This window comes from Nonomuraea sp. NPDC003754 (assembly GCF_053605785.1).
In genome coordinates this window covers 1-57,671 of sequence record NZ_JBSGJX010000017.1, presented here as the reverse complement: position 1 = coordinate 57,671, position 57,671 = coordinate 1, and the positions used below count along the sequence as shown (strand labels likewise).

53 protein-coding genes and 1 riboswitch (1 of these 54 running past the window's edge) are annotated in these 57,671 nt (G+C 71.9%); of the genes, 42 read left to right on the top strand and 11 right to left on the bottom strand.

The features are described 5' to 3' along the window. From pyrR to ACWEVS_RS21895, 20 genes are all read left to right on the top strand, one after another. On the top strand, positions 1-173 hold the 3' end of the coding sequence (gene pyrR / locus ACWEVS_RS21990) for a bifunctional pyr operon transcriptional regulator/uracil phosphoribosyltransferase PyrR (protein ID WP_354910526.1). The gene continues 361 nt to the left of window position 1, outside the view; the window shows 173 of its 534 coding nt (coding positions 362-534); the start codon falls outside the window, past its left edge; the stop codon is at positions 171-173. Continuing rightward, complete coding sequence (locus ACWEVS_RS21985) at positions 170-1,084, top strand: aspartate carbamoyltransferase catalytic subunit (RefSeq protein ID WP_354910204.1); 915 nt, start codon at positions 170-172, stop codon at positions 1,082-1,084. The genes pyrR and ACWEVS_RS21985 overlap by 4 nt, the downstream gene beginning before the upstream one ends. Continuing rightward, entirely contained in the window at positions 1,084-2,385 is a 1,302-nt protein-coding gene (locus ACWEVS_RS21980; RefSeq protein WP_449921116.1) for a dihydroorotase, read from the top strand. Before ACWEVS_RS21985 ends, ACWEVS_RS21980 begins: the two co-directional genes overlap by 1 nt. A gap of 23 nt (positions 2,386-2,408) precedes the next feature. Then, positions 2,409-3,515, top strand: a complete 1,107-nt coding sequence (gene carA / locus ACWEVS_RS21975) for a glutamine-hydrolyzing carbamoyl-phosphate synthase small subunit (RefSeq protein ID WP_452553033.1) — start codon at positions 2,409-2,411, stop codon at positions 3,513-3,515. Between the two features lie 63 nt (positions 3,516-3,578). Beyond that, positions 3,579-6,866, top strand: coding sequence for a carbamoyl-phosphate synthase large subunit (gene carB, locus ACWEVS_RS21970; RefSeq protein ID WP_354910209.1), 3,288 nt, complete (start codon positions 3,579-3,581; stop codon positions 6,864-6,866). A gap of 6 nt (positions 6,867-6,872) precedes the next feature. Beyond that, on the top strand, positions 6,873-7,739 hold the full coding sequence (locus ACWEVS_RS21965; protein ID WP_449921443.1) for a dihydroorotate dehydrogenase electron transfer subunit: 867 nt from the start codon (positions 6,873-6,875) through the stop codon (positions 7,737-7,739). Further along, the gene (locus ACWEVS_RS21960) at positions 7,729-8,706 is read left to right on the top strand and encodes a dihydroorotate dehydrogenase (RefSeq protein WP_354910215.1); all 978 of its coding nucleotides are present in this window, start codon (positions 7,729-7,731) and stop codon (positions 8,704-8,706) included. The genes ACWEVS_RS21965 and ACWEVS_RS21960 overlap by 11 nt, the downstream gene beginning before the upstream one ends. Then, positions 8,703-9,392: an orotidine-5'-phosphate decarboxylase gene (gene pyrF, locus ACWEVS_RS21955; RefSeq protein ID WP_354910218.1), complete on the top strand. Its 690-nt coding sequence runs from the start codon at positions 8,703-8,705 to the stop codon at positions 9,390-9,392. The genes ACWEVS_RS21960 and pyrF overlap by 4 nt, the downstream gene beginning before the upstream one ends. A 465-nt stretch (positions 9,393-9,857) precedes the next feature. Then, entirely contained in the window at positions 9,858-10,181 is a 324-nt protein-coding gene (gene mihF, locus ACWEVS_RS21950) for an integration host factor, actinobacterial type (RefSeq protein ID WP_183658973.1), read from the top strand. 138 nt (positions 10,182-10,319) lie between these two features. Continuing rightward, positions 10,320-10,856 carry a guanylate kinase gene (gmk, locus tag ACWEVS_RS21945; protein WP_354910528.1) on the top strand — a complete coding sequence of 179 codons (537 nt, stop codon included), beginning with the start codon at positions 10,320-10,322 and terminating at the stop codon, positions 10,854-10,856. Between the two features lie 24 nt (positions 10,857-10,880). Then, complete coding sequence (rpoZ, locus tag ACWEVS_RS21940; RefSeq protein ID WP_449921108.1) at positions 10,881-11,150, top strand: DNA-directed RNA polymerase subunit omega; 270 nt, start codon at positions 10,881-10,883, stop codon at positions 11,148-11,150. 7 nt (positions 11,151-11,157) lie between these two features. Next, positions 11,158-12,357, top strand: a complete 1,200-nt coding sequence (coaBC, locus tag ACWEVS_RS21935; protein WP_449921105.1) for a bifunctional phosphopantothenoylcysteine decarboxylase/phosphopantothenate--cysteine ligase CoaBC — start codon at positions 11,158-11,160, stop codon at positions 12,355-12,357. A gap of 674 nt (positions 12,358-13,031) precedes the next feature. Beyond that, a complete protein-coding gene (locus tag ACWEVS_RS21930; RefSeq protein ID WP_354910222.1) occupies positions 13,032-13,400 on the top strand; it encodes a hypothetical protein in 369 nt (122 codons plus the stop codon). 129 nt (positions 13,401-13,529) lie between these two features. Continuing rightward, positions 13,530-14,717, top strand: a complete 1,188-nt coding sequence (gene metK, locus ACWEVS_RS21925) for a methionine adenosyltransferase (protein WP_354910224.1) — start codon at positions 13,530-13,532, stop codon at positions 14,715-14,717. Positions 14,718-15,657: 940 nt separating this feature from the next. Beyond that, the gene (locus tag ACWEVS_RS21920; RefSeq protein ID WP_452553030.1) at positions 15,658-18,423 is read left to right on the top strand and encodes a primosomal protein N' family DNA-binding protein; all 2,766 of its coding nucleotides are present in this window, start codon (positions 15,658-15,660) and stop codon (positions 18,421-18,423) included. Positions 18,424-18,472: 49 nt separating this feature from the next. Further along, entirely contained in the window at positions 18,473-20,080 is a 1,608-nt protein-coding gene (locus ACWEVS_RS21915) for a hypothetical protein (RefSeq protein ID WP_452412963.1), read from the top strand. A gap of 23 nt (positions 20,081-20,103) precedes the next feature. Next, positions 20,104-21,411, top strand: a complete 1,308-nt coding sequence (locus ACWEVS_RS21910) for a hypothetical protein (RefSeq protein ID WP_354910232.1) — start codon at positions 20,104-20,106, stop codon at positions 21,409-21,411. Positions 21,412-21,526: 115 nt separating this feature from the next. Then, positions 21,527-22,075, top strand: coding sequence for a peptide deformylase (gene def / locus ACWEVS_RS21905; protein WP_354910234.1), 549 nt, complete (start codon positions 21,527-21,529; stop codon positions 22,073-22,075). A gap of 2 nt (positions 22,076-22,077) precedes the next feature. Continuing rightward, positions 22,078-23,007 carry a methionyl-tRNA formyltransferase gene (gene fmt, locus ACWEVS_RS21900; RefSeq protein ID WP_452553029.1) on the top strand — a complete coding sequence of 310 codons (930 nt, stop codon included), beginning with the start codon at positions 22,078-22,080 and terminating at the stop codon, positions 23,005-23,007. Next, positions 23,007-24,497, top strand: a complete 1,491-nt coding sequence (locus ACWEVS_RS21895; RefSeq protein ID WP_452553027.1) for an RsmB/NOP family class I SAM-dependent RNA methyltransferase — start codon at positions 23,007-23,009, stop codon at positions 24,495-24,497. Before fmt ends, ACWEVS_RS21895 begins: the two co-directional genes overlap by 1 nt. A 3-nt stretch (positions 24,498-24,500) precedes the next feature. Here the strand turns inward: ACWEVS_RS21895 and ACWEVS_RS21890 are convergent, their stop codons facing one another. Continuing rightward, positions 24,501-24,920, bottom strand: a complete 420-nt coding sequence (locus ACWEVS_RS21890) for a VOC family protein (protein ID WP_449921086.1) — start codon at positions 24,918-24,920, stop codon at positions 24,501-24,503. Positions 24,921-25,026: 106 nt separating this feature from the next. On the opposite strand from ACWEVS_RS21890, the gene ACWEVS_RS21885 reads away from it, so the two are divergent. The 12 genes from ACWEVS_RS21885 (at position 25,027) to ACWEVS_RS21830 (ending at position 36,294) form a co-directional block, all read left to right on the top strand. After that, positions 25,027-26,010: a helix-turn-helix transcriptional regulator gene (locus ACWEVS_RS21885; protein WP_449921084.1), complete on the top strand. Its 984-nt coding sequence runs from the start codon at positions 25,027-25,029 to the stop codon at positions 26,008-26,010. 165 nt (positions 26,011-26,175) lie between these two features. Beyond that, a complete protein-coding gene (gene rpe / locus ACWEVS_RS21880; protein WP_354910246.1) occupies positions 26,176-26,838 on the top strand; it encodes a ribulose-phosphate 3-epimerase in 663 nt (220 codons plus the stop codon). Between the two features lie 493 nt (positions 26,839-27,331). Further along, complete coding sequence (locus tag ACWEVS_RS21875) at positions 27,332-28,093, top strand: oxygenase MpaB family protein (RefSeq protein ID WP_452553025.1); 762 nt, start codon at positions 27,332-27,334, stop codon at positions 28,091-28,093. A gap of 781 nt (positions 28,094-28,874) precedes the next feature. After that, positions 28,875-29,621: a GntR family transcriptional regulator gene (locus ACWEVS_RS21870; RefSeq protein WP_452553023.1), complete on the top strand. Its 747-nt coding sequence runs from the start codon at positions 28,875-28,877 to the stop codon at positions 29,619-29,621. Between the two features lie 9 nt (positions 29,622-29,630). Then, positions 29,631-30,476, top strand: coding sequence for a phosphoribosylaminoimidazolesuccinocarboxamide synthase (locus ACWEVS_RS21865; protein WP_452553021.1), 846 nt, complete (start codon positions 29,631-29,633; stop codon positions 30,474-30,476). Next, entirely contained in the window at positions 30,473-30,712 is a 240-nt protein-coding gene (locus ACWEVS_RS21860; RefSeq protein ID WP_452553019.1) for a hypothetical protein, read from the top strand. The genes ACWEVS_RS21865 and ACWEVS_RS21860 overlap by 4 nt, the downstream gene beginning before the upstream one ends. A gap of 424 nt (positions 30,713-31,136) precedes the next feature. Continuing rightward, positions 31,137-31,267: riboswitch (FMN riboswitch) on the top strand. Between the two features lie 103 nt (positions 31,268-31,370). Beyond that, positions 31,371-32,924, top strand: coding sequence for a bifunctional diaminohydroxyphosphoribosylaminopyrimidine deaminase/5-amino-6-(5-phosphoribosylamino)uracil reductase RibD (gene ribD / locus ACWEVS_RS21855; protein ID WP_452553018.1), 1,554 nt, complete (start codon positions 31,371-31,373; stop codon positions 32,922-32,924). After that, complete coding sequence (locus ACWEVS_RS21850) at positions 32,924-33,514, top strand: riboflavin synthase (protein WP_452553016.1); 591 nt, start codon at positions 32,924-32,926, stop codon at positions 33,512-33,514. Before ribD ends, ACWEVS_RS21850 begins: the two co-directional genes overlap by 1 nt. Continuing rightward, positions 33,511-34,137 (top strand): nicotinamide riboside transporter PnuC, encoded by a 627-nt coding sequence (pnuC, locus tag ACWEVS_RS21845; RefSeq protein WP_449921074.1) that lies wholly within the window; start codon positions 33,511-33,513, stop codon positions 34,135-34,137. The genes ACWEVS_RS21850 and pnuC overlap by 4 nt, the downstream gene beginning before the upstream one ends. Beyond that, entirely contained in the window at positions 34,134-35,336 is a 1,203-nt protein-coding gene (locus ACWEVS_RS21840) for a bifunctional 3,4-dihydroxy-2-butanone-4-phosphate synthase/GTP cyclohydrolase II (RefSeq protein ID WP_452553014.1), read from the top strand. Before pnuC ends, ACWEVS_RS21840 begins: the two co-directional genes overlap by 4 nt. Continuing rightward, positions 35,333-35,800, top strand: coding sequence for a 6,7-dimethyl-8-ribityllumazine synthase (gene ribH, locus ACWEVS_RS21835; protein ID WP_449921068.1), 468 nt, complete (start codon positions 35,333-35,335; stop codon positions 35,798-35,800). The genes ACWEVS_RS21840 and ribH overlap by 4 nt, the downstream gene beginning before the upstream one ends. A 44-nt stretch (positions 35,801-35,844) precedes the next feature. After that, positions 35,845-36,294 carry a PH domain-containing protein gene (locus tag ACWEVS_RS21830; protein ID WP_354910262.1) on the top strand — a complete coding sequence of 150 codons (450 nt, stop codon included), beginning with the start codon at positions 35,845-35,847 and terminating at the stop codon, positions 36,292-36,294. 187 nt (positions 36,295-36,481) lie between these two features. Here ACWEVS_RS21830 and ACWEVS_RS21825 read toward each other — a convergent pair whose 3' ends face one another. The 4 genes from ACWEVS_RS21825 to ACWEVS_RS21810 form a co-directional block, all read right to left on the bottom strand. Next, the gene (locus ACWEVS_RS21825; protein WP_452553012.1) at positions 36,482-37,810 is read right to left on the bottom strand and encodes a hypothetical protein; all 1,329 of its coding nucleotides are present in this window, start codon (positions 37,808-37,810) and stop codon (positions 36,482-36,484) included. Positions 37,811-37,978: 168 nt separating this feature from the next. Further along, entirely contained in the window at positions 37,979-39,268 is a 1,290-nt protein-coding gene (locus tag ACWEVS_RS21820; protein ID WP_452553010.1) for a dicarboxylate/amino acid:cation symporter, read from the bottom strand. A 97-nt stretch (positions 39,269-39,365) separates the two neighbouring features. After that, on the bottom strand, positions 39,366-39,428 hold the full coding sequence (locus tag ACWEVS_RS21815) for a putative leader peptide (RefSeq protein WP_350655493.1): 63 nt from the start codon (positions 39,426-39,428) through the stop codon (positions 39,366-39,368). Between the two features lie 222 nt (positions 39,429-39,650). Next, positions 39,651-41,750, bottom strand: coding sequence for a glycosyltransferase family 4 protein (locus ACWEVS_RS21810; RefSeq protein WP_452553008.1), 2,100 nt, complete (start codon positions 41,748-41,750; stop codon positions 39,651-39,653). A 293-nt stretch (positions 41,751-42,043) separates the two neighbouring features. On the opposite strand from ACWEVS_RS21810, the gene ACWEVS_RS21805 reads away from it, so the two are divergent. After that, complete coding sequence (locus ACWEVS_RS21805) at positions 42,044-43,426, top strand: PIG-L family deacetylase (RefSeq protein WP_452553006.1); 1,383 nt, start codon at positions 42,044-42,046, stop codon at positions 43,424-43,426. On the opposite strand, the gene ACWEVS_RS21800 is transcribed toward ACWEVS_RS21805, so the two are convergent. Beyond that, positions 43,407-44,447, bottom strand: a complete 1,041-nt coding sequence (locus ACWEVS_RS21800) for an LLM class F420-dependent oxidoreductase (protein WP_354910275.1) — start codon at positions 44,445-44,447, stop codon at positions 43,407-43,409. The genes ACWEVS_RS21805 and ACWEVS_RS21800 overlap by 20 nt on opposite strands. Positions 44,448-44,552: 105 nt before the next feature. On the opposite strand from ACWEVS_RS21800, the gene ACWEVS_RS21795 reads away from it, so the two are divergent. Then, the gene (locus ACWEVS_RS21795) at positions 44,553-45,440 is read left to right on the top strand and encodes an endonuclease/exonuclease/phosphatase family protein (RefSeq protein ID WP_452553004.1); all 888 of its coding nucleotides are present in this window, start codon (positions 44,553-44,555) and stop codon (positions 45,438-45,440) included. A 23-nt stretch (positions 45,441-45,463) separates the two neighbouring features. On the opposite strand, the gene ACWEVS_RS21790 is transcribed toward ACWEVS_RS21795, so the two are convergent. Genes ACWEVS_RS21790 through ACWEVS_RS21775 form a run of 4 tightly spaced genes read right to left on the bottom strand, consistent with a single transcriptional unit; the run spans position 45,464 to position 49,034 of the window. Next, positions 45,464-46,024 carry a nucleotidyltransferase family protein gene (locus tag ACWEVS_RS21790; RefSeq protein ID WP_452553002.1) on the bottom strand — a complete coding sequence of 187 codons (561 nt, stop codon included), beginning with the start codon at positions 46,022-46,024 and terminating at the stop codon, positions 45,464-45,466. Then, entirely contained in the window at positions 46,024-47,112 is a 1,089-nt protein-coding gene (locus tag ACWEVS_RS21785) for an XdhC family protein (protein WP_449921046.1), read from the bottom strand. Before ACWEVS_RS21785 ends, ACWEVS_RS21790 begins: the two co-directional genes overlap by 1 nt. Beyond that, positions 47,093-48,175, bottom strand: a complete 1,083-nt coding sequence (locus tag ACWEVS_RS21780; protein WP_449921043.1) for a vWA domain-containing protein — start codon at positions 48,173-48,175, stop codon at positions 47,093-47,095. The genes ACWEVS_RS21785 and ACWEVS_RS21780 overlap by 20 nt, the downstream gene beginning before the upstream one ends. After that, complete coding sequence (locus tag ACWEVS_RS21775) at positions 48,168-49,034, bottom strand: AAA family ATPase (protein ID WP_449921040.1); 867 nt, start codon at positions 49,032-49,034, stop codon at positions 48,168-48,170. The genes ACWEVS_RS21780 and ACWEVS_RS21775 overlap by 8 nt, the downstream gene beginning before the upstream one ends. Before the next feature lie 210 nt (positions 49,035-49,244). Here ACWEVS_RS21775 and ACWEVS_RS21770 point away from each other — a divergent pair, with 210 nt between their 5' ends. Beyond that, on the top strand, positions 49,245-50,042 hold the full coding sequence (locus ACWEVS_RS21770) for an SAM-dependent methyltransferase (RefSeq protein WP_354910292.1): 798 nt from the start codon (positions 49,245-49,247) through the stop codon (positions 50,040-50,042). 62 nt (positions 50,043-50,104) lie between these two features. Here the strand turns inward: ACWEVS_RS21770 and ACWEVS_RS21765 are convergent, their stop codons facing one another. Then, entirely contained in the window at positions 50,105-51,910 is a 1,806-nt protein-coding gene (locus ACWEVS_RS21765) for a glycoside hydrolase family 9 protein (RefSeq protein WP_449921037.1), read from the bottom strand. Positions 51,911-51,996: 86 nt separating this feature from the next. Here ACWEVS_RS21765 and ACWEVS_RS21760 point away from each other — a divergent pair, with 86 nt between their 5' ends. The 7 genes from ACWEVS_RS21760 to ACWEVS_RS21730 all read left to right on the top strand — a co-directional run bounded on the left by ACWEVS_RS21760 (position 51,997) and on the right by ACWEVS_RS21730 (position 57,550). After that, positions 51,997-53,028 (top strand): M24 family metallopeptidase, encoded by a 1,032-nt coding sequence (locus ACWEVS_RS21760; RefSeq protein WP_449921034.1) that lies wholly within the window; start codon positions 51,997-51,999, stop codon positions 53,026-53,028. A 25-nt stretch (positions 53,029-53,053) separates the two neighbouring features. Next, positions 53,054-53,614 (top strand): elongation factor P, encoded by a 561-nt coding sequence (gene efp, locus ACWEVS_RS21755; RefSeq protein WP_354910299.1) that lies wholly within the window; start codon positions 53,054-53,056, stop codon positions 53,612-53,614. After that, positions 53,615-54,025: a transcription antitermination factor NusB gene (gene nusB, locus ACWEVS_RS21750; protein WP_354910301.1), complete on the top strand. Its 411-nt coding sequence runs from the start codon at positions 53,615-53,617 to the stop codon at positions 54,023-54,025. It abuts the gene before it with no gap. Between the two features lie 270 nt (positions 54,026-54,295). Next, on the top strand, positions 54,296-54,643 hold the full coding sequence (locus tag ACWEVS_RS21745; RefSeq protein WP_449921030.1) for an MmcQ/YjbR family DNA-binding protein: 348 nt from the start codon (positions 54,296-54,298) through the stop codon (positions 54,641-54,643). A 207-nt stretch (positions 54,644-54,850) separates the two neighbouring features. Next, positions 54,851-55,606: a methyltransferase gene (locus ACWEVS_RS21740; protein ID WP_449921028.1), complete on the top strand. Its 756-nt coding sequence runs from the start codon at positions 54,851-54,853 to the stop codon at positions 55,604-55,606. Between the two features lie 98 nt (positions 55,607-55,704). Next, the gene (gene dinB, locus ACWEVS_RS21735) at positions 55,705-56,946 is read left to right on the top strand and encodes a DNA polymerase IV (RefSeq protein ID WP_354910305.1); all 1,242 of its coding nucleotides are present in this window, start codon (positions 55,705-55,707) and stop codon (positions 56,944-56,946) included. Positions 56,947-57,151: 205 nt separating this feature from the next. Then, entirely contained in the window at positions 57,152-57,550 is a 399-nt protein-coding gene (locus tag ACWEVS_RS21730; RefSeq protein WP_449921025.1) for a DUF3040 domain-containing protein, read from the top strand. The last annotated feature ends 121 nt before the right edge of the window (positions 57,551-57,671 follow it).

Sequence of the window (57,671 nt, the reverse complement as noted above, 5' to 3'; positions counted from 1 at the left end):
ACCTCGGCAGGCCCACGGCCGTCCAGCTGGCCATCCTGGTCGACAGGGGCCACCGCGAGCTGCCCATCAGGGCCGACTACGTGGGCAAGAACCTCCCGACCGCCAAGAGCGAGAAGGTCAAGGTCTACCTGGAGGAGACCGACGGGCGCGACGCAGTGGAGTTGATCAAGTGAACAGGCATCTCATCTCGGCGGCCGACCTGACCAAGGACGACGCGCTGCTGATCCTCGACACCGCCGAGGAACTGGCCCGCGTCTCGGAACGATCCATCAAGAAGCTCCCGACCCTGCGCGGGCGCACGGTGGTCAACCTCTTCTTCGAGGACTCCACCCGCACCCGCATCTCCTTCGAGGCCGCCGCCAAGCGGCTGTCGGCCGACGTCATCAACTTCTCCGCCAAGGGCTCCAGCGTCTCCAAGGGCGAGTCGCTCAAGGACACCGCGCTGACCCTGGAGGCGATGGGCGCCGACGCCGTCGTCATCCGCCACGGCGCCTCCGGCGCGCCGCACCGCCTGGCCAACTGGGTGCGCGGCAGCGTCGTCAACGCCGGCGACGGCACCCACGAGCACCCCACCCAGGCGCTGCTCGACGCCTTCTCGATGCGCCGCCGCCTCGGCTCGCTCGAAGGGCGCAAGGTCACCATCGTCGGCGACGTCCTGCACAGCAGGGTCGCCCGCTCCAACGTGCTGCTGCTGGCCACGCTGGGCGCCGACGTGACCCTGGTCGCGCCGCCGACGCTGCTGCCGGTCTCCGTCGGCACCTGGCCGTGCGAGGTCTCCTACGACCTCGACGCCGTGCTGCCCAAGTCCGACGTCGTCATGATGCTCCGCGTGCAGAAGGAGCGGATGAACGCCGCCTACTTCCCCAGCGAGCGCGAGTACTCCCGCCGCTACGGGCTCGACCGCGACAGGTTCGCGAAGATGCCCGACGAGGCGATCGTCATGCACCCCGGGCCGATGAACCGGGGCATGGAGATCGCGGCCGAGGTGGCCGACTCGCCGCGCTCGACGATCGTCGAGCAGGTCGCCAACGGCGTGACCATCCGCATGGCCGTCCTGTACCTGCTGCTCGGGGGAGAGATCTGATGCTGATCAAGAACGTTCGCATCCTCGGCGGCGAGCCGGTCGACATCGCCGTCGTCGACGGACTCATCGCGGAGATCCGCCCCGCGGGGTCTGCCCCCGCAGAGGGGGTCGACGGGGTCGTCGACGGGCGCGGCGCGATCGCGCTGCCCGGCCTGGTCGACCTCCACACCCACCTGCGCGAGCCGGGCCGCGAGGACGCCGAGACCGTCCAGACGGGCACCCAGTCGGCCGCGCGCGGCGGCTACACCGCCGTCCACGCCATGGCCAACACCATGCCCGTCGCCGACACGGCGGGCGTCGTCGAGCAGGTCTGGCGCCTCGGCCAGGAGTTCGGCCACTGCGACGTGCAGCCCGTCGGCGCCGTCACCGTCGGCCTGGAGGGCAGGCAGCTGGCCGAGCTCGGCGCGATGGCCGACTCCGCCGCCCGCGTGCGCGTCTTCTCCGACGACGGCAAGTGCGTCGACGACGCCGTGCTGATGCGCAGGGCGCTGGAGTACGTGAAGGCCTTCGACGGCGTCGTCGCCCAGCACGCCCAGGAGCCCAAGCTCACCAAGGACGCCCAGATGAACGAGGGCGTCATCTCCGGCAGGCTCGGCCTGGCGGGCTGGCCCGCGGTCGCCGAGGAGGCGATCATCGCCCGCGACTGCCTGCTGGCCGCCCACGTCGGCTCCCGCCTGCACGTCTGCCACGTCTCCACGGCCGGTTCTGTGGAGATCATCCGGTGGGCCAAGTCCAAGGGCTGGAACGTCACCGCCGAGGTGACCCCCCACCACCTGCTGCTCACCGACGACCTCGTCGAGGAGTCGCCCAACGGCGCCTACAACCCCATCTACAAGGTCAACCCGCCGCTGCGCACCGCGCACGACGTCCAGGCGCTGCGCGCCGCCCTGGCCGACGGCACGATCGACGTCGTGGCCACCGACCACGCGCCGCACCCCGTCGAGGACAAGGAGACCGAGTGGGCCGCGGCGGCCATGGGCATGGTCGGCCTGGAGACCGCGCTCAGCGTCGTCCAGGAGGCCATGGTCGACACCGGGCTGCTCGACTGGGCGGGCGTGGCCGAGCGCATGTCCGTCGCCCCGGCGCGCATCGGCCGCCTCTCGGGCCACGGGCGACCGCTCGAGGTCGGCGCACCGGCCAACATCGTGCTCTACGACCCGTCCTCGCGCACCGAGGTGGACCCCTCCTCCTTCGCCTCCAAGAGCCGCAACACCCCCTACGAGGGCATGACCCTTCCCGGACGGGTGCTGGCGACGTTCCTGCGCGGCAAGCCAACCGTTCTCGAAGGGAAGGTCACGTGACCGAGCGTCGCGAGGGACACCATATGCACAGCAGTAACGCCGTTCTCGTGCTGGAAGACGGCCGTGTCTTCCACGGGCGCACCTACGGCGCGCAGGGCGAGACGTTCGGGGAGATGGTCTTCAACACCGGCATGACCGGCTACCAGGAGACCCTCACCGACCCGTCCTACCACCGCCAGATCGTCGCGATGACCGCCCCGCACATCGGCAACACGGGCGTCAACGACGAGGACCCCGAGTCCTCGCGCGTCTGGGTCGCGGGCTACGTCGTGCGCGAGCCGTCCCGCGTGGTCTCCAACTGGCGGGCCACCCGCTCCCTCGACGACTACCTCAAGGAGCAGGGGGTCGTCGGCATCGCGATCTCCGGCACCCGGGCGCTGACCCGCCACCTGCGCGAGCGCGGCGCGATGCGCGCGGGCATCTTCAGCGCGCCGTCGCAGCCGGTGGAGGCCCTGGTCGAGCGCGTACGGCAGCAGCCGCTCATGGAGGGCGCCGACCTGGCCGCCGAGGTGGCCACGGCCGAGCCGTACGTGGTCGAGGCCATCGGCGGCAAGCGCTTCACCGTCGCGGCCGTCGACCTCGGCATCAAGGGCATGACGCCGCACCGCATGGCCGAGCGCGGCTGCGAGGTGCACGTCCTGCCCGCCACGGCGACCTTCGAGGACATCCAGGCGATCGCTCCCGACGGCGTCTTCTTCTCCAACGGCCCCGGCGACCCGGCCACGGCCGACGTCACCACCCTGCGCAGGGTGCTGGAGGCGGGCATCCCGTTCTTCGGCATCTGCTTCGGCAACCAGCTGTTCGGCAGGGCGCTGGGCCTTTCGACCTACAAGCTCCGCTACGGCCACCGCGGCGTCAACCAGCCGGTCCAGGACGTGCGCACCGGCAAGGTGGAGATCTCGGCGCACAACCACGGCTTCGCCGTCCAGGCGCCGCTCGACGGGCCCTTCGACACGCCGTACGGGCCCGCCGAGGTCAGCCACGTCAACCTCAACGACCGCTGCGTGGAGGGGCTGCGCCTGCTCGACGGGCGCGCCTTCAGCGTGCAGTACCACCCGGAGGCCGCCGCCGGCCCCCACGACGCCGCCTACCTGTTCGACGAGTTCTGTTCGTTGATGGCGGCGTCGTGAAAGCACGAAGCCGCGCAGCGCGCACTCAACCCATGTTCGACGAGTTCTGTGAGGTCATGAGCCGTGCCCAAGCGTGAGGACATCCGGTCCATCCTGGTCATCGGCTCGGGACCGATCGTCATCGGGCAGGCGTGCGAGTTCGACTATTCGGGTACCCAGGCCTGCCGCGTGCTGCGCGCCGAGGGCTTCAGGGTGATCCTGGTCAACAGCAACCCCGCCACGATCATGACGGACCCCGAGTTCGCCGACGCTACCTACGTCGAGCCGATCACCCCCGAGTTCGTCGAGAAGATCATCGCCAAGGAGCGGCCCGACGCGCTGCTGCCCACCCTGGGCGGGCAGACGGCGCTCAACACCGCGGTCGCCCTGCACGAGGCCGGCGTCCTCGAGCGCTACGAGGTCGAGCTGATCGGCGCCGACTTCGACGCCATCCAGGCGGGCGAGAACCGCGAGCGGTTCAAGGAGATCGTCGCCAAGGTCGCCCGCGAGCACGGCCTCAACGCCGAGTCCGCCAAGTCGGTCATCTGCCACAGCATGGACGAGTGCCTGGCCGCCGCCGGCGAGCTCGGCTACCCGCTGGTCGTGCGCCCCTCCTTCACCATGGGCGGCGTCGGCTCGGGCTTCGCCTACGGCGAGGCCGACCTGCGCCGCATCGCCGGCGCGGGCCTCGACGCCAGCCCGACCACCGAGGTGCTCCTCGAGGAGTCGATCCTCGGGTGGAAGGAGTACGAGCTCGAGGTCATGCGCGACAAGGCCGACAACGTCGTCATCGTGTGCTCCATCGAGAACATCGACCCGATGGGCGTCCACACCGGCGACAGCGTCACCGTGGCCCCGGCGCTGACCCTGACCGACCGCGAGTACCAGAACATGCGCGACGTCGCGATCGCGGTCATCCGCGAGGTGGGCGTCGACACCGGCGGCTGCAACATCCAGTTCGCGGTCAACCCGCGCACCGGCCGCATGATCGTCATCGAGATGAACCCGCGCGTGTCGCGGTCGTCGGCGCTGGCCTCCAAGGCGACGGGCTTCCCGATCGCCAAGATCGCCGCCAAGCTGGCGATCGGCTACACGCTCGACGAGATCCCCAACGACATCACCAAGGAGACCCCGGCCTCCTTCGAGCCGACCCTCGACTACATCGTGGTCAAGGTGCCGAGGTTCGCCTTCGAGAAGTTCCGCGGCGCCGACCAGACACTCACCACGCACATGAAGTCGGTGGGCGAGGCCATGGCGATCGGCCGCTCCTTCCCCGAGGCGCTGCAGAAGGCGCTGCGCTCGCTGGAGAAGAAGGGCTCGTCGTTCTCCTGGGCCGGCCACCTCGCCTCGAAGCAGGAACTGCTCGACGACTGCCGCACGCCCCACGACGGCAGGCTGCGCACCATGCAGCAGGCCATCAGGGCGGGCGCGACGGCCGAGGAACTGTTCGAGGCCACCAACGTCGACCCGTGGTTCATCGACCAGCTCATGCTGCTGGACGAGGAGGCCCGCGCCCTCGCCGAGGCCCCCGAGCTGTCCAGGCAGGTGCTGGAGCAGGCCAAGCACCACGGCTTCTCCGACGCCCAGATCGGCGAGATCCGCGGCATGGACGAGTCGCGCGTGCGCGACCTGCGCCACGCCCTCGGCCTGCGCCCGGTCTACAACACCGTCGACACCTGCGCCGCCGAGTTCGCCGCCAGGACGCCCTACCTCTACTCGACCTACGACGAGGAGAGCGAGGTCCCCTACGGCGAGCGGCCCAAGGTCCTCATCCTGGGCAGCGGGCCCAACCGCATCGGCCAGGGCATCGAGTTCGACTACGCGTGCGTGCACGCCTCCTTCGAGCTGTCCAGGGCCGGGTTCGAGACCGTCATGGTCAACTGCAACCCCGAGACCGTCTCGACCGACTACGACACCTCCGACCGGCTCTACTTCGAGCCGCTCACGCTGGAGGACGTCCTCGAGGTCGTCCACGCCGAGCAGCAGACCGGCCCGGTGGCCGGCGTGATCGTCCAGCTCGGCGGCCAGACGCCGCTGGGCCTGGCGCAGGCGCTGAAGGACGCGGGCGTGCCCGTCGTCGGCACCTCGCCGGAGTCGATCCACCTGGCCGAGGAGCGCGGCGCCTTCGGTCGCGTGCTGGCCGAGGCGGGGCTGCCCGCCCCCAAGCACGGCACCGCGCTGACCGTCGCCGAGGCGCTGGAGATCGCCGAGGAGATCGGCTACCCGGTGCTCGTGCGGCCGTCCTACGTGCTGGGCGGCGCCGGCATGGCCATCGTCTACGACGACGAGACGCTCAGCACCTACATGGCGGCCCAGGAGGGCGGCCACCCCGTGCTGATCGACAAGTTCCTCGACGAGGCCATCGAGATCGACGTCGACGCGCTGTTCGACGGCGAGGAGCTCTACCTCGGCGGCGTCATGGAGCACATCGAGGAGGCCGGGATCCACTCGGGCGACTCGGCGTGCGCGCTGCCGCCCATCACGCTCGGCGGCAACGACATCAAGCGCATCCGCGCCGCCACCGAGGGCATCGCCAGGGGCGTCGGCGTCCGCGGCCTGCTCAACGTGCAGTACGCCATGTCGGCGGGCGTCCTGTACGTCCTGGAGGCCAACCCGCGCGCCAGCCGTACCGTGCCGTTCGTCTCCAAGGCGACGGCGGTGCCGCTGGCGAAGGCGGCGGCCCGCGTCATGATGGGCGCGACCGTCGCCGAGCTGCGGGCCGAGGGCATGCTGCCCGAGCACGGCGACGGCGGCACGCTGCCGCTCGACGCCTCCATCGCGGTCAAGGAGGCCGTGCTCCCGTTCAACCGCTTCCGCGGCGTCGACACCGTGCTCGGCCCCGAGATGCGCTCGACGGGCGAGGTCATGGGCATCGACGAGTTCTTCGGCATCGCCTACGCCAAGTCGCAGGCCGGAGCCTACGGCGAGCTGCCCACCAAGGGCCGCGCGTTCGTCTCCGTCGCCAACAGGGACAAGCGCTCGATGATCTTCCCGGTGCGTGCCCTCGCCGACCTCGGCTTCGAGATTCTGGCCACGGAGGGCACCGCCGAGGTGCTGCGCCGTAACGGAGTCCATGCCAAGATCGTGCGAAAGCAGAGCGAGGGGACGGGACCCGACGGTGAGCCGACGATCGTGCAGCGCATCCTGGACGGTGAGGTGGACCTGATCGTCAACACGCCGTTCGGCAGCCCCGGGCAGTCGGGGCCGCGCCTCGACGGCTACGACATCCGCACCGCCGCCGTGCTGCGCGGCATCCCGTGCATCACGACGGTCCAGGGGCTCGCCGCGGCCGCCGCGGGCATCCAGGCCAACGTGCGGGGCGATGTGGGCGTACGGTCCCTTCAGGAACACGCACGAGCCCTGCGGGGGTGATCAGGTCTGGCCGGGACTCCGGTGCAGGTGACTGGCACGGTGCTGACCACGCGCCGGGTCGACGCCTACCATGCGCTGACCGTGGTGGCGCCCGGCGTCGCCGAGCGGTTCCGTCCCGGCCACTTCGTCTCGGTCGCCGTCGGGGGGCCGCGCACCTCGATGGTGACCAGGCGCGCGCTGTCCATCCACGACGTCAGCCCCGACTACGGCGGCACGGTGGAGCTCGTCTTCACCGCCACCGGCCCCGGCACGTCGTGGCTGGCCGAGCGGCGCGCCCGTGACACGCTCGACCTGGTGGGGCCGCTGGGGCGGCCCTTTCCGCTGCCCCGCGACCCCGCCGTCTGCGTGCTGGTCGGCGACGAGTACGGCGCGGCGCCGCTGTTCCCGCTGGCCGACGCGCTGATGGAACGCGGCTGCCGCATCGACTTCGTGCTCGGCGCGGCCTCGGCCGACCGGGTGTTCGGCGCGATGCGGGCCCGCAGGATGGCCGAGACCACCACCCTCACCACCGAGGACGGCTCGCTGGGCCTGCGCGGCAAGGTGACCGACGTGCTGCCGTCCGTGATCGCCGACACGCGCGCCGACGCCATCTACGCCTGCGGGCCGATGGCGACGCTGCGCCAGGTCACCGCGGTCGCCATCGAGTTCGACATCCCCGTCCAGGTGGCGGTCGAGGAGGCCATGGCCTGCGGCATCGGGATCTGCATGACCTGCGTGCTGCCCGTCATCGGCGACGACGGCGCCACCAGGATGGTGCGCGCCTGCGCGGAGGGTCCTGTGTTCAGAGGCGAACGCGTGCGGTTCGAGGACGTGGGAACGATCCCGTTCGACGCGCTCGGCGCCCCCGGCGGTGGAGCGCGTCATGTCGGTTGACATGCGGACCTTCCTGGCCCACGTCGAGCTCGCCAACCCGGTCACGACCGCGGCGGGTTGCGCGGGCTCGGGCAGGGAGCTGGCCCAGTTCTTCGACCTGCACCGTCTCGGCGCGCTGGTCACCCGGTCGATCACGATGGCCCCGCGGGCGGGCAGGCCCACCCCGCGGATGGCCGAGACGCCCTCGGGCATGCTCAACGCCGTGGGCCTGCAGGGGCCGGGCATCGACGCCTTCCTCGAACGCGAGCTGCCGTGGCTGGCCCAGCGCGGCATCAAGACCGTCGTCTCGATCGGCGGCGGCACCGTGGCCGAGTACGCGGCGTTGGCCCGCCGGCTCACCGACGCGCCCGGCGTGACCGCGATCGAGGTCAACCTCGCCTGTCCCAACATCGAGGACCGCGGCCGGGTCTTCGCCCGCGACGGCGGCGCCGCCGCCGAGGTGATCGCCTCGGTGCGCTCGGTCATGCGCTACGACGTGCCGGTGGTGGCCAAGCTCTCGCCGGACGTGGCCGACGTCGTCGCGGTCGCCCGCGCCTGCGTCGACGCGGGGGCCGACGCGCTCTCCATGATCAACAACCCGCTCGGCATGGCCATCGACATCGACGCGCTCAAGCCGTCCCTCGCCGCCGGCACCGGAGGGCTGTCCGGGCCGGCGATCCTGCCGCTCGCCGTACGGTGCGTGTGGCAGGTCCACGCCGCCATCCCCGGCGTGCCCATCATCGGCGTCGGCGGCGTGGCCAGCGGCCACGACGCCCTCCAGCTCGTCCTCGCAGGCGCCTGCGTGGTCGGGGTGGGCACGGCGCTGTTCCACGACCCCTACGCCTGCCTGCGCATCGAGCGCGAGCTCGAGGAGCTGCTGGCGGCCAGGGGATTCCACCGCCTGGCCGACGCCGTCGGCCTGGCGCACCGGCCACCGGGCAGCGCCGCCCGGCACCTGCTCGTCGACTCCGAGGAGAGTTCGCTGTGACGCCCGCACCCATCGCCGTCGCCCTGGACGCACCAGACCTGGAGACCGCGGCCCGCTGGGCTTCGCTGGTGACCCCCCATGTCAGCACCGTCAAGGTGGGCCTCGAGCTCTACCTGCGCTACGGACCCGACGTGATCGCCTCGGTGCAGGGGGCCAGTGGCGTACGGGTCTTCCTCGACCTCAAGCTCCACGACATCCCCAACACCGTGGCCGGGGCCACAAGGGCCGTGGCGCGGCTCAAGCCCGCCATCCTGACCGTGCACGCCGCCGGCGGCCCCGCGATGATCCAGGCGGCCGTGGAGGCCGCTCCGCACACCGAGATCGCGGCGGTCACCGTACTCACCTCGCTGTCGGCCGCGGACCTCGCCGCGATCGGGATCGCCGGCTCGCCCGAGGACGCGGTGCGCCGCCTGTCGGTGATGGCGGTGGAGGCGGGCGCCAAGGCGCTGGTGTGCTCGCCGCACGAGGTCGCCGGCGTGCGCGCGGCCGTGGGGCCGGACATCACGCTGATCACCCCGGGTGTACGGCCCGCCGGCGCCGACAGCCAGGACCAGGCGCGGGTGGCCACGCCCGAGCAGGCGCTGGCCGACGGTGCCGACCTGCTCGTCATCGGCCGCCCGATCACCGGCTCGGCCGACCCCGGCGCCACGGCGGCCTCGATCGCCGCGTCGCTCCGACGGTCATGATCATCTCTGGAACGGCCGCCTGGGTCAAGTCCACGTCCGTCCCGTCCGTCACATCGCTCGCAGAAGGCCCGTCCGGCCCTGCTGTCGCCTCCGTCCCGACAGTCTGGCCGGCCGCGTCCTGACGCGACCCTTCACCGGGCGATCGACGCGAGGGGCGCGAGGTGTCCGAAACCCCGGCAGGGCCGCCGAATCGGGTCTTCGGCTGTCCGTAAAGTACGGGTCAGGAAGGGGTGTCGGGACCGGTTTCTGTGATCATGATCGCATTCGCGGCGACCCGGTTGACGAACGCTGAAAAGCGCGAAGTAGGGGCATTTTGATCAGCACAGTGTAGCGGTGTGACTTCACAGAGTGAAGAAGTGGACTTTATGGTGAGAGAAACGGCGCTTGACGTTGCTAACGACGTCTTGACCAGCTAGTTTCCCTTGCCGTCCGAGTACATCGCAAAGAAATTCGAGGTGACCCGGCGTGGCTCTTCCTCCCCTGACCCCTGAGCAGCGCGCCGCAGCCCTTGAGAAGGCTGCCAAGGCCCGTAAAGAGCGTGCCGAGGTCAAGAACCGTCTCAAGCACGGCGCGGTTTCTCTGGCTGAGGTGCTCAAGGATGGGCAGACCGACGACGTCATCGGCAAGATGAAGGTGTCGGCTCTGTTGGAGTCGCTCCCCGGCGTGGGCAAGGTCCGCGCCAAGCAGTTGATGGAGCGGCACGCTATCGCCGAGTCCCGCCGCGTGCGGGGTCTCGGCGCGAACCAGAGGGCTGCCCTCGAGCGCGAGTTCGGTGGCAACGAGGGCTAACCTCGGTACCACACGAAATCGCGGGTTCGACGGGGGTACGAGGTGACCGACAGGTCCTGGTCCGAAGGTGAAGGCACGGATCGTGGAGGTTTCGTTCCCCCAGGTGGCGGCGCGCGCCAGCGCGGCGCCACCAGGCGGCTGACGGTCCTTTCCGGGCCGTCGGGCGTCGGCAAGTCCACGGTCGTCGCCGAGCTCCGGCGGGCACACCCCGAGGTGTGGCTGTCGGTCTCGGTGACCACCAGGAAGCCCCGCCCCGGCGAGACCCACGGGGTGGAGTACTTCTTCGCCGACAACGACGAGTTCGACCGGCTCATCGCGGCCGGCGAGCTGCTGGAGTGGGCCGAGTTCGCGGGCAACAGGTACGGCACGCCGAGAAAGGCCGTCCTCGACAAGATCGCGGCGGGTGTGCCCACCCTGCTGGAGATCGACCTCCAGGGCGCCCGGCAGGTGCGTGAGAGCATGCCGGAGGCGCTGCTGGTCTTCCTGGCCCCCCCGACGTGGGAGGAGCTGGAGAAGCGGCTGCGGGGACGCGGCACCGAACCCGAGGACGTCATCGCCCGCCGCCTGGAGGCCGGACGGATCGAGATGGCGGCCGAGAAGGAGTTCGATACCACGCTGGTGAACACGAACGTCCAGGACGTATGCCACAGGCTGATAGCCTTGATGACCGCATAGCATTCCGACGAGAGGTCTGACAACGTGGCAGGCATTGCCCCGACGGCCGAGGGCATCACCAACCCCTCGATCGACTCGCTGCTCGACATCGTCGACAGCAAGTACTCGCTGGTCATCATGGGTGCCAAGCGCGCCCGCCAGATCAACGCCTACTACTCCCAGCTCGGCGAGGGCCTGCTGGAGTACGTCGGCCCCCTGGTCGAGACCCACGCGCAGGAGAAGCCCCTGTCGATCGCGCTTCGCGAGGTCTCCGAGGGTCTCCTCAACGCCGAGCCCATCGAAGGCGCGGTCTGACCCTTCCATGAGGGTCGTCCTTGGCGTCAGCGCGGGCATCGCCGCCTACAAGGCTTGCGAGCTGCTGCGCCTGTTCACCGAGTCGGGCCATGAGGTGCGGGTCGTGCCGACCCGCGACGCGCTGCGGTTCGTGGGCGAGCCCACGTGGGCGGCGCTGTCCGGGCACCCGGTGACCACCGACGTGTGGGACGGCGTGCACGAGGTGCCCCACGTACGGCTCGGCCAGCAGGCCGACCTCGTCGTGGTCGCGCCGGCGACCGCCGACGTCCTGGCCAGGGCCGCCCACGGCCTGGCGGGCGACCTGCTCACCAACACGCTGCTCACCGCCCGGTGTCCCGTGGTGTTCGCACCCGCGATGCACACCGAGATGTGGGAGCACCCGGCGACCCGGGCCAACGTCGCCGTCCTGCGCGAGCGGGGGGCCATCGTCATCGACCCCGCCGTCGGCCGCCTCACCGGCGCCGACACCGGTCCCGGCCGGCTGCCCGATCCCGCGGAGATCTTCGAGATCTGTCGCCGCGTCATGGCCGGCCGTCCACGCGACCTGGCGGGACGCAAGGTCGTCATCTCGGCCGGCGGCACCCGCGAGGCCCTCGACCCCGTCCGCTACCTCGGCAACCGCTCCTCCGGGCGGCAGGGATACGCGCTGGCCCGCACGGCGGTCGCGCGCGGCGCCGAGGTGACGCTCGTCGCGGCCAACGTCTCGCTCGGCGACCCGGCGGGCGCCAAGGTCGTCAGGGTCGAGTCGGCGATCGAGCTGCGTGACGCCGTGCTGTCGGCCGTGGCCGACGCCGACGCGGTCGTCATGGCGGCGGCCGTGGCCGACTTCAGGCCCGCCGTGCGCCACGACTCCAAGATCAAGAAAACGTCGGCCGAGCCCGAGCCGATCGACCTGGTCAAGAACCCCGACATCCTCGCCGAGCTGGGCGAGCGGCGGCGCGCGGCCGGGCCCGGCGCGGGACCCGCGGTGATCGCCGGGTTCGCGGCCGAGACCGACGACGTGCTGGCCAACGGCAAGGCCAAGCTCGCCCGCAAGGGATGCGACCTGCTGGTGGTCAACCAGGTGGGCGAGGGGCTGGCCTTCGGCACGCCCGACAACGCCGCGGTCATCCTGGCCGCCGACGGGTCCCAGGTCGAGGTCGGGCGCGGGCCCAAGGAGGACCTGGCCGACGCCGTATGGGACCTGATCGCCGCCCGCCTCTCCTGACCCGCCGCCCGCTTGACAGGGACGGCACGCGCGCTCGGGTGTGACCCTGTGAGGGTGACGGCACCCGCGGCGCTTCGCCACGTCCCCGCGCCCGGATCCGGCCCGCGGTAGCCGCACGCTCGTACGCGGATGTGGTGGCGCTCCGTCGGCCTCGCCACCCCCGCCCAGCTCCATGCCCAAGCGCGCCGGGACCCCGGGGCAGGCGCGCCGGATCCCGGGGGTTCCTGGGCGCTCGAATCCCGTGGTTCTTGCGCGCTCGAAGTCGGGCGTCGCTGCCCGCTTGAGTTCCCGGCGTCCCTATCTGCTTGAGCACCGGGCGTCCCTGCATGCTTGAGTCCCGGGCGTCCCTGCGTGCTTGGGCTCCCGGGCGTCCCTGCGTGCTTCAGCCCCGGGCGTCCCTGTCTGCTTGACCCCCTGGCGTCCCCGCGTGCCCGAAGCGGCTCCGGCGGCCCGTGACCGCCGCGTTTCGAAGGAGGGCCGGGCTCGCCGCTGCCCCGGGTGGCGCGCGTGGCCCCGCCGGGCCGTACCGCGAGACCGGCGCGGGGCCGCTGCTCCCTCGGCGTGCTTGGCCCCGGGGCTTTGACCTTCGGGAAGCGACATGGGCGGTTACCTGATCACCTGTTGCGGCGTCCCCCGCCGCCTGCCAATACTGAGGGTCGGCGAGGGGGGATGGGATGCCGGTGACGTCGGCTGTCAGGGATCGCTGCAGGGCTCTGCTGCGCCAGGGGGAGGAGATCCGCTATGTCTTCCCCGCGCTCTCGATAGGCCCGCCGGGCGTCGCCAACTTCCTCATCGTGGTCACCGACCAGTCGGTGTCCGTCCTGGCCACCAGGACGCTGAGGAACGACCGGCCCGTGTCGCTCTACGCCGCCTTCCCCCGTGCCACCAGGCTCGGGCCGATCACGATGGCGCCCAGCCCGGTCATCCAGGTGGGCCAGATGTTCTTCGAGTTCGAGGAGGAGTACGCCGCGGTCGTCGCCGCGGCCGACGCCGAGGTGTTCGAACCCGACACCCTGCCCCACGATCCGCTTCCCTACCTATGACAAGCGGCAGAATGGGAGCAGTTTCGCGGCACACGGGCATGTCGGGCTACACTTCGGCGATGGCCCCGGCGTGCCCTGCCCGCCCGAGCCACACCACCGTCAGCAGCCGCTGCATGAGGAGCCACTGAGTTGTCACGTCGCCTGTTCACCTCCGAGTCGGTCACCGAAGGCCACCCGGACAAGATCGCCGACCAGATCAGTGACGCGATTCTCGACGCCATGCTCAAGGACGACCCCAGGTCCCGGGTCGCCGTCGAGACGCTGATCACTACCGGCCAGGTCCACGTCGCAGGCGAGGTGACGACCGAGACCTACGTCGACATCGCCGGCGTCATCCGCGAGAAGATCCTCGAGATCGGGTACGACGCCTCCCACAAGGGCTTCGACGGCGCCTCCTGCGGTGTGTCGGCCTCCATCGGCGCCCAGTCGCCCGACATCGCCCAGGGTGTCGACGACGCCTACGAGCACCGTGTCGAGGGCGATGTCGACGAGCTCGACCGTCAGGGTGCCGGCGACCAGGGTCTGATGTTCGGCTACGCCTGCCGCGAGACGCCCGAGCTGATGCCGCTGCCGATCACGCTCGCGCACAGGCTCGCCCGCCGCCTGTCCGAGGTGCGCAAGTCCGGCCTGGTGCCCTACCTGCGTCCCGACGGCAAGACCCAGGTCACGATCGAGTACGACGGCGACAAGCCGGTCCGTCTCGACACGGTCGTGGTCTCCACGCAGCACGCGGCGGAGATCGACCTCAAGGAGATGCTGACGCCCGACATCAAGGAGCACGTGGTCGACTACGTGCTCGCCGGGATCGACATCGACACCGAGGGCTACCGGCTGCTGGTCAACCCGACCGGCAGGTTCGAGATCGGCGGCCCCATGGGCGACGCCGGCCTGACCGGCCGCAAGATCATCGTCGACACCTACGGCGGCATGGCCCGCCACGGCGGCGGCGCCTTCTCCGGCAAGGACCCGTCCAAGGTCGACCGCTCGGCCGCCTACGCCATGCGCTGGGTCGCCAAGAACATCGTCGCCGCCGGCCTGGCCGACCGGGCCGAGGTCCAGGTCGCCTACGCCATCGGCAAGGCGGAGCCGGTGGGCGTCTTCGTCGAGACGTTCGGCACCGAGAAGGTCCCCGTGGAGAAGATCCAGGAGGCCGTGACCCAGGTGTTCGACCTGCGTCCCGCCGCGATCATCCGCGACCTCGACCTGCTGCGCCCGATCTACTCCGAGACCGCCGCCTACGGCCACTTCGGTCGTGAGGGCTTCTCGTGGGAGTCGACCGACCGCGCCGCCTCCCTCCGCCAGGCCGCCGGCCTCTGACGGACGCCCGCTTCCGGGCCGCCGGTCTTCCGGCCCCGGACGCGGTCGTTCCTCGCGCCGCGGGTCCGCCGGTCGCGGACCCGCCTTCGCGGTGCGGGGCGTGGGCTCCTCTGGTCGGGCGTGCCATCGCGTGGTGGCGCCGTCCAGTGCGTCGCGGGACGTCCTCCGATGATCGGACCGTCTCGCGTCACGGCGCGCCGTCTCGGACCGTCTGGCGTCATGGGTTCCGGTTCCGGATGGGATCGCCTGACGTCATGGGGTGCCGGTCTCGGGCCGGATCGTCTGGCGTCATGGGTGTCGGTCCCGGATCGGGTGTTTCGCGACAGTGGTGCCGGTCTGAGATCGGAGCGCTTCGCATCGCGCGAGGCGCGGCCGTCCAGTGTGCTCTTGCGCCGATGTGACGCGCGAGGGACGTCGATCTCCGGCCGGTCGGCGTTGAGCGTCGACGGGAGGCCGCCGGTCTACACCGGTGGAGCGTGGGGACCGTCGACTCCCGACCGGTCGGTGTTCGTCATCGGGCCGCGGGGACTGTCAGTCTCCGGCGGCCCGTTCGCGTCTCAGCGCCCCGGAGGACAGGGATCGCGCCTGGGCGGCTGGTATCGGCAACCTTGGGGCCGCCGGCTCCCGGTGAGCGGCTGTCGGGTCGCTTGAGGTCGCCGACTCGTGGTCAGGCCGGTCGTCGGTTCGCTTGGGGCCGGTGGTTCGTTGGAGCGGCTGTCGGGTCGCTTGGTGCGGCCTCCGGTGCGGTCGCTCCCGCCGGGGAGTAGCCGCGGGCATCGTGGGTCTTCCACGGCCGGTTTCCGGCACGACCACGTGCGGCTTGGGTTGTTCTCCTGATGATGCCGCACTCCAGCAGGGGTGCGGCCGTGTCGTCGCAGGGCGGGTTCCGCGTCCGGCGCGAGCCGACCGGCGGGTGCGCCGCATCTGGTAGACGTAGTCTGTGACCGACTCCGACGACGCCCTTCTGCCCCTCGAGGCTGTACGACCCGCGGAGTCGGCCAAGCGCGACCTGGGCGCCCCTGTGGCGGCCGCTGAGCTTCCCGTGGCCAGGGTGGTGGTCGACAGCCCGCTGCCGCATCTCGACAGGCCGTTCGACTATCTGGTGCCCGAGACGATGGATCGTGACGCCGTGCCCGGGGTGCGGGTGCGGGTGCGGTTCGCCGGCAAGCTGGTCGACGGGTTCCTGGTGGAGCGCCTGGCGGGCAGCGAGCACGAGGGGCGGCTGATGGCGCTCGAACGCGTCGTGTCGCCCGAGCCGGTGCTCACGCCCGAGATCGCCGGGCTGGCGCGCGCCGTCGCCGACCGCTACGCGGGGACGATGGCCGACGTGCTGCGCCTCGCGATCCCGCCCCGGCACGCTCGCGTGGAGTCCGAGCCCGCGGCGCCCGCCGTCCGGGGCAGGAAGGCGGACCCGGCCGCTCCAACGGCGGCCACGTCGACCGGTTCCGCATCCCCGGGAACCGACGACCTCAGCAGCCCGGCGGCGGCCATGACGACCGGTTCCGCCACTCCGGCGGCCGACGACCTCGGCGGCCCGGCGGGGGCCACGATGACCGGCCCTGCGACCCCGGCAGACGACGACCTCGGCGCCAAGGCGGCGGCCCCAGGAGGCGACCTCGCCGCCCCTGCCCGAGCCATGGCGAGCGAGCCACTCGACGCCGCCACGGCCACGCCCGGCGGCCCCGTCGACCCGGTCGGGACCATGGCGAACGGCCCCGTCACGCCGGCACGGGAGGCGGCGAGCGACTCCGCCTACCCCGCCACGGCGAGTGACTCCGTCGACCCCGCCACGGCGAGCGACTCCGCCTACCCCGCCACGGCGAGCGGTCCCGTCATACCTGTCAGGGGCGCGGCGAGCGACTCCGTCGACCCGGCCTGCGCCACGGCGAGCGACTCCGTCGACCCGGCCAGCGCCACGGCGAGCGGCCCCGTCGACTCGGCCACGGCCACGGCCACGGCGGGCGGCCCCGTCATGCCGGTCAGGGGCGCGGCCGGCGGTCCCGCCGTTGCGGCGAAGGAGCCGCCAGCGGACCAAGGCGCCGGAGGCGACGCGACGCGGGACGATCCCACCAGCGGGAACCACCCGGATCGCCCATCCGGCACCGGGGCGGGAAACGGGAGCGCCTGGGATCCGTACCCCATGGGCGCCTCCTTCCTCGACGCCCTCGCCAACGGCAGGTCGCCGCGAGCCGTCTGGAGTGCCCTGCCCGGCGGCGTCGGCTGGACCCGTCCCGTGGCCGAGGCCGTCAGGGCGACGCTGGACGGCGGCAGGGGCGCGGTCGTCGTCGTCCCCGACGGCAAGGACGTCACGCTCGCCGACCAGGCGCTGTCCGACGTGCTCGGCCCCGGCAGGCACGTCGCCCTCACCGCCGACCTCGGTCCCGCCGAGCGCTACCGAAGGTGGCTGCGCGTGCTGCGCGGCCAGGTGAGGGCGGTCGTCGGCACCAGGGCGGCGATGTTCGCCCCGGTGGAGAAGCCTGGCCTGCTGGTCATCTGGGACGACGGCGATGACCTGCACGCCGAGCGGCTGGCCCCCTACCCGCACGCCAGGGAGGTGCTGGCGCTGCGCGCCCACCGGACGGGTGCGGGCATGCTCATCGGCGGTTACTCCCGTACGGCGGAGTCCACCCAGCTCATCGCCGCCGGGTGGGCCAGGCCCATCGTGGCGGGCAGGCAGGCGATCAGGTCGGTCGCGCCGCGCGTACGGCCCGCGGGGGAGGACGGCGAGCTCGCCAAGGACCAGGCGGCGCGCGCCGCCAGGCTGCCCAGCCTCGCCTGGCGGGCCCTGCAGCAAGGGCTTGCCGACGGGCCCGTGCTCGTGCAGGTGCCGCGGCGCGGCTACCTCCCCTCGCTGGCCTGCCGTACGTGCAGGGCGCCGGCCAGGTGCGTACACCCGCCGACCCGCGCGACGATCACGGGGGAGCAGCTGTGTCACGGGCCGCTGGCGCTGCGCGGCGGGCACGCGGCGCCGTACTGCCGGTGGTGCGGGCGGATCGCGGGGGACTGGCGCTGTCCCACGTGCGGTGACAGCAGGATCCGCGCCTCGGTGGTGGGCGCCCGGCGCACCGCCGAGGAGCTGGGGCGCGCCTTCCCGTCGGTTCCGGTGAAGACCTCGGGGCGCGACGGCGTGCTGGCGACGGTGGGTCCGGGGCGCGCGCTGGTGGTGGCCACGCCGGGCGCCGAGCCCGTGCCTGAGGGCGGCTACGCGGCGGCGGTGCTGCTGGACGGGTGGGCGATGCTGGGCAGGGCCGACCTGCGGGCCGCGGAGGAGGCCGTGCGGCGCTGGATGAACGCCGCCGCGCTGCTGCGGCCGCGGGCCGAGCTGGTGGTGCTGGCCGACGCGGCGATGCCGGCCGTCCAGGCGCTGCTGCGCTGGGACCCGGTCACCCACGCCGAGCGGGAGCTGGCCGAGCGGCGCGAGCTCGGCTTCCCTCCCGCGGTACGCATGGCGACGCTCACGGGCACGCCGGCGGCGGTCAGGGAGATGCTCGGCGAGGTACGGCTGCCGCCGGAGGCGCAGGTGCTCGGCCCCGTCCCGGTGGAGACGCGGCGCGCCGAGGGCGAGCAGGAGCGCGCGATGATCCGGGTGCCGAGAGCCCTGGGGCAGCAGTTGGCAACGGCGTTGAAAGGGGCGATGGGGGTGCGTGCGGCACGTAAGGCGCAGGAAGTCGTGAGGGTAAGTGTTGACCCTCTCGACCTGATATAGCCCGTTTCCCCGATTCGCGCGGGCGTAGGTAACCCGTTAGCGTCACCCTGTGTCGATCGAATGGGTGAACCGAGCCATCGACGATCTGCGCGCCTGGGGCCGGGCGCACGAAGTCGACGTGGACGCGGACGAGATCCGCCTGCTCTGCGACTACGCCAGCGACTATCTCAACGTGACCCAGCTCGGCGGGTTCACGCCCGCCACGTTCGAAGAGCTGCTGCTGTCCATCTATCCGCGCAAGGTCATCGCGCCGCCGGAGAGCGCGCAGGAGACCGTCGCGGCCTCCGGCACGCTCGTCGACTTCCTGCTCGACCGCGGCGAGATCGCGGCCGGGATCGCGGCGGAGATGCGCGCCAAGCTGGCCGAGATCGAGCCGGAGATGGTCACCGCGCTGGCCGACCCGGCCAACTTCGGCATGGCCAAGAGCCTGTTCAGCGCGATCGGGCCGGAGTCGCTCGAGCAGTCGATCGCCATCCCCGCCGGCGAGCTGTCCGAGCCGCCCGAGCTGGGCGAGGCGCCGTGCGACTGCCCGGCCTGCGCGCCGCTGCCGGCCGTACGGCTGGCGCCACGGCACGAGCTGGTGGCGGCGCTGGAGGAGGTGCCGATCCTGGCCGAGGCCCGGCGGCTGCGCGCCTGGGTGGCCGAGCGGGGCTCCACGCCGACCGTGAAGGGGCGGCTGCGGGTCAAGGACGCCGCCGCGGCGCCCGTGCCGTACCCGCGGCTGTTGTGGGACCTCGGACGGCTGCCGCGCTCCGACGACCCGCTGGAGACGTGGGCGCGCACGGTGGAGTTCCTGCTGGACAAGGACACCGGCGGCCAGGTCACCGGCTCGGCCGAGCTCGACGAGGAGCTCTACGACCTGTTCGACATGCTCTACCGCCTGCAGACCCCGGCGCCGGTGAGCGTCGTCGAGGAGTTCCTGGAGGAGCTGACCGACTACAGCGGGGCCGACGTCGAGACCGCGCTCGACCGGCTGGCCCACTGCGGGCTGCTCGACCGCGCGGGTGACGTCGTCGTCCTCACCCCTCTGGCCGGCTACGGCATGCGCCGCCTCTACCTGGGCCACGGCCTCGACGCGCCCGAGGCCGAGGACCTCGCCGAGGCCGACGCGATGGGCCTGATCGAGGGGCTGCTGTCCGGTGTCCCGACGGAGCTGGCCGAGGACGACATCCAGCGCTGGCTGGCGCGCAGGAGCCCGGCCGAGGCCGCGGGCGAGCTGCTGTCGGCCGCCGGTGGCGCGCCGGCGGTGGCCCGCGGCATCGCGGTCACCATCGTCGACCAGCTCGACTCGGCGGCCGAGAGCGCGGTCAGGGCGTGCCTGGAGGACCAGGAGCTGCGACCGCACGCCATCCACTGGCTGACCGCCCGAGGCCTGCCCGCGCCGCCGCTCACCCAGGAGGAGCTGCTGTGGGTGAGCGTCGACATGCTGGCCCTGGCGATGCCCGCCGCCGAGGAGGACCCGGAGATCTTCGCCGAGAACATCACCGCCTCGGGGCCGCCCGCCCACCTGATCGAGGAGATGTGGCGGGTCGACCATCCCGACGTCGTCGAGGTGCTCGAACTGCTCGGCCGGTCCATCCCCGACGGCACCCTGGCCAAGGCCGCCAGGAAGGCCGCCTTCAAGGCCCGCTCTCGCGCGATCGGTACCTCCATGTGACGGCTGTGCAGTAAGTTTCCTGAGTGGCAAACAACGTCTTCGACCTCACCGAGCTGCGCAAGCCTCCTCAGATCGAGGACAAGCGCGTCGAAGGCCTGGTCTTCCCGCCGGTCGCCCTGGCGTCCGACGCCGACCTGGCCAGAGCCGTGCCGAAGGTGCCGCTGGTCGCCGACGCGCTGCGCCTGACGGCGTGGACGGGCACCCGTCCCGTCACCGAGCACGGCCTGCTGTCCGCGGCCGACGCGGAGGCGGCCGTGGCCGAGCTCGGCCTGGAGGCCTCGCGGCTGCGCCTGCTGTGGGTGGTCGCGGTCAACACCGGCCTGCTGCAGATCATGAGGGGTACGGCCAGCCGTGGCCCGCTCTCGCTCCAGCTGCCCGTCGAGGCGACGCTGGAGTTCTGGGACGGCGTGGTGATGGACGTCCTCGACCGCGCCGACGAGGGGCTGACCGGCTCCGCGGTGATCGACGAGCACCTGGCGGAGACGCTGGCCACCGTCTACTCCGTCCGCACCGGGGTGGCCGCCGCCACCCTGGCCAAGGGCATCCTCCACTCCCACGAGGTCGCCTGCGACCCAGGCGCGGCCGAGCTGCGCCACCTGGCGGCCGTCCTGCCCGCCGCGCTCTACGACGCGCTGGCCCTGCTCGAGTACTGCGGCCTGGTCGAGCAGACCACCACCGGCCACTTCCGGCTCACCCCGCTCGGGGTGTGGGCGGTCCGCCGTGACCTGCTGCGCGAGGGCCACGACGCGCCGACGGCGGCGGAGGTCGAGGTCTACTCCGACTACGCCGCCGCCGAGCTGGTCGAGGCGATGATCACCGGCGCGGTCACGCCCAGCGTGGTCGCCCACTGGCTGGAGCGCCGCTCGCCCGAGTCGGCCGCGCACGAGCTGGTCCAGGTCGCCGCCACGGGCACGGCGGGCCAGCGCGGCGCGGTCGGCACCGTCCTGGAGGAGCTCGGCCCGGAGGCGGAGCTGCCCGTCCGCAAGGCCCTCGACGAGCCGCTCATGTGGCGCTACGCCGCCTCCTGGCTGCACATCCGCGACCTGCCCGCGCCGCCGCTCACCCCCGACGACCACACCTGGATCGCGATCGACTCGCTGGCCGCGCTCCTCTACGTCGCCGACGCGCCAGGGGCCATGGGCTCCTTCGACGTGCTGGAAGCCGGCGAGGAGCTGGTGCGCATGGTCGGCGAGATGGCCGCGGTCGACCACCCCGACACGGTCGCCGTCCTCGAACTGCTGGCCGACCACCACGGCGACCAGGCGGTGGCCAAGGCGGCGCGGAAGGCGGCGCTGAAGGCCCGCTCGTCGAGGGCGATGCCGATCGGCTAGCCGGGCCGGTGGCAGCGTGGCCGCTGGTCAGTGGCCGTCCGGAAGACGATTCCCTGACCGCGCCTTTCTCACCGGTAAACTGGGGTGATCCCATCTATGCGAAACGGAGTACCCCTTGTCCATTCAGTCGATCCGGCTGTTCGGTGACCCGGTGCTGCGCACCCCGGCGGCCCCGGTCGTCGACTTCGACAAGGAGCTGCGCAAGCTGGTCAAGGACCTCACCGACACGATGATGGACGCGCCAGGCGCGGGTCTCGCCGCCCCGCAGATCGGCGTCGGCCTGCGCGTGTTCACCTACTACATCGACGACCAGCTCGGGCATCTGGTCAACCCCGACCTCGATCTGTCGTCGGAGCTCGACGAGGAGGGCGAGGAGGGCTGCCTGTCCTTCCCCGGGCTGTCGTTCCCGACGCCGCGCGCCATCCGCGCGGTCGCCAAGGGCTTCAACATGCACGGCGAGCCCGTCGTACTGGAGGGCACCGACCTGATGGCCAGGTGCTTCCAGCACGAGACCGACCACCTCGACGGCATCCTGTTCATCGACAGGATGGACCCCAAGCAGCGCAAGCTGGCGATGAAGGAGATCCGCGAGGCGGAGTGGAGCGGGCTGCAGGCGCCCACCGTCAAGTTCTCACCCCACGCCACGGGCGGGAGGGCTCTCTGACGATGCGCCTGGTCTTCGCCGGCACACCCGAGACCGCGCTGCCCTCGCTGCGCGCCCTGATCGACTCGCCGCGCCACGAGGTGGTGGCGGTGGTCACCCGCCCGGACGCCCCCGCGGGCCGCGGGCGCGCGCTGCACCCCAGTCCCGTGGCCGAGCTGGCCGCCGCCGAGGGCATCGAGGTGCTGCGTCCGGCCAAGGCCGGCGATCCTGAGTTCCTCGACCAGCTGCGGGAGCTGGCGCCGGACTGCTGCCCGGTGGTCGCCTACGGCGCGCTGCTGCCGCAGGCCGCGCTCGACATCCCGCGTCACGGCTGGATCAACCTGCACTTCTCGCTGCTTCCCGCATGGCGGGGCGCGGCTCCGGTGCAGCACGCCGTCCTGCACGGCGACGAGATCACCGGCGCGGCCACCTTCCAGATCGTGAAGGAGCTCGACGCGGGCCCCGTCTACGGGGTGGTCACCGAGGAGGTCAAGGCCACCGACACCAGCGGCGAGCTGCTGGCCAGGCTGGCCGTCTCGGGTGCGGGTCTGCTGGCCGCGACCCTCGACGGGGTCGAGGACGGCACGCTCGAAGCCAGACCCCAGCCGCTCGACGGGGTGTCGATCGCGCCGAAGATCTCCGTGGACGACGCGCGGATCGACTGGAACGCGTCCGCGATGCGCGTCGACCGGCTGGTGCGCGCCTGCACGCCCAACCCCGGAGCGTGGACCACGTTCCGTGACCAGCGGGTCAAGATCGGCCCCGTACGGCCCGCCGCCTCGGCCGACCGGCTGGCCCCAGGCGAGCTCGTGGTGGGCAAGAACACCGTGCTCGTCGGCACCGGCACCCACCCGGTGGAGCTGGGCGAGGTGCAGCCGCAGGGCAAGCGGCTCATGACGGCGGGGGAGTGGGCGCGCGGGGTGCGCGCCACGGCGGCGGATCGGCTGGCGTGATGGCGGATCGAGGGGCGGCTTCCGGCGGCGGTGGTCCGCGTCGCGGGGGTTCTTCGGGCGGCCGGAGGCCTTCGGGCGGTCCGGGTGGTGCGGGACGGCGCGGCGGGCGGCCACCGGCCCGTGACGAGGCCCGCAACGCCGCCTACGACCTGCTGAGAGCCGTCGACGAGCGCGACGCCTACGCCAACCTGCTCATGCCGCGCCTGCTGCGCGATCGCCGGCTGAAGGGCAGGGACGCCGCCCTGGCCACCGAACTGGCCTACGGCACCCTGCGCGGCCTCGGCAGCTACGACGCGATCATCGCGATGTGCGGCGACCGCGAGCCCGACCCCGCCGTGCGCGACGCCCTGCGCCTGGGCGCCCACCAGCTGCTCAAGATGCGCATCCCGCCGCACGCCGCCGTCGGCACCACCGTCGACCTGGTACGGCTGCGCATCGGCACCGGCGCCTCCCGCTTCGCCAACGCCGTCCTCCGCAAGATCGCCTCCAGGACGCTCGACGAGTGGATCACGATCGTCGCGCCGTCCGCCGACACCGACCCGGTCGGCCACCTGGCGATCGCCCACAGCCATCCCCGCTGGGTCGTCAGCGCCTTCCGCGACGCGCTCGGCCACGACGCCGGCGAGACGGCCGACCTGCTGGCCGCCGACAACGCAAGGCCGGTGGTGACGCTCGTGGCCAGGCCGGGGCGCAGTTCGGTCGAGGAGCTCGAGGAGTCCGGCGCCGAACCCGGCCGCTACTCGCCGTACGCGGCCTACCTCCCGGAGGGCGACCCCGGGCAGATCCTCGCGGTGGCCGAGACCCGCGCCGCCGTCCAGGACGAGGCGAGCCAGCTCGTCGCGCTCGCGCTGACCAGGGTGCCGCTCGACGGGCCCGACGAGCGGTGGCTGGACATGTGCGCCGGCCCCGGCGGCAAGGCCGGCCTGCTCGACGCGATCGCCACGCACGGCGACCTGGCCGCGGCCAAGAGCGGGCAGGTGCCGTTCGCCTTCCCGGGCGGGGCCCGGATGCTGGCCGCCGACGTGCAGTACCATCGGGCCCGCCTGGTCTGGCAGACCACCCGGCAGGCCGCGGTGATCACCGCGGACGGCGCCGAGCCCGCCTGGCGGCCCGGCTCCTTCGACCGCGTGATGCTCGACGCGCCGTGCACGGGGCTGGGCGCCCTGCGCCGCCGCCCGGAGGCCAGGTGGCGGCGTGACCCCGCGAGCGTGGCCGAGCTGGGCGAGCTGCAACGCCGGCTGCTCGACACCGCCCTCGACTCCCTGCGGCCCGGCGGGGTCGTCGCCTACGTCACCTGCTCGCCGCATCTGGCCGAGACCCAGGTGGTGGTGGCCGACACGCTCAAGCGCAGGGACGACGCCGAACAGCTCGACGCCCGCGCCTTCCTGCCCGGGATCGACGGCCTCGGGCAGGGCCCGCACGCGCAGTTCTGGCCGCACCGCCACGGCACGGACGCCATGTTCCTGGCCCTGCTGCGCAGGCGGTCCTGACCGCTACTGCTTCAGCGAGGCCAGCACCTCCAGGTAGTGCGGGTTGACCATGAGGCCGAGGACGTTGCCGAACGGGTCCACGACCGAGGCCGTGCGGAAACCGGCGTCCCCCCAGCTCACCGCCGGCTGGTACTCCTTGGCGCCCATGGAGACCAGCCGCTCCACCGCGGCGTCGAGGTCGTCGACGTGCCAGTAGACGACCGCGCCGCCCGGCTCCGTCGCGGCGCCCTCGGGGGCGTAGCCGCTCTGGCACAGGCCGAACTCGTGCTGGTAGTCGCCGATGCGGTACTCGACGTAGGCGAGGGCGCCGTCGCGGCCGGGCCGCTCGAAGTACGGCTCGATGCCGAACACCTCGGTGTACCACCGCTTGGCGGCCTCCAGGTCGTCGGCCCAGAAGCAGGTGGTGGTGAGGCCTCGCAGCATGGGTGGCTCCTTCGCGTTCTCGGTTCGGTCCCGGTGAGTGACAGGTCTCATTCTTCTCGTCAAAGTGCTCATCAAATGAGCACTTTGTTTTGCGACACTGAGAACCATGCGAGCTGATCGTCTGGTCGCCGCCCTGCTGCTGATGCAGTCGAGGGGCCGGATCACCGCGGCCGAGCTGGCCGAGGAGCTCGAGGTCTCGGTGGCCACCGCCAGACGCGACCTCGAGGCGCTGTCGGCGGCGGGCATCCCCGTCTATCCCCAGCCGGGCAGGGGCGGCGGCTGGTCGCTGCTCGGCGGCGCCCGCACCGACCTCAGCGGGCTGACCGCGGCCGAGGCCCAGGCGCTGTTCCTGCTGGTCGGCCCGGCCGCCGCCATCGCCCCCGAGGTCAAGTCGGCGCTGCGCAAGCTCGTGCGGGCGCTGCCCCAGACGTTCAGGGCCGAGGCCGAAGCCGCCGCCAGCGCCGTCGCCATCGACCCCGCCAGGTGGGGCGAGCACGGCAGGCGGCGGCCCGAACTGGTCGACCTCCTGCAGCGGGCCACCGTCCAGAGGCTGAAGGTCCGCCTGTCCTACGCCGGCCGGTCCAAGGAGCGCACCGAACGCCTCGTCGACCCGTGGGGCCTGGTCGACAAGGACGAGGTGTGGTACCTGCTGGCCGGCACCGACAAGGGGCAGCGCACCTTCAGGGTCGACAGGATCGCCGAGGCGGTCGTGACGGACCAGCCGTTCGAACGGCCCGCCGGCTTCGACCTCACGCAGGCGTGGGAGCGGGTGGTCGACGAGGTGGAGCGGCACCGCTCCACGCTGTCGGCCACCGTGCTCATCCACGCCCGCCTCGTGCCCGTCCTGCGCGACCACTTCGGACGGCACTGCGAGGTGGAGGCCACCCAGGACGACGGGCGGGCCCGGGTCAGGGTCGCGGCGCCGACCCCGCTGATGATCGCCCAGCAGCTGGCGGGATGGGGGGCGCTCGTCGAGGTCGTGGACGGGCCGGAGGTACGGGCCGAACTCGCCAGGCTCGGCGCCGAACTGGTCGCGCTGCACGGCACGCCGGCCGCCGGATCGCCGCAGGGCCCGGCGCGGGACACCTGACGGCCTGCCGGGCGGCGGGATCGGTCCGGGGGATGGCGGCCGGTGGGATCGGTTCGGGGGACGGCGGCCGGTCGGATCGGTTCGGGGGACGGCGGCCGGTGGCATCGGTTCGGGGGGCGGCGGGTGCGGAGCCGCGGGAAGGGCTTCACTACACTCGGGGCCATCATGGCCGTTCAGATCTCTCCCAGCATCCTGTCCGCTGACTTCGCCCGTCTCGCCGACGAGGCCGCCCGCGTGCCGAACGCCGACTGGCTGCACGTCGACGTCATGGACAACCACTTCGTGCCGAACCTCACCCTCGGCCTGCCGGTCGTCGAGGCGCTCCTCAAGGCCACCTCGACGCCGATCGACTGCCATCTGATGATCACCGACCCTGATCGGTGGGCACCCGGCTACGCGGAGGCGGGCGCCGGCAGCGTGACCATCCACGCCGAGGCGGCCAAGGCCCCCGTGCGCACGCTGCGCCAGATCCGCGCCGCGGGAGCCAGGGCGGGCTTCGCGCTCAACCCGGCGACGGCCGTCGAGCCGTACGAGGACCTGCTCGGCGAGATCGACATGCTGCTGCTGATGACGGTGGAGCCCGGGTTCGGCGGGCAGAAGTTCCTCGACGTGGTGCTGCCGAAGATCCGCCGGGCGCGGTCGCTGATCGCCAGGCACGGGGGTCAGATCTGGCTCCAGGTCGACGGCGGGGTGGCGGCCGACACGATCGAGCGGTGCGCCGAGGCCGGGGCCGACGTGTTCGTGGCGGGCAGCGCGGTGTACGGCGCCGCCGACCCGGCCGCGGCGATCGACAAGCTCAGAGACCTGGCCAGCCCGTACGCGGACTGACACCCAGGCTGCCACGCGCCTCCTCGCCCCCACCCCACCCGGCTTGCAGCCTGGTCTGCCCCGCAGCGGGCATCCGGTCTGCCGGGTGGCGGAAACGGCGGGCTTGCGCGGCGTCCGCGGGTGGGGACCACTGTGCCGCGCGGCATGCCCGGACGGCCCGGTTTGCCGCCGTCTGCCCTGGGTGGCCGGGTCTGCAGCCCCCGGTCTGCCGTGGGGTGGCCGGGTTTGCGGACCGCCCCGACCTGCCCTGCGCGGCCGGGTTCGCAGCGCCACCGCGTGGATGCCCGGCCGACCGCATGATCCGCGGTGTCGCGGCAGATCGTGCGGTGGTCCCGGCGGGGCGGGACGACCCGGGTGGCGTCCGCGATGCGTGGCGACCGATCAGGGCCGTGGATTAGCGCCGCGCGGAACATAGGTTCATCGCCTCCCGGGTAATTGAACACTTATGGAGGATCACGGGCTGTTCGGGCCGCAATCGGTGACATGGCGGGTGATGGGGGAGCCCATCCTGTTGGTGGGCGGCTTCCGCGCCCTGCTCATGCAGGGCCTGCACCCCAGGGCGATGCGCGGCGTGCTGCAGAACTCCGCGCTCATGGATCCGGCCGAGTCGTGGTCGCGTTTCCAGCGCACGACCGAGTTCGTGAGGGTCCGGACGTACGGCACGCGCGCCGATGTCGAGCGGGCCGGCGCCAGGGTCAGGAGGATCCACGCCACCCTGACGGCCCTCGACTACGACACCGGGGAGCGCTTCCGCCTCGACGATCCCGAGGCGCTGCGCTGGGTGCACGTCGGCGAGGTCGACTCCTACCTGACGGTGGCCCGCAGGGCGGGGGTGCGGCTGACCGACGACGAGGCCGACGCGTTCGTGGCGGAATGGCGGGCGGCGGCCGAGGTGGTCGGCCTGTCACCGGCGGACGTGCCAGGCTCGGTGGGCGAACTGCAGGACTACATCCGCGCGGCCCGACCGGGGCTGCGGTTCGTGCCCGAGGCGGCGCATCCGCTGCGGCTGTCGTTCAACGCGCCGCTGCCGTTGCGCCTGACGCCGCTGAAGCCGATGCTGCCGGCGCTGACGCTGCTGGCGTTCGCGACGCTGCCGCGGTGGGCCCGCCGGCTGTACGGGCTGCCCGCGACGCCGGTGGGGGACCTGTGGGCGACCGCGTCGCTGCGGGCGCTGCACACGGGGCTCGGGTTCGTGCCGGCCCAGGTCCGCTACGCCCCGGCGGCCCGCCGCGCCCGCCGCCTCATGGCGGCCTGACCTCCCCACCCCCTGCACGGCACGCCGGGTCACCCCCTGTACGGCACGCCGGGTCACCCCCTGTACGGCACGCCGGCCCACCCCCTGTACGGCACGCCGGGTCACGCGCCTCCGCCCGGCACGTGGACGCGTCCTCCGAAGGGACGCTCCTCGTGCGGCGATGGCCGACCTCCCAACGGCGCCGACCCTTACCGGACCTGCACCCGCCTGGACCCACACCCGCACCCGCGCTCGGCCGCGTCCTTGGTCTCATTCACGGCGACACACCCATCGCGTCAGCTGAACAGGCACGTGCGTCCGGGCCGGGCGCGTCAGGAGCAGGCGGGCGTCTGGGGCATGGCTCGGCCCTTCGCCTCCTCGGTGAGGGCGGCGAAGAACGCGCTTTTGGTTGGCGTCGTCATCAGGCGCTCACCGCCTCGGCGCTCTCGATGCGAGCCATAACATCCGACATTCGGTAGCGCCGATGACTGCATGCGCTTGCGACCGGGACCGTCTCCAGCCGACAGGTAAGCATTCGTGACCGTTTGCGAAGCGCTGCCGTACATGGCAACGGTGGTCCGCGGGGGAAGAGAGAAGGGGGTCGTTCTGGCGATTCGTGATGATGGGGTTCCACGGGTCGTGTTCTTCTGTGTGATTGGGGTCGCTCTGTTTCCAGTTGTGCAAACCTTGCAGTGTGTTGCACTAGCGCAATGTTCCACGCCTGGTCAGGACCTCCCTACTCGGCAACTATGGACTAGTGCTGGACTGGTCCATGTCTTAATTGGAAGGGAACAATCAAGTGATGGCCCCGACATTGCACCGGCCAGATCCGCCATATCTGCAGGTCGTGGCGCACATCAGGCAGCAGATCATGTCTGGTGAGCTGCGCGAGGGTGATCGAGTCCCCACCGGGCGCCAGATCGCCGAGGAATGGGGCGTGGCGATTGCCACAGCGACCAAGGTGATCACCACCTTGCGTAGCGAGGGGCTTGTCGATGCAGCTCCAGGTCGAGGAACGGTTGTGAGAGCAGCGACAGCCTCGCACTCGTCCACCGACCGGGCCTTGGCTGTCCGTCGTACTGGTCGCATCTATCCGCCGGGTGAGCATGCCAAGATTCAGTCCGCAGCGTTGGTCAACGCGACTGATCGGGCTGCAGACGCGTTGGGGATTCAGGAAGGGGCGCTCGCGATTTGTCGGCGGCGGGTGACCTACCGAGGTGACCAGCCCGTCTCGGCCTCTGTTTCTTGGTTCGACGGAAGGCTTGCCGAGATCGCGCCCCGACTTCTGGAGACCGGGCGGATCTTGCAGGGCACCTTCGGTTACGTCTCCGAAGTGACCGGGCGCGCCCCCAAGATCGTGCGAGACAAGATCGCCGCCGACGTCGCTACAGCGGAAGATAGCCAAGCCTTGGGCGTCCTCCTGGGATCGCCGGTTCTACGCGGCAGGAACTGGATTTACGACGCCGACGGCGTCGCGATCGAGTACGGCGAGTACGTGTCGGCCGCGCTTCGCTGGCAGGCATACGAGTTCGACATCACCGACAACTAGGGGATCCCAGTGAAACTGCTGCATTCGGGCAAGGTGCGCGACGTCTACGCGGATGGCGACGACCTCATCCTGGTCGCCTCAGACCGCGTCTCTGTCTATGACGTGGTGCTGCCGACGCCCATCCCCGACAAGGGGAAGATCCTCACGCAGCTGTCGCTGTGGTGGTTCGACCAGCTCACCGATGTCTTCCCCAACCACGTGATCAGCGGTACCGATGTGCCAGCCGAGTGGGCGGGCCGTGCTGTACGGTGCCGCCGCCTGAAGATGCTGCCGGTGGAGTTCATCGCCCGCGGCTACCTCGCCGGCCTTGGACTGCAGGAGTACCAAAAGCAGGGCACCGTATCTGGCGTGCCACTCCCGGCCGGGCTGGTTGAAGGCTCCAAGCTTCCTGAGCCGATCTTTACCCCAACCACGAAGGCTGGGGTGGGCGAGGGACACGATGAGTTCATCGCCTTCAACGATGTGGTCGACCTGATCGGCAGCGACACTGCGACGAATCTTCGCGAGGTAACACTGCAGATCTACCGGCGCGGCGCGGCCATCGCCGCGGAGCGCGGCATCATCATCGCCGACACCAAACTGGAGTTCGGCCGGGCCCCGGACGGCACGCTGGTGTTGGCCGATGAAGTGCTCACCCCCGACTCCTCCCGCTTCTGGCCGGCAGACTCCTGGGAGCCAGGCCGTACCCAGCACGCCCTTGACAAGCAGTTCGTTCGTGACTGGTCGAGCACCCTCGACTGGGACCGCACCCCGCCGGGCCCGCCCGTGCCGGACGACATCGTGAAGGCCACCCGTGCCCGATACATCGAGGTGTTCGAGCGCATCACCGGCACGGCCTGGAAGGAGGGCGAATGACAGCGATAAGGAAACGCCAGCAGTTCTACGACCCGTCCCACCTGGTGCTGGAGGTCCAGGTTCTGCTCCGCGAGAGAGGCCTCGATCTCGAGGCGGCTCCAGGTGACTCCGGCATGGCTGCCGCAGGTGCGGGAATGCTCTTGCGCGCTCTCGGAGTCACCCCGGCAGTGGATGGCGTGGATGCCCTCGCGCGGTCGATGGACAAGCCATGGGCGGGCCGTGACGACGAGCGATAGAGCAAGATCGCAGTACGCGAGGGGTCCACTTGGCTGGGCCCCTCGCCATGGGTGGGACCGAATGATAGACGAATGCTCATGAAGGGCAAAGCCCTGTGGGGCGTGGACACACGACGGGGCAGCGACAGTACCCAGCAGCAGGGCCGTCAAGCACAGGATGTCTCCCTCGTAGAGGCCGACCAAATGAGGCTGCTGCCCTAGGCATTGAGTGGGAGCCCTCGTCTACGAGTTAACTCCCAGATCATGACCCCCGGGCCGGAGCTCCGGCACACACCATGACGCCGCACTACCGGCAGGCTTAAGCCACACCGCTCGTAGATCGCCGCCCGAGATCGCGAGACGGAGCGACGGCTTCCAGGTCCCGCCCCGGGGACTCCAGTCGCGCCGGGCTTTTCGGACATGGCACACTGGGGGAGAACAGAGCTAGCGTGCTCCGGGGTCGGTGAAAGTCCGAACCGGCGGTGACAGTCCGCGACCCGGCCGATGCCATCGGCCGGTTGACTCGGTGAAATTCCGGGACCGACGGTGAAAGTCCGGATGGGAGGAAGCGCGCGGGTGTCCGGTGTTCGCCGGGCGCCTCTGTGGTGCGTGCGTCGCACCCTGACATCCCCCGGGGCCCGCCGTAGCTGAGAGCTACTGGCGAGTAGGAGGTCCGGGGGTGGACGAACCCGCCCAGTCAAGGCCGGGCATTGCCGTACCCACCAAGCGCGTGGACGAGACCGACGCCCTGCACATGGCCAGGGCCGTGCGGCTGGCCGCGCTCGGTCGCGGCACCACGAGCCCCAACCCCGTGGTCGGGTGCGTCATCGTCGACGCGTCGGGAGCGCACGCGGGAGAGGGTTTCCACGCCTACGCGGGCGGACCGCACGCGGAGGCGGTGGCGCTGAGCGAGGCGGGCGAGCGCGCCAGGGGCGGCACCGCCTACGTGACGCTCGAGCCCTGCGCCCACATCGGTCGCACGGGACCGTGCTCCGAGGCGCTGCTGAAGGCGGGCGTCGCCAGGGTGGTGATCGCCGTGCCCGACCCCAACCCGACGGCCGCGGGAGGCGCCGCTCAGTTGCGCGCCCACGGGCTGCAGGTGGAGATCGGGCTGCTCGCAGAGGAGGCCGAGCGCGGCAACGCCGAGTGGCTGACCTTCATCCGGCGCGGCCGGCCCCATGTGACCTGGAAGTTCGCCGCCACGCTGGACGGCAGGTCGGCGGCCGAGGACGGCACCAGCCAGTGGATCACCTCGCCCGAGGCGCGGGCGGACGTCCACCGGCTGCGCGCCGAGTCCGACGCGATCGTCGCGGGGATCGGCACCGTTCTGGCCGACGACCCCAGGCTCACGGCCCGCCCGCCCGCGTCCGGCCCGGTCGGGGCATCCCCGACGGCCGCCGCGCCCTCGCCGGCCGCATCCGGTCCCGCATCCGCGCCCGCTTCGGTCGGCTCACCGGCTCCGGCCACCGCATCCTCCGGTTCCGCGGCCGGATCCACGTCGGCCGGATCGGCGTCTGGCGCATCCACGGTGGCCGGATCGGCGTCGGTCGGGTCCGCGTCAGCCGGATCCACGTCCGTCGGGTCCGAGTCGGTCGGCTCGCCCGGCTCGGTCGCCGGATCCCCTCCGGCCGCCGCGCCATCGTCGGCCGCACCTGGTCCCGCGGCCGGGTCGGATCCCGGGGCCGGGTCTGGTTCTGCGGCCGGGGGCGTTCCGGCCGTTGTGTCCGGGCCGGTGGAACCGGCGTCACGTCCGGCTGTCCGGGGGCTGGGGCCGGCGGGTGGCGGCGGGCCGTACCGGCAGCCGCTGCGGGTGGTCGTCGACACCGGCGGGCGCACCCCCGTGACCGCCAGGGTCCTGTCGGACGAGGCCCCCACGCTCGTCGTCGTCGCCGACGACGCCGAGACCGACCTGTCCGCCCCCGTGGTTCGCCTGCCGCGGTCGCCGGCCGGCGGGCTGGACCTGCACGCCCTGCTGGCCGAGCTGGCCCGCAGGGGGGTCGTCAGCGTGTTCCTGGAAGGCGGCGCGACCCTCGCCGGTTCCTTCATGAGGGAAGGGCTGATCGATCGCGTCGTCGCCTATCTGGCGCCCGCGCTGCTCGGGTCGGGCGGCGCCGCGCTCGGACACGCGGGGGTGCGGACGATCGCCGACACCCACCGGTTGGTCTTCGAAGAAGTAACCCCCATCGGGACGGACCTGCGGATCACCGCCCGTCCCGTGACCGAGGAGAGCTGATGTTCACCGGAATCGTGGAAGAACTGGGCGAGATCGTCGCCGTCGAACCCCTGGGCGACGCGGCGAGGCTGGCGGTGCGCGGCAAGCTCGTCACCTCCGACGCCAAGCACGGCGACTCGATCGCCGTCAACGGCGTGTGCCTGACGGTCGTCGACGTCGAGGACGAGGTGTTCACCGTCGACGTGATGCGGGAGACGCTCAGCAGGAGCTCGCTCAAGAGCGTCGAGAGCGGCGCGCGGGTCAACCTGGAGCGGGCCGTACGGGCCGATCAGCGGCTGGGTGGGCACATCGTGCAGGGCCACGTCGACGGCACCGGCGTCCTGCTGTCGCGCGAGCCGGGCGAGCGGTGGGACGACGTGCGCTTCTCGCTGCCGGCGGAGCTGAACCGCTACGTGGCCGAGAAGGGCTCGATCGCCGTGGACGGCATCAGCCTGACCGTCACCACCGTCGACGAGGAGAGCTTCGGCGTCAGCCTCATCCCGACCACGCTGGAGCTGACGACCCTGGGCGGCAGGGGCGTCGGCGACGTGGTCAACCTCGAGGTGGACGTGATCGCCAAGTACGTGGAGAAGCTGGTGGTGGCCAAGTGAGCGGCGACTTCACCGTCTTCGGCACGCCCGTCTACTGGACCGACCTGATCGGCAACGCCGCCGCGCTGGCGACGGTCGTGCTGGCCATGCGCAGGTCGGTGTGGACGTGGCCGGTGCAGCTGACCGGCGCGGTGCTGCTGTTCATCGCCTCGGTCAACGCCCACATCACCGGCAACGCGCTCAAGCAGGTGCTGTTCGGCGCGCTGGCCGTCTACGGCTGGTACAAGTGGACCAAGGGCAGGCGCGACGACGGCGGTCTGGCCGTCAGGCCCGCCACGCTGAAGGAGCGTTCGGCGCTCATCGGCACGATGGTGGTCGGCACGGTCGCGGTCGCGCTGCTGTTCACCTGGCTCAACGCGATGGGCTTGGAGATCTCGTGGGCGCCGTGGCCCGACGCCTACATCTTCGTCGGCTCGGCGGTCGCCACGTTCGCGCAGGGCAGGGCGCTGATCGACTTCTGGTGGATCTGGGTGCTGGTCGACCTGGTCGGCGTGCCGCTGGCGTTCACGTCGGGCCTGGTGGTCTCCGGCGTGGTCTACGGCGTCTTCCTCGTGCTGGTCCTGCTCGGCTTCCGCACCTGGCTGAAGCAGTACAGGACGGCGCGGACGGCGGTGCCGGCATGAGCATCGTCTTCGACTCGGTCGAACGCGCCATCCACGACATCCGCGAGGGCAGGCCCGTCGTCGTGGTCGACGACGAGAACCGCGAGAACGAGGGCGACATCATCTTCGCCGCCGCCAAGGCCACGCCCGAGCTGCTGACCTTCACCATCCGCCACACCAGCGGCGTCATCTGCGTGCCGATGGAGGGCAAGGAGCTCGACCGGCTCGGCCTGCCGCTCATGGTGGTCCAGAACAGGGAGCGGATGCGGACCGCCTACACCATCAGCGTCGACGCCCGCGACGGGATCACCACCGGTATCTCGGCGGCCGACCGGGCCAGGACCATCCGCGCCCTGGCCGACTCCGCCACCGAGCCCCAGGAGCTGGTACGGCCCGGCCACATCTTCCCGCTGCGCTACCACGAGGGCGGCGTCCTGGTCAGGAGGGGCCACACGGAGGCCGCCGTCGACCTGGCCCGCATGGCGGGGCTCAGCGCGGCCGGTGTGCTGGCCGAGATCGTCAACGACGACGGCACCATGGCCAGGCTCCCCGAGCTGCGCGCCTTCGCCGACGAGCACGACCTCGCGCTCATCTCCATCGAGCAGCTCGTGGACCACCGCCGGCGCACCGAGAGCATGGTGACCAGGGTCGCCGAGACCAGGCTGCCCAACGTCCACGGCGAGTGGCGCGCCTACGGCTACGCCAGCGCGCTCGACGGCGGCGAGCACGTCGCCCTGGTGCTCGGCGAGCTGGGCGACGGCGAGAACGTCCTGGTGCGCGCCCACTCCGAGTGCCTGACCGGCGACGTGTTCGGCTCGCTGCGCTGCGACTGCGGCGTGCAGCTCGACCGCGCGATGGCGGCCATCGCCAAGGAGGGCCGCGGCGTCGTCGTCTACCTGCGCGGACACGAGGGCAGGGGCATCGGCCTGCTGGCCAAGCTCAAGGCCTACAGCCTGCAGGACAGCGGCAGCGACACCGTCGACGCCAACCTGGAGCTGGGCCTGCCCGTCGACGCGAGAGAGTTCTCCAACGCCGGGCAGATGCTGGCCGACCTCGGCGTCAAGTCGGTCAGGCTGCTCACCAACAATCCGGCCAAGCTGCGCGGCATGGACGGCTACGGCATCAAGGTGCTGGGCCGCGAGCCGATGCCGGTGGCGGCGAACCCGTACAACGAGGCGTACCTGACGGCCAAGCGAGAGCGATTGGGGCACGAGCTGTGAGTGGAGAGGGCAGGCCGGCCGCGGCGCCGGTCGACGCGGAAGGGCTGAGCGTCGGCATCGTGGCGGCCAGCTGGCACGGGAAGATCACCGACCAGCTGGTGGCGCGGGCCGTCCAGGCGGCCCAGGACAGCGGCGCGAACGCCACGGTGGTGCGCGTCGCCGGATCGCTCGAGATCCCGGTCGTGGTCCAGGCCATGGCCAGGAGGCACGACGCGGTGGTGGCGCTCGGCGCGGTGATCCGCGGGGAGACCGCCCACTTCGACTACGTCTGCGACTCGGTCACCGCCGGTCTGACCAGGATCTCGCTCGACGAGGAGACGCCCGTCGGCAACGGCGTCCTCACCTGCGACACCCTCGACCAGGCGCTGGCCAGGAGCGGGCTGCCCGACAGCGTCGAGGACAAGGGCTACGAGTCCACGGTCGCGGCGCTGGAGACGGCGCTGGTGCTGCGCCGGCTGCGGTAGTTTTCCTTGGTCACCACAACCCCTGCCACCCAGCGAGAGCCGAGATGCCTGAGCCTGTCAGTCCCCCGCCCCTGCCCCTCACCTGGCGGCCGGTCAGGGCGAGATTCGTGGCGTACGGCTTCGCGGCTCTCGTCGTGGTCGGCGCGGTCGTGATGGCCGTCCTCATCGCGGAGCCGTTCCAGCTCCCCGACAAGATCGCGATCGTGGCCTTCGGCTGCGCCGTCGCCTGGGTGCTGCACCGGCTCGGCCGGGTCAGGGTCGAGGCGGACGAGGAGGGCATCACCCTGGTCAACGCGCTGCGCACGCACCGCTACACCTGGCCGGAGGTGCTCGACGTCACCCTGCTCGAGGGCGACCCGTGGCCGAAGATCGACTTCTCGGACGGCATGACGGTGGGCGCGATGGGCATCCAGGGCAGCGAGAAGGCCCGCGCCCGCCGCGCCACCGCCGAACTGGCCGCGCTCATCAGGGCCAAGGGCGAGGCCCGGGAGTAGGCGCCGCTCGGCGGCCAGGGTCGCGCGGGAGTAAGCGCCGGCCCAGGGACAGCCCGCTCGCCGGTCAGGACCGCGCGGGGTAGGCGCCGGCCCAGGGATAGCCCGCTCGGCGGCCAGAACCGCGCGGGGTAGGCGTCAGTCCAGGGCCCAGGCCCGCTCGGCGGCCAGGACCGCGCGGGGGTAGGCGTCAGTCCAGGGCCCAGGCCCGCTCGGCGGCCAGGACCCTGGCGACCTCGGCGGGGAGCGCGTCGCGGACCTCGACGACGCCGTTCTCCTCGCGCAGCACGGTCACGATGCCGGTCACCAGCTGCCGCCTGCGCAGCGCGTCCAGCGCCCGCACCTCGCGCTCGGCGGTCAGCGTCTCGGGCGCCGGGTGCCGCTCGGGCTCGGATCCCGGCGCGGCCTGCCCGTGCTCGGCGAGAGCCACCGGCTCGTGCGCCGCGGGACCGGCGGCGTAGGGGGTCGTCCGTGGCTCGTGCGCCCCGGGAGCGGCGGCGTAGGAGGTTGTCTGCCGCTCGGGTGACGCGGGACCGGCGGCGAAAGGGGTCATCTGCGGATCAGGTGACGCGGGACCGGCGGCGTAGGGGGCTGGCTGCGGCTCGGGTGAGGCGGCGACGGCGGCGTACGGCGTCGCCTCGCGCTCCGGCGACGGAAGGTCGGCGGCGAGCGGAACGGCCGGGACCGGGTCGGCGGCGGGGGAGGCGATCGGGCGCCACTGCCACAGCCGGTAGCTCAGGCCGGGGTGCGGCCGCTCGACCAGCTCGCCGAACGACAGCTGGATGGTCGGCAGGCCGTCCGGGTTCAGCCGCCTGGCCATCGCCACCGAACTGCGCAGCTCGTTGAGGTACCGGCTGCGGTTGCCCTCGTCGGTGTCGAGCAGCCAGGTCGGCGGGCGGGTCATCAGCCGCTGCCGCAGGTCGCCGAGCAGTTCGGCCAGCCTCACCTCGTGCTCGTGGTCCAGCGGCCACTCCTCCTCCGCCTTCGGCGGGGCGGGCGGCAGGGGCGCCTCGGCCGAGCCGAGCACCCTGGTCGAGACCCAGTCGTGCAGCGAGGACCTGGCCTCGACCGTCTCCACCGGCTTGGCGTCGCCGTCCAGGCCGTCGGGACGCAGGTGGAGCGCGGGGTCGAAGACGTCCCTGATCGGCCAGAAGCGCAGCAGCCGCTCGGCGTTGTGGGCGTACAGGTGCAGGCCGTACTCGAAGAAGGCCGGGCCGATCAGCACGCTGCGCCCCGAGCCGGCGAACATGTACGGCGTGACGGCCACGACCCCCGTCTCCGCCACGCAGCGGGCGTCGGCCACGAGCTTGCCGTGCCCCTCCCACGGTGGCGGCGGGCCGTCCCAGACCTCCACCCTGACGCGGCTGTGCTCGGCACTCGCGTAGAGGTAGATCTGGCGGTCGAGTTCGGCCATGTGAACCCGGGTGTCGACGCCCTGGAGCCCGCTCACGCCGCGCAGCATGAACTGCCCGTAGGTGAGGGGGACCTCGTCGTCCAAGGTGTCCAGCAGGTGGGCCATGCGCGTACTCCGGATTTCACAGTGGGGATCGGATGAATGTACCGGAATTCAGGGAGTTTGGCCTGACCGGGGCCCCTGTTGGAACATTTCTGGAACATGAGAAGACGGGGCGGCCCCGGTGCGGGGCGCCCCGTCTTCCGCTGTGGACGGGTGTGTGGAGAGGGCGGGTCAGGCGATGGCGGGCTCGCCGGAGGCGCGCGGCGTGCTCGCCGGAGCCGACTCGAGCGGCTGCGGGGGCGCGTTGAGCACCGCCTCGTCGAGGCGACCCTCGCCGCGCGCCACCAGGACCGGCACCACGATCTGTCCCGCGACGTTGGTCGCCGTGCGGATCATGTCGAGGATCGGGTCGATGGCCAGCAGCAGGCCGACGCCCTCCAGCGGCAGACCCAGCGTGCTCAGCGTCAGCGTCAGCATGACGATCGCGCCGGTCAGGCCGGCCGTCGCGGCCGAGCCGACCACGGAGACGAACGCGATGAGCAGGTACTCACCGATGCCCAGCGGGACGTTGAAGACCTGCGCCACGAAGATCGCGGCCAGCGCCGGGTAGATCGAGGCGCAGCCGTCCATCTTGGTGGTCGCGCCGAACGGCACCGCGAAGGAGGCGTAGTCGCGGTCGACGCCCAGGCGCTCGATCGTGACCTTCTGCGTCAGCGGCAGCGTGCCGACCGAGGAACGGGAGACGAAGGCCAGCTCGATCGCGGGCCACGCGTTGCGGAAGAAGGTGATCGGGTTGACCTTGCCGACGACGGCGAGCAGGGTCGGGTAGACGGCCAGCAGGACGATGAAGCAGCCGACGTAGACGCCGAGGCTGAACTTGGCCAGCGGCGCGAGCAGGTCCCACCCGTAGGTGGCGACCGACTTGCCGATCAGGCCCGCGGTGCCGATGGGCGCCAGGCGGATGACCCACCACAGCGCCTTCTGGACCAGCTCCAGGACCGAGCGGCTGAAGGCGAGGAACGGCTCGGCCTTCTCCCCGACCGCCATGGCCGCCGCGCCGAGGACGATCCCCAGGAAGACGATCTGGAGGACGTTGAGCTCGGTGAACGCCGTGACGATGTTCGTCGGGATGATGCCGGTGAGGAAGTCGACCCAGGTGCCGACGCTCTCGGGGGCCTTGGCGCCGGCGGTGCTCAGGGTGACGCCCTGGCCGGGGTTGAGGATCAGGCCCAGGCCGATGCCGATGATGACGGCGATCAGCGCGGTGGTGAGGAACCAGAACAGCGTCTTGCCCGCCAGCCTGGCCGCGCCGTTGACGTTGCGCAGGTTGGCGACGCTGACCACCACCGCGGTGAACACCAGCGGCGGCACGGCCAGCTTGAGCAGCTGGACGAAGATCTTTCCGACTTCGGTGAGGGTGTTGGCCAGCCAGGCCAGGTCCCAGACGCGGGCGGCGAAGCCGAGGGCCACGCCGACGACCAGACCCAGCAGCAACTGCAGGGAGAACGAGAATCTCTTCACGATGAGGAAGGCTCCGAAAGACGGCATGCCGAAATGGCGGCACGCGGAAGGGGGGTGGGTGAGGGGGTCGGGCGATCGAGCGCTCGTCAGAGCGCGATCAGCGACAGAGGGAGCCGGTCAGACGACAGAGATCGATGTGCAGCCGCTCAACGAGCCACACATACAGGACAGAAAACCTCACGAGATCAGTAAACCGTAATGAATCGGACAGTATTCCGACTGTAGAAGTGATCTACCTCACAACGCAACCCCTTGTGAGGGGAGGAGTTGATACCAGGCTCGCGCGTGCCAGGCGGCCTCCCGCAGGCCGGCAGCGCGCCAGGGACATGGCAGATCCGCCCGACGGCAGGAGCCGGGGCGTCCTTGCTCGTCGCGGGCGCGCTCAGCCGGCCGTGGCGGTGGTGATCTGGACGGACAGCTCGTTGGTGGCCGTGTAGGCGGCACGGGCGAACGCGTCTCCTACGAGGTGCCGGGGGTAGAGGTCCACCGCCCTCCGGTCGGCGATGTCGTCGCAGAAGCGGCCCAGCCGGATGGGACCGCCCCGTTCCGCCGGGCACAGGTACAGATCCCACGTCTCCTGCTCCTCCCGCCGCGCCGCCACCAGCCGCTCGTACGGCACCGAGCAGGTGAACCGGCCGTCGAGGTAACTCTGGGCGGGCAGGACCACCTCTCCTTGGGCCGCCTCGCCCGGGCCCCGCGCCGTACCGCGGCGCAGGGCGAGCAGGGTCAGCGGGCCCTGCGGCAGGTTCACCAGCAGCCCGTGGACGGTGAGCCTGGTGGGGGCGGACAGCAGGTCCGTGACCTCGGCGTGCGTCGTCCGGACGTGGACGGCGATCGACAGCTCGCCCTTCTCGGTGGCGTAGGGCGTCCACGTCTCCAGCGGCCGGTGCCGGTCGGGCAGGGCGTTGACCAGCACGCGCGTGTCGCACAGGCCCGCGACGAGGCGCCGCAGCCGCTGGCCGGGCCGGGAGAGGTAGGCATCCCAGCGGCCCTCGGCGAGGCGGTTGCCGGCGCGCTCGAGACAGGTCTGTCCGGCGGCGTCCAGCGGCAGTGTGATCGCGCTCGTCGAGCCGCGCCGGCGCAGCCGCACCGACCAGTTCGCGGCGTTCCTGGGCGGCAGGCAGCCGTCGGCGAGGCGGATCGTCAGGCCGCCGTCAGCGTGCGCCAGGCAGTGGGCGACGATGGGCTCGTCCGTCCCGCGTGACCGCCCCGCCCCGGCTGACGAGAGCGCCGGCGCGCCGAGCCTCGCCAGCCACCGCCTACCCCGCGACGGCAGCGACCGGGCGCGCGTGAGGATGCCCGTCCCGCCCGGCTGGGTCCGCGGCCCGCCGCGTGGCGCTCGCACGTGCTCGGCGAACAGCCGCTCGTAGCGCAGGGCCACCTCGGCGGGATCGAACCTGCGCGCGCTGCTCAGCGCCGCCGCCCCCATCGCGCGGCGCAACGGCTCGTCGTCGATGAGCCGCAGCAGCGCGTCGGCCATCGCCGAGGGCGCCGCCTCGCGCACCAGCAGCCCGTCGACGCCGTCCTCGATGATCTCGCCGGGACCGAACGGGCAGTCGACGCTGACGACCGGAACCCCGCACCGCATGGCCTCGACGATGGTCATGCCGAACGACTCCAGCTTCGACGACACCGCCGCGATCGAGCCCTTCGCCCACTCGGTCTCGATGGGGGAGCGCGCGCCCATGAGGAGGGCACGGCCGTTGAGCCCGAGATCGTCGATCAGCTCCTGGAGCGGCTCGGCCTCCGTGCCCTTGCCGTACAGGCGCAGGCTCCACTCGGGCCGCTGCGCGGCCACCTTGGCGAAGGACTCGATCAGCAGCTCGTACCGCTTGACCGGGGTCAGCCGCCCGGCCGCGACGATCACCTTGGTGTCGAGCGTGGCCGGCTCGATCCCCGGATCGGGGACCCCGTTGGGTATCGACACCACGCTCGTCCGCGTCAGGGGCATCTTGGCCCGGTAGACGGCCGCGTCGCCCTCCGACATGGTCACCAGCACGTCGAGCGCCGCACAGTGCTCGCGCAGCTCGGCGAGCGTTTCGGGGCTCTGCCCGTCGTGGATCAGGTGTTCCTGGCCGACCTTCAGGTAGCGGTCGGTGCCGTACCGGGCCAGGTAGGCGATCAGGCCGGGACGGGTCGCGACGACCACGTCGGCGTCGCAGGCGGCCAGGTAGGCCGCCATGCGCTCGTCGGTCAGCAGCGAGCAGCGCGCGTAGCCCTTGGCCTCACCCTTGGTGTAGCCGGCCGACGGCTGCGCGTGGCGCGGGTCCGCGCCCGCGAAGGCAGGCGAGTCGGCGCGCAGGTCCACCAGGTCGCGGACGGCGACGCGGCGGTCGAGGGCGAACGCCGGGTCGCCGGCGGTCCGCAGCAGGCTGACGATCTCGACCTTGTGTCGTTCGGCCAGCGCTCCGGCGAGGTTGACGGTGGACCGGATGGTCCCGCCGATTCCGTACAGGTTCTGGATCAGAAAGACGATCTTCATCGGTCTCCCATCGCCGCTGAGCTGCCGCCGGAGGACTGTCCCCGGTGCGACGGCTCGCCCATCGTGCCCGCCTCGGCCGGTTCCGCCGCGCAGGCCGGGCAAGGTATGACGCGGCCTTGGCGAGGGCTTGACACCCTGATGCGCGCGGCATGCCGATCTGGGGCCTCCGGCAAGGACGTCCCCGCACATCGGAAAGTCGGCGGGGCGGCGTCCTCAGGGGCGGGACGATCGGGCGGTCACCGGGAGTGTGCGCGCGGCGGGCGGGGGCCGCCGCGCGAGGGAGGGGCCGCGCCGTGAAGAGAGCCGTGACCGCGCTGGTGTGCTGCGGGAGCCTGCTGGCGGGCCCGGTCGCCGGACCGGCCACCGCCACGAGCGGCCCTGTGACGAGCGGCCCTGTGACGAGCGGCACCGTGGCGCGGGGCGCCACGGCGTGCTCCCGTACCACGCTGGTCTCGGTCGCGCACCAGGACGACGACCTGCTGTTCGTCAATCCCGCCATCGCCGGCGACCACGACGCGGGCGCCTGCCTGCGGGTGGTGTACCTGACGGCGGGGGACGACGGGCGCGTGGACGACTACGTGCGCAGCAGGGAGGACGGCGTGCGCGCGGCCTACGCCGTCATGGCGGGCGCGGCCGACGCCTGGCGGCGCTCCGACCTGCGCGTGGGCGGGCGCTCCATCCGTGCCTTCACCCTGGACCGCCCGCCTGCCGGTCGCGGTGAGATCCAGCTGCTGTTCCTCGGCCTGCCCGACGGCCACCCCCGGGGGCGGGGAAGCGCGAGCCAGGGACGGCAGAGCCTGCTCAAGCTGTTCCGCGGCGACATCGACCGCATCTCCACGGTCGACGGCACCGCCCGCTACGACGCGGCGGCGCTGGTCGCGACCCTGCGCCGGCTGATCGAGCGCTTCCGGCCGGACACGATCCGCACGCTCGACCACCACAGCACCCGGCTCGGGTTCAGCCTCACCGAGCCGGTGGACCACAGCGACCACGCGGTGACCGCGCGCTACACGCTGCTGGCCGCCCGGCAGGCCATGGCCGCCACGCCCGGCCTGCGGCCCGCCGTCGTCTTCTACCGCGCCTACGGCATCTCGGCGCTGCCCCCCAACCTCACCCCCGCCGAGCAGGCCCGCAAGAGCGCGGTCTTCGCCGCCTACGCCAGGCACGTGTACTGCAGGCCGGGCGTCTGCCCCGCCCCGCCCGCCACGCTGGCGGCCGGCGACCGCGACTGGGTCGCCCGGCAGTACCGGCGGGAGGCCCCGGTCCCCGCGCCGGGCGCGATCGTCTCGTGGATGGGCGCCACCAGCACCCCCAACGACGACACGGCCACCGCTCGCTGCCTTGAGGCGGGGCCGGGGCGCGGTGCCGTACGGACGCATGCCTGCGCGGGGAGCCCCGCCCAGGGGTGGTACGTGCTGGGCGCGAGCCTGCGCAGCGCCCTGACCGGGCGCTGCCTGTCGGCGGGCCGGGTGCCGGTCATGGACGACTGCGACGGCGGACGGGACCAGCGCTGGAACCTCTCGCCGACCGGCCGGATCGGCACGGCGGCGGGCTGCCTGCACCAGGACGACCTGCTGGCCCGCCACGCCCGGCTGCGGGTCGTCCCCTGCGACGGCAGGCGACCCGAGCAGCGCTGGTCCCACGGGGAGCTGGAGGCTAGGCGGCCAGCTCCCTGACCTTCTCCAGCAGCCTGATGCGCTCCTCATGGGTGCGGCCGAGCGGGGTGACGTTCAGCGTGGTCACGCCGGAGTCCTTCATGGCCTGCACGCGGTCGCGGACGAAGCCCTCCGAGCCGATGAGCGACATCCGCTCCAGCAGCTCCTGCGGGACCAGCGCCTCGGCCTCCTTCTTGTTGCCCGCCAGGTAGAGCTCCTGGATCTGCTCGGCCTCCTTCTCGTAGCCGTAGCGGCGGGCCAGCTCGTTGTAGAAGTTCTTGCCCTTGGCGCCCATGCCGCCGATGTACAGCGCGGCCATCGACCGGCCGAGCTGCAGCAGGCTCTCGCCGTCCTCGCCGATGTAGAGGGCGGCCTGCGCGATGACGTCGAGCTCGCCCAGCGAGGCGTCACGCTTGGCCTTGCCCGCCGCCAGCGAGGGGCCCCACACGTCGGCGGCCTTCTCCGGCATGTAGAAGATCGGCTCCCAGCCCTCGGCGACCTCGGCGGTCAGCTCGACGTTCTTCGGGCCGATGGCGGCCACCACGATCGGGATGCGGGAGCGCACCGGGTGGTTGATCAGCTTGAGCGGCTTGCCGAGCCCGGTGCCCCTGTCGGCGGGCAGCGGGAGCGTGTAGTGCCTGCCCTCGTAGGTGAGCCGCTCGCGCTCCCACACCTTGCGGCAGATCTCGATGACCTCGCGGGTACGGCCCAGCGGAGCGGTGTACGGCACGCCGTGGAAGCCCTCGATCACCTGCGGTCCCGAAGCGCCGAGACCGAGGGTGAACCGGCCGTCGGAGACGTAGTCCATGCCCGCCGCGGTCATCGCCAGCAGGGTCGGCGTGCGCGAGTAGATCGGCAGGATGCCGGAGGCGATCTCCAGGCGCTCGGTCTTGGCCGCGATGTAGCCCATCTGGCTCACGGCGTCGAAGGAGTAGGCCTCGGCCACGAAGACGATGTCGAGCCCGGCCTTCTCGTAGTCGGCCAGCTCGGCGACCGTCTCCTTGAAACCGCCCGAGTAGTTGAGCGCCATCCCGATCCGCATGCCCGAACTCCCTAGTAACCGAACTATGTTCGGCCTCAGGTTAGCGCCTCGCGTGCGGCCCGGCGAGCGCCTACCCTGGTCACCCCAGGGGGCGAGAGGAGCGGTGTGCTGAAGCGTGCGGTGATCGCGGGGGCGATTCTGATCGCGGCGATGCTGGCGGGTCACCGCCTGATCCCAGCACTCGGGGGATTCACCCCCATATTGGAGAGCCTGCTGCCGTGGCTGGGGCTGGCCGTCCCGCTGCTGCTGCTCGCGGCGCTGCTGGCCCGCTCGAGGGCCGCCGCGCTCGCCGTGCTGCTGCCGGCGCTGGTGTGGGCGGTGATGTTCGGCTCCGACGTGCTGCGCTCCGCGCCCGGAGGCGACAGCGACCTGTCCGTCGCGACGGTCAACGTGGGTGTCCGCAACAACGCCTCCGGTTCGGCGGTGCGCGCCATCGCCGACGACGTGGACCTGATCGCGGCGCAGGAGCTGACGCCCGGCGGCCCCGCGGCCAAGGCGCTCAACGCGATCTACAAGTACCGCAGGAGCGTCAGCACGATCGGCGTGTGGAGCAGGTTCCCCCTGGGCAAGCCCGAGTTCTTCGACGTCGGCCTCGGGTGGGAGCGGGCGCTGCGCACCGTGGTCAGGACGCCGGAGGGCGACGTCACCGTCTACGTGATGCACCTGGCCTCGGCCAGGCCCGGGCACACCGCCACGCGCGACCGGACGCTCGAGGAGGCGCGCAAGCTGATCACGGCCGACCGGAGCGAGCGCATCCTGCTGCTCGGCGACCTCAACACCGCCACCGACGACCGGGGGCTCGGCAACCTGGCGCCGCCGCTGCTGAACGCCCAGGAGGAGGCGGGGGAGGGGTTCGGCTTCACCTGGCCGTCGAGCTTCCCGATCACCAGACCCGACCACATCCTCTACAAGGGGATGACGGCGACCAGGACAGGGGTGGCGCCGGCCACGGGCAGCGACCACCGCGCCGCGACGGCCTCCTTCCGCCTCTGACCTCACGCGCCCCGGGGGCGGCCTCAGCCGGTGCGGGGCGTCAGGGCGGCCAGGTCCTCCGGGGTGTCGATGTCGCGCGGGTCGCCCGGCACCTCCACCTCGGTCACCAGTTCGGGGTGCGCCCGCATGAACGCCCGCGCCCCCACGTCGCCCACCGCCAGCTCGGCCACCCGCGCCACGTGGGCCGCGGAGACCAGCACCGGGTTGCGCCGCCGCCCGCCGTACGTGGCGACCGCGACCTCCGCCCCGCTGCCGATCAGCGCCCGCACCGCGTCGGGCGTCACGAACGGCTGGTCCACCAGCGCGATCACCACGCCCTTCGCGTCGGCGGGCAGCGCGGCCAGCCCCACCCTGAGCGAGGAGCCCATGCCGGTGCGCCAGTCGGGATTGCGCACCACGACCGCGCCGCGCACCTGGACGGTGGCCGCGCCCAGCACGACGATCACCGGGTGACAGCCGCCCTCGTGCAGCAGCCGTACCCCGCGATCGACCAGCCGCTCGCCCTCGAACTCCAGCAGCGCCTTCGGCATGCCCAGACGCGACCCCTGGCCCGCGGCCAGCAGCAGGCCCACCACCCCAGTCATCAGACCTCCCCATGGATGCGGCCGCCGGTCTCGCTGAGCGGCCGTCCGCTCCCACCCCAGCGCAGCTGGATCAGTTCCGCCATCACCGACACGGCGGTCTCCTCCGGCGTCCTGGCACCCAGGTCCAGGCCGATGGGGGAGCGCAGCCTGGCCAGCTCCTCCTCGTTCATGCCCGCCGCGCGCAGCCGGGCCAGCCGGTCGTCGTGGGTACGGCGCGAGCCCATCGCCCCCACGTAGGCCGCCTTGGTGCGCAGCGCCACCTCCAGCAGCGGCACGTCGAACTTCGGGTCGTGGGTGAGCACGCAGATCACCGTCCGCTCGTCGACGTGGGTGGCGGCCAGATAGTCGTGCGGCCACTTGACGACGACCTCGTCGGCCTCGGGGAAGCGCTTGGCGGTGGCGAAGATCGGCCTGGCGTCGCACACGGTCACGTGGTAGCCGAGGAACTTGCCCAGGCGCGCGACGGCGGCGGCGAAGTCGATGGCGCCGAAGACGAGCATGCGCGGCGGCGGGGCGAAGCACTGCACGAACACCGACAGGTCGTCAAGGCGGCGCTCGCCGTGCTCGCCGTAGTGCCTGACGCCGGTCAGGCCCTGGGCCAGCATGCCGCGCACGTCGTCGTCCACGGCTTCGTCCAGCCGCCCGAGGCCGAGCGAGCCGGTGGCCCTGCCGGGCCAGACGACCCGTCGCTTGCCGATGACCCCGGGCCCCGCCACGATCGTCGCCACCGCGACGGGCTCGTGCGCGGCCACCGAGGCGACGATCTCGCCCAGCTCGGGATAGGTCTCGATGGAGACCGGCTCGACGAGGACGTCGATGATGCCGCCGCAGGTCAGTCCGACGGCGAAGGCGTCGTCGTCGCTCACGCCGTACCGCTGGAGCACGGGCGTCTCGACCTGGCCGGCCAGCTCGAACACCGCGCCCTCGACGCAGCCGCCCGAGACGCTGCCCACCACCTCGTCGCCGCGCACCGCCATGGCCGCGCCCGGCGGCCTTGGCGCGCTGGAGAAGGTGCTCACCACCGTCGCCAGCCCGAACCGCAGGCCGGACTCCCACCACCGCATGATCTCAGGCAGGACGTCGCGCATGGGAAAGCCTCCCGGACAGATCCTCGAAGGCGGCCAGGCTGTGTCCTGCCACCAGGTCGTCGATGTACGGCAGCGCCGCCTGCATCCCGCCGGTGAGCGGCTGGTAGTCCGCGTGGCCCTTGTGCGGGTTCACCCAGATCACCCGGTGCGCCTGGCGGGCCAGCCTGGCCATCTGCTCGCCGAGCAGCGTGGGATCGCCGCGCTCCCAGCCGTCGGAGGCGACGACCACGATGGCGCCGCGCATGCTCCTGCGGGCCAGCAGCTCGCGCAGCTCCTCGCCGAGCCTGGTGCCGCCGCTCCAGTCGGGGATCGCCTTCGACACCTCCGCCAGCGCGGTGCCGGGATCGCGGTGGCGCAGCTCGACGGTGATCGGCGTCAGCCGCGTGCCGACCGAGTAGACCTGCGTCACCCGCGGCTCGGTCCGCACCAGCGCGTGCGCGAACCGCAGCAGCGTCTCGGCGTAGGGGGTCATCGAGCCGCTCACGTCCACCAGCAGCACCACCCTGCGCGGCCTGGTGGTGTGGCGCCGGTAGCGCAGCCGCGCCACCTCGCCCTTCCTGAGCGCGTCGCGGATGGTCCTGCGCTGGTCCAGCCTGCCCCGGTGCGCGGCCACCAGCCTGCGCGAGCGCCGCCGCTCCCGGTGGTCGCGCAGCAGCGCCAGCATCTGGTGCACCTCGGCACGCTCGGCCTCCGTCAGCCTGGCCACGTCGCGATGGCGCAGCACCTCGGCCCTGCTGGCCGTCGCCGTCGCCGCCGGCTCCTCGCCCTCGCCGCTCTCGCCGTCGCCTCCCGCCAGGTACCTGGTGACCGGCTTGGCCGGGGTACGGCCCGGCGCCGCCCGGTGGCCGCCGAAGTAGGCGGCGAAGCACCTGTCGTACCTGGGCAGGTCGTCGGGCGAGGCGCACAGCGTCAGCCGGCCCGCCCAGTAGACGTCGTCGCCGCGGGTGACGTCCAGCTCGTCGAGGGCCTTCAGGAGGTTCTGGGTGCGCTCGTGGTCGGCCGCGACGCCGGCCGCCCGCAGGGTCCTGGCGAAGCCGGTCATGGTGGCGGCCAGGTCACGCACGGGTCAGCACCCCGCTCTTGAGCACGCTCTCCACGTCCTCCCGGTACTTCAGCGCCGCGCCGAGCGTCGCCGCGGCCAGGCCGGGGTCGAGGTCGCGGGCGCCGAGCGTCAGCAGCGCCTCCGTCCAGTCGAGCGTCTCGGCGATGCCCGGCGGCTTGACCAGGTCCTGCGCGCGCAGCCGCGCCGCCGTCCTGGCCACCTGGGCGGCCAGCGACTCGGTGCACTCCGGCAGCCTGCGCAGCAGGATGGCCACCTCCCTGTCGAAGCTCGGGTGCTCCAGCCAGTGGTAGAGGCAGCGGCGCTTGAGCGCGTCGTGCACCTCTCGCGTGCGGTTGGAGGTGACGACGACCACCGGGGGACGCTCGGCCCTGATCGTGCCGAGCTCGGGGATGGAGATCGTGAAGTCGGACAGCACCTCGAGCAGGAACGCCTCGAACTCGTCGTCGGCCCGGTCGATCTCGTCCACGAGCAGGACGGAGGGCTGCGTCTCGACGGCCCGCAGCAGCGGGCGGGCGATGAGGAAGCGCCGGTCGTAGATCTCGCCCTCGAGCCTGCTCGCGTCGGTGATCCCCGCCGCCTCGGCCGCCTTCAGGTGGAGGAGCTGGCGGGCGAAGTCCCAGTCGTAGAGCGCCTGGGCGGCGTCCAGCCCCTCGTAGCACTGCAGGCGGATCAGCGGGGCGCGCAGCAGCTCGGCCAGGGTCTTGGCCAGCTCGGTCTTGCCGACGCCCGCCTCGCCCTCCAGGAACAGCGGGCGCCCCATCCGCAGCGCCAGGAAGGCGGCCGTCGCCAGACCCTCGTCGGCGAGATACGCGTGCTGGTCGAGGAGTTCGGCCAGTTTTCCTGGTGACTCGATGTTCATCGCGTTGATTGTCCGTCGCGGCAGACCCTAGGGCTAGGAAGGGACGTGCAGATTCTCCAGGGATACCCGGCCGCGGGCCGTTCGACGCCCCGGATCCCGCCTGCCCCACCTCGGCCCGCCCGAACCCGATATTTCGCTGTTCGCCGTGGAACGGTGGGCTTCTTCGATTAGATTGATCATGGACAGACTGGACAGGCAGGGGGTTCTCCAGTGACCGACAGCGCGCGGGACCGGCTCGACAGGATCGACTCCAGCGTGCCGCACCCGGCACGCGTGTGGGACTACTGGCTGGGCGGCAAGGACAACTACGAGGCCGACCGGGCCGTCGGTGACGAGATCCTCAAGGTCATGCCCGACCTCGTGGTCGTCGCCAGGGCCGACAGGCAGTTCCTCGGCCGTGCCGTACGGCACCTGGTCGACGCCGGCATCCGGCAGTTCCTCGACGTCGGCACCGGCGTGCCCACCGCCGACAACACCCACCAGGTGGCGCAGCGGGCCGCGCCCGAGTCGCGCATCGTCTACGTCGACAACGACCCGATCGTGCTCGCCCACGCGCGCGCCCTGCTCTACAGCACTCCCGAGGGCGCGACCGACTACCTCGACGCCGACCTGCGCGACCCCGAGACGATCCTGCGCGGCGCGGCCAAGACCCTCGACTTCTCCCGGCCGATCGCGCTGATGGTGCTCGGCGTGCTGGAGTTCCTTCCCGACGACGAGCAGGTCCGCGCCGCGCTGTCGACGCTCTTCGACGCCATGCCGGCCGGCAGCTACCTGGTCGTCTCGCACAGCGTCCACAGCCCCTCGATGGACGAGGCGGCCGCCCGGTGGAACGCCAGCGGCGCGACCGAGATCAGACTGCGCACCCCCGAGCACCTGCGGACGCTGTTCGACGGCATGGAACTGGTCGCGCCCGGCGTGGTCTCGCTGCCGCGCTGGCACCCCGACGCGGCCACCGAGTACACCGACCGCGAGGTCCACCAGTACGGCGGGCTCGGCCGCAAGCGCTGAGCGGCGCCGCCCCGCCGTACCCGGGAAGGGAGGCGGGAGCGGCGCCACCGGCGACGGGAAGATCAGTCCCTGGACATCAGCGTCAGCGCGTAGAACGCGATCGCGGCGAAGTCGTCGGCCGGCTCGGAGGCCTGCCACGAGCGCACGTCGTCGACGAACCTGCTGCCCCTGCCGGTGAACTGCTCGTAGCGGTCCACCCCGTCGGCGGGGCACTTGGCCATCTCCTCGAAGTGGTCGCCGAGGCCGTCGTCGAACAGGGAGGCGGCGTTCGGCCCGTTGACGACCGCGCCCGTCGCCGGACGGCCGGTCAGGTTGGAGATCTGGTAGTGCGGGCAGGAGATCGAGTTGTCGCCGACGCCCTGCACGAACGACACGCCCCACGGGTTGGCGCCGAGGGCCCAGCCGCGCTGCTGGGTGCCGAAGGCGTCGTAGCCGCGGTCGCCCGTCACCGAGCGGTACAGCCGGGAGGTGGCGGCCAGGCCGAAGGCGTGCGGCACCGAGTCGAAGGCGTCGTAGGCCGCGCCCGCCCTGAACGGGTCCTTCGCCGCCCTGGCGGCGCCGATCTCCAGCTGCGCCTTGAGATCGGCGACCAGCGCGCCCTTGATCGGGGCGCCCGCCCTGATCAGGTCGGCGTGCGCGAGGGCGCTGACGTCGTAGAGGTTGAGCGTGTCGCCGGTGTCCTTGGCGATGTACTCGGTGGCCCAGTGCTGGGCCTGCTCCAGCCACTGGGCGGCCCTGGGGTCACCGAGCCGCTGCGCGGCCAGCGCCAGCTCGGCCCCGCCCAGCTCCATATCGTCGCGCCAGACGCTCTCGGGGTAGAAGGCGTGCGGGAGCGAGGTCACCAGCCGGCCCACGTCGGTGGTCTTGGCCATGGCGTAGATCTCGGCGGCCTTGTCGAGCCAGGACTGGGCGCGCTTCCTGTCCGGTTCGACCTGGGCGGCCAGCGCGAAGGCCGCCGCCGTACGGCCGGCCAGGTTGGGGCTGATCGGCTCGCCGGGCGGGGCGGCTCGGAAGACCGGCCGGTTGCGGATGTACTTCTCGCGGGAGGAGTCGTCGGTCTCGGGCAGGCGCCAGATGTCGTGGTCGCCGACGAACGTGCCCTCGGCGTTGCCGGCGCCGACGCCGACCTGGATGTAGAGGGTCCTGGTCGTCCCGTCCCACATCTTGTCCAGGTACTTCAGGCCGTGCAGCGCCTCCGACTTCAGGCGCGGATCGACGACCGGCCCGCCGTCCCTCCTGGCCGCCCACAGCAGCGTGTCGACGTAGGCCAGGATGTGGGTGAACTTCAGGTAGTCACCGGCGTCGAACCAGCCGCCCTCGACGTCGACGGGTCCGCCGATCCTGGTCAGCTCGCCCTTGATCTGGTCGGTGTCGGGGCCGGTGAAGGCCGGCCAGTCGTAGACCTGGGCGGCGCGGTCGTTGGCGTGCCGCCTGCCGCCGTCGCGCTGGCCGCCGAAGAACGTCACGATCTTCGAGGCGGGCAGCGCCAGGGCGGCTGACGGGGCGATCGTGAACTCGGCGGAGGTCAGGCCGCCCGAGGTGATCCGGTAGCTGCCCGGTTTCCTGAGCCTGGTGAGGTCGAGGTCGTAGACGTGGCGGTAGGCGGCGTTCCACGCGCCGAGGTCGCGGCCGGCCGTACCGTTCAGCACCGGCCTGCCCCTGGCGTCGATCACGGTGAAGGGGGCGGGCCGCCCGCCGGTCATCAGGTAGGCGTGCTTGGCCTCGTCCGGTGCGAACCCGACCTGGTCGACGCGGATGTGCCCGGTGACCTTCGCGCCGGCCTGCGCGGCGGGCCCGGTAGTCTGCTCGGCGGCGTGCATGGTCGGGGCTCCTGTCAGCGCCAGGGCGAGGGCTAAGACGATCCGCATCGACTGCTCCACGAGTTAGTAAACCTTCCTAACCTTCAAGTCTGGACCGTAGCTGGCCGCGGCGAACGTGGTCAATACTTGGTGAAATGACCATCGATTTCGCCCGGCGCCGAGCCACCCTCGCCGCGCTGCTGGCAGGCGTCGACGCCATTCTCGTCACGAAGCCGGTCAACGTCCGCTACCTCACCGGGCTGGACAGCTCCAACGCCGCCGTCCTGGTCCGCGCGGACGGCACCGCCAGGCTCGCCACCGACTCCCGCTACATCGAGATGACCCGCGACCTGGACGTCGAGACCGTCGAGGCCACCGACGTCGCAGGCGAGCTGGCCGCGCCCGGCGTCGGCATCGAGGCCGCGCACATGACGGTGGCGACCTTCAACCGGCTGGGCGAGGGCCTCGTCCCGCTGGAGCCGCTGGTCGAACGCCTGCGGATGGTCAAGGACGACGAGGAGATCGAGCTGCTGCGGACCGCCTGCGCGATCTCCGACCAGGCCTTCGCCGACATCAGGGAATGCATCAGGCCGGGAGTGAGCGAGCGCGAGGTCGCCCGCGTCCTCGAGGCCCGCATGGTCGAACTCGGCGCCGACAAGCCCGCCTTCGAGTCGATCGTGGCCGGCGGGGAGAACGGCTCCATCCCGCACCACTCGCCGACCGACCGCGAACTGCGCACCGGCGACCTGGTCACCCTCGACTTCGGCGCCCTCTACCGCGGCTACCACGCCGACATGACCCGCACCGTCGCCCTCGGCAGGGTCGACGACTGGCAGCGCGAGATCTACGACCTCGTCCGCGACGCCCAGCGCGCGGGACGCGAGGCGGTGCGCCCCGGCGCCGAGGCCGCCGGGATCGACGCCGCCTCCCGATCGGTCATCGAGCGGGCGGGACACGCCGAACACTTCCGCCACGGCCTCGGCCACGGGGTTGGCCTGGAGATCCACGAGGAGCCGTTCCTGGGCCCTTCGCGGACCGGTAGACTAGAGGATCGAGTTCCGATCACCGTCGAGCCTGGGGTCTACCTCCAGGGCAGGGGCGGGGTTCGCATCGAGGACACGCTCGTGACGCGTGAAGGCGGAGCGGAACTTTTGACGAAGACGACCAAGGAGCTGCTCGTCCTGTAAGAGCGGCCGCATCCGGGAGTAACGAGTGGCGACGACCAACGACCTCAAGAACGGCATGGTGCTGAAGCTCGACGGCGGTGAGCTCTGGGCCGTTGTGGAGTTCCAGCACGTCAAGCCGGGCAAGGGCGGTGCGTTCGTGCGCACCAAGCTCAAGAACGTCCTGTCCGGCAAGGTCGTCGACAAGACCTTCAACGCCGGTGTGAAGGTCGACGTGGCCAACGTCGACAAGCGCGAGATGCAGTTCTCCTACAAGGACGGCGACGACTTCGTCTTCATGGACACCGAGACCTACGACATGGTCAACGTGCCCGCCAAGACCGTCGGCGACGCCGCCAACTACATGCTCGAGAACACGCTGGCCACCGTGGCCTTCAACGAGGGCTCCGCGCTCTACGTCGACCTGCCCGCCGCGGTCGAGCTGCTGATCGCCAACACCGAGCCGGGCCTGCAGGGCGACCGTTCCACCGGCGGCACCAAGCCCGCCACGCTGGAGACCGGCGCCGAGATCAAGGTCCCGCTGTTCATCACGACGGGCGAGAAGGTCAAGGTCGACACCCGCAGCGGCGAATACCTCGGCCGGGCCTGAGTGTCCGCGCGAGGCAAAGCACGCAGGCGGGCGCTCGACATCCTCTTCGAGGCCGAGCTCCGCGGTGAGGACGCGCTGAAGATCCTCGCCGAGCGCGTTGACCGGCGGGAGCCGCCGGTCAACGAGTACACCTCGGCGATCGTCGAGGGCGTCGCCCGGCACTCCCGGCGCATCGACGAGCTGATCACGACCTACGCCGAGGGGTGGACTCTCGAGCGCATGCCCGCCGTCGACCGCAACCTCCTGCGTGGCGGCACCTACGAGCTGCTCTGGATGCCCGACGTGCCGGAGGGCGTGGTGATCAGCGAGTGGGTGCACCTGGCGTCCGAGCTGTCCACGGACGAGTCGCCGCAGTTCATCAACGGTCTGCTGGCCCGTTTCAAGCAGCTCAAGCCCAGCCTCACGCTCTGACCCCGGCCCTCGCTCCCGGCACCGGCCGCCCACTTCCCGGTACGGCCGGCGCTTTCCGGCACGCCCACCGGCCGGGGCGACCCGTGACCTCCTGAGCGGCGGAGACCTCCCCAGCGGACCGGCCACCACGGCCGCCCGTTGGGTCTCTCCGGCGGGACGGGTTCGGTCTGGACGCCCGAACCCCGCGCGGCCCCCGGGGCCTTCCCCGCGTCGGAAGCGCCCGTGCCGGTGGGTGGTGTCCGGGCCGCCGTGCCGTACAGGATGGGTCGCATGGTGACCGAGGACGACGTGCGGCGGATCGCGCTGGGGCTGCCGGAGACCACCGAACGCCTCATGTACGGCACGCCCGCCTTCTACGTCAAGGCCAGGTGGTTCGCGCGGATCAGGGAGGAGGGCGACGTCCTGGCCCTGCCGGTGGCCTCCGAGGAGCACAAACGCGAGCTGGTCGCCGCGGATCCCGACGCCTTCTTCACCCTCCCGCACTACGACGGCCACGCGGTCGTGCTGGTGCGCTTCGCCGCCGTCGAGGCGGCGGAGCTGGCCGAGCTCCTCACCGACGCCTGGCGGCTGCGCGCGCCCAGGCGCGTCCTGGCGGCCTTCGACGGCCGGGGAGCGTGACGGGCCCGCCCCGTGCCCGCATCCGGACGTTACCTCCTCGTGATCTCGTATGCTCACCCGGCTCGGGACGGCGTAGGCTGGCCCCAGCCGCGACGGCCGCTCATGGCCGTCACGCGCGGGGACCACGGGCAAGGAAAGAACGCGTTCGGGGACGCAGCGGGCACACCGTCGTTCACGGGCGCGGCGAAACGAGGAGGCGAGCCGACGTTGCGTGCGGAGAGCATCACCAAGCAGGCGACCCCGGCGGTGCGCACCGCCGTCGTCTGGGACGCGCTGCGGGCGGTGCTGGCCGCGCGGGCGAGCCAGACCGGCCGCGCGCGGCTCGACATCGTCGACGCGGGCGGCGGCACCGGCGGCTTCGCCGTACCGCTCGCCGAGCTCGGTCACGCGGTGACCGTCGTCGACCCGAGCCCCGACTCGCTGTTCGCCCTGGAGCGCAGGGCCGCCGAGCGGGGGGTCGGCGTGCGGGCGCTCCAGGGTGACGCCGCCGACCTCGGCGACCTCCTGCCGCGCGACAGCGCCGACCTGGTGCTGTGCCACAGCGTGCTGGAGTACGTCGAGGACCCGCTCTCGGCGCTGACCGCGGTCTCGGGCCTGCTGCGCTCCGGCGGTGTCGTGAGCGTGCTGGCGGCCAACCCGGTGGCCGGCGCCATCCACCGCGCGCTGGCCGGGCACTTCGACGAGGCCAGGGCGGCCCTGGACGACCCGATGGGGCGCTGGGGCGACCGTGACCCCACCCCGCGCAGGTTCGCCGCCCAGACGCTGGCCGAGCTCCTCGCGGCGACCGGGTTCGCGGTGGACGAGGTCCACGGGGTGCGGGTCTTCGCCGACCTGGTGCCCAGCCGCCTGGTCGACGGGGAGCCGGGCGCCGCCGAGGCGCTGGTCGCGCTGGAGCAGGCTGCCGCCACCCATCCCGTCCTGCGTGACATCGCCACGCAGTTGCACGTCCTGGGTCACAAGTGATGACCCGCCCCCTCGACCGGGTCCCGGCCCCCGGGCGCGGCGTCTGCCGCAACGGCGCCAGGACGGTTGTCGAACGCGCGTTCGGGTAGAATCACGTCGTGTCGCGCAAGCAGATCACCGGAGTCGGCCCCGTCGCCAGGATCGGGGCCGACGACAGCGGCTGCCCCATCCTCCACGTCGACATGGACGCCTTCTTCGCCAGCGTCGAGCTCCTCGAGCGTCCCGAGCTCCGCGGCCGCCCGGTGATCGTCGGCTCGCCCGCCGGGCGCGGCGTCGTCCTCAGCGCGACCTACGAGGCCAGGCAGTACGGCGTGCACTCGGCCATGCCGATGAGCAGGGCCCGCCGCCTGTGCCCGCAGGCCACGATCATCCCGCCCAGCCACGGCAAGTACACCGAGGTCTCCAGGGGCGTGATGGAGATCTTCCACGCGATCACGCCGCTCGTGGAGCCGATCGCCTCCGACGAGGCCTTCCTCGACGTGGGCGGCGCCCGGCGCAGGCTCGGCTCGCCCGCCGACATCGCCGCCAGGATCCGCGCCGAGGTACGGGAGCGCTTCGGCATCACCTGCTCGGTCGGCGTGGCCGGCAGCAAGTTCGTCGCCAAGCTGGCCTCCAAGCAGTGCAAGCCCGACGGCCTGCTCGTGGTGCCGGCCGACCGCGTGGTCGACTTCCTGCATCCGCTGCCCGTCAGCGCGCTGTGGGGCGTGGGGGAGCGCACCGAGCAGGCGCTGGTGCGCCTGGGCATCAGGAGCGTGGGCGACCTGGCCAGGGTCCCGCCCGCCACGCTGCAGCGCGAGCTCGGCCACGCGGCCGGCACCCATCTGGCGGCGCTGGCGTGGGGCAGGGACGAGCGCGCCGTCACCGCCCACGTGCCCGACAAGAGCGTCGGCGCGGAGGAGACGTTCGCGGCGGACGTCGACGACCCCGAGGTGATCAGGCGCGAACTGCTGCGCCTTTCCGAACGGGTCGCCGCGCGTGTGCGTGCGGGCGGCCATGTGGGCAGAACTGTGAGCGTGAAGCTGCGCCGGGCCGACTTCTCCACGATCACGCGTTCGCGGACGCTGCGGGAGCCGACGGACGTGGCGCAGGAGATCTACACGACGGCCTGCGAGCTCTACGCCGCCGCCGGGCTCGAGCGGATCAGGCTGCGCCTCGTGGGTGTCAGGCTGGAGAATCTGAGACCGGCCGACTCCGCCGCCCACCAGCTCAGCCTGGGGGAGAAGGAGACGGGGTGGCGGGAGGCCGAACGAGCGATGGACAAGGCGATCAGAAGATTCGGCCCCGATGCGGTGGTCCCGGCTTCACTAGTCAGAGGACGGCTTGATGAAATGGAGGCATGACGCCCGATGTCGCGACATCTCGGACGGTGGGGGAGAATGGACATGTTTAGAGCCATGACGTCACCTCCGGTTTGGTCTACGTTGGACGTTTTCTTTCGCCTACGTCTACAGCCTCGTATTCTGGGGATAACCGACCGCGAGGTCCGGACACCCCGTGTCGTCCGTTGCCGTCTTCCCCGAAATGGGGCCGTCCTTGGGAGGCGCCGTGCCGCTCTCTGAGCACGAGCAGCGCTTGCTCGACCAGATCGAGCAGGCCCTCTACGCCGAGGACCCGAAGTGGGCCAATACCGTTCGGATCAGCGATCCGCGCAGCCATTACAAGCGGCGCCTGGTCAAAGCCTCCATCGGCTTTGCGCTGGGCATCGTCCTGCTGATGGTCGGCGTCGTGATCAACCAGATCCCGCTCGGCGTCGGCGGTTTCGTGGTCATGCTCGCCGCGTGTCTGTGGGGCCTGTCCAGTTGGAAGCGCATGAACGGGTTCGGTGACTCCGGTGGATCAGGATCCGGCGTCAGGACGCCGGGCAAGAGCCAGCGCCGGGGCAACCGCGGAAGCTTCATGGAACGCATGGAAGAGCGTTGGCGCCGTCGCCACGACGAGCGCTGAGCCGATAGACCGACAGACCTCGTGCGGCCGCTCCTGTGTGGTGCGGGCCCACGGGTGACTGGTGCGGAGCTCCAGCGGGCGGCCCCCGTCCCGATCCAGAATTTCACCACCCCGTAGAAAA

What these genes read in the sequence shown, in the direction of transcription:
- ACWEVS_RS21895 (WP_452553027.1), top strand. Translation starts at nt 23,007, where the DNA reads ATGGCGGATCGAGGGGCGGCTTCCGGCGGCGGTGGTCCGCGTCGCGGG.
- ACWEVS_RS21930 (WP_354910222.1), top strand. Translation starts at nt 13,032, where the DNA reads ATGCCGGTGACGTCGGCTGTCAGGGATCGCTGCAGGGCTCTGCTGCGC.
- carA (WP_452553033.1), top strand. Translation starts at nt 2,409, where the DNA reads ATGCACAGCAGTAACGCCGTTCTCGTGCTGGAAGACGGCCGTGTCTTC.
- ACWEVS_RS21760 (WP_449921034.1), top strand. Translation starts at nt 51,997, where the DNA reads ATGACCATCGATTTCGCCCGGCGCCGAGCCACCCTCGCCGCGCTGCTG.
- ACWEVS_RS21830 (WP_354910262.1), top strand. Translation starts at nt 35,845, where the DNA reads ATGCCTGAGCCTGTCAGTCCCCCGCCCCTGCCCCTCACCTGGCGGCCG.
- fmt (WP_452553029.1), top strand. Translation starts at nt 22,078, where the DNA reads ATGCGCCTGGTCTTCGCCGGCACACCCGAGACCGCGCTGCCCTCGCTG.
- ACWEVS_RS21790 (WP_452553002.1), bottom strand. Translation starts at nt 46,024, where the DNA reads ATGACTGGGGTGGTGGGCCTGCTGCTGGCCGCGGGCCAGGGGTCGCGT.
- ACWEVS_RS21745 (WP_449921030.1), top strand. Translation starts at nt 54,296, where the DNA reads ATGGTGACCGAGGACGACGTGCGGCGGATCGCGCTGGGGCTGCCGGAG.
- ACWEVS_RS21860 (WP_452553019.1), top strand. Translation starts at nt 30,473, where the DNA reads ATGACAGCGATAAGGAAACGCCAGCAGTTCTACGACCCGTCCCACCTG.
- ACWEVS_RS21775 (WP_449921040.1), bottom strand. Translation starts at nt 49,034, where the DNA reads ATGAACATCGAGTCACCAGGAAAACTGGCCGAACTCCTCGACCAGCAC.
- ACWEVS_RS21840 (WP_452553014.1), top strand. Translation starts at nt 34,134, where the DNA reads ATGAGCATCGTCTTCGACTCGGTCGAACGCGCCATCCACGACATCCGC.
- ACWEVS_RS21785 (WP_449921046.1), bottom strand. Translation starts at nt 47,112, where the DNA reads ATGCGCGACGTCCTGCCTGAGATCATGCGGTGGTGGGAGTCCGGCCTG.
- ACWEVS_RS21850 (WP_452553016.1), top strand. Translation starts at nt 32,924, where the DNA reads ATGTTCACCGGAATCGTGGAAGAACTGGGCGAGATCGTCGCCGTCGAA.
- ACWEVS_RS21870 (WP_452553023.1), top strand. Translation starts at nt 28,875, where the DNA reads ATGGCCCCGACATTGCACCGGCCAGATCCGCCATATCTGCAGGTCGTG.
- ACWEVS_RS21980 (WP_449921116.1), top strand. Translation starts at nt 1,084, where the DNA reads ATGCTGATCAAGAACGTTCGCATCCTCGGCGGCGAGCCGGTCGACATC.
- coaBC (WP_449921105.1), top strand. Translation starts at nt 11,158, where the DNA reads ATGAGGGTCGTCCTTGGCGTCAGCGCGGGCATCGCCGCCTACAAGGCT.
- ACWEVS_RS21890 (WP_449921086.1), bottom strand. Translation starts at nt 24,920, where the DNA reads ATGCTGCGAGGCCTCACCACCACCTGCTTCTGGGCCGACGACCTGGAG.
- ACWEVS_RS21800 (WP_354910275.1), bottom strand. Translation starts at nt 44,447, where the DNA reads ATGCGGATCGGGATGGCGCTCAACTACTCGGGCGGTTTCAAGGAGACG.
- ACWEVS_RS21825 (WP_452553012.1), bottom strand. Translation starts at nt 37,810, where the DNA reads ATGGCCCACCTGCTGGACACCTTGGACGACGAGGTCCCCCTCACCTAC.
- ACWEVS_RS21765 (WP_449921037.1), bottom strand. Translation starts at nt 51,910, where the DNA reads ATGCGGATCGTCTTAGCCCTCGCCCTGGCGCTGACAGGAGCCCCGACC.
- ACWEVS_RS21810 (WP_452553008.1), bottom strand. Translation starts at nt 41,750, where the DNA reads ATGAAGATCGTCTTTCTGATCCAGAACCTGTACGGAATCGGCGGGACC.
- ACWEVS_RS21960 (WP_354910215.1), top strand. Translation starts at nt 7,729, where the DNA reads ATGTCGGTTGACATGCGGACCTTCCTGGCCCACGTCGAGCTCGCCAAC.
- ACWEVS_RS21875 (WP_452553025.1), top strand. Translation starts at nt 27,332, where the DNA reads ATGGGGGAGCCCATCCTGTTGGTGGGCGGCTTCCGCGCCCTGCTCATG.
- rpe (WP_354910246.1), top strand. Translation starts at nt 26,176, where the DNA reads ATGGCCGTTCAGATCTCTCCCAGCATCCTGTCCGCTGACTTCGCCCGT.
- ACWEVS_RS21885 (WP_449921084.1), top strand. Translation starts at nt 25,027, where the DNA reads ATGCGAGCTGATCGTCTGGTCGCCGCCCTGCTGCTGATGCAGTCGAGG.